Genomic DNA, 56510 nt, shown 5'->3' with positions numbered 1-56510 from the left:
CAAGCAGATCGCCGAGCGGCTGTTCCTGTCTCATCGGACCATCGGTACGCACCTGTACCAAATCTATCCGAAGCTGGGTATCACCTCGCGGGCCGCGCTGCGGGACGCGCTGTCGCAGCTCGACCCGCACGACGGCGGCCAGTGACACGGCCTTCGCGGTTCCCCCGAGGCCGTTCGACGGTTCCCCAAGTCATTTGACCTATGTCGGGTCCGGGGCAGGCGATCAGAGTGGTGCGGGAGGGCGTCCTTCCGGTCCGCCCTCGACCGGTGGCCGTTCCTGGGGCCGCCCGCACCACGAAAGGGGAGCCGGATGCCCGGCGCGTCGGAGAGCCATCCGGACATCCACTGGCCCTCGGGCTTCTCCCCCGATCAGGCACACGGTTTCTGCCAGGCGCAGGCCGTCGTGCACGCCCCGCCCGCCAAGGCCTTCGCGCTGCTCAGTGACGTGGCGCGGTGGCCGGAGTGGGTGCCGGGCATCGCCGAGGTGCGGGCCGGGCCGCTCGCCAGGAGCTTCGAGGTGCGCTTCCATGAGCACCGGTTCGAGATCTTCGTGGGCGAGCATGTGCCGCCGCACCGGCTCGGCTGGTCGGGCATCGGCGCCGGGGTGCAGCTGTACCAGGCGTGGCTGCTCATCGCGGTCGAGGGTGGCACCCGGGTGGTGACGGAGAACGTGGTCCGCGGCCCCGGCGCCAAGTCGCTCCAGGTGGCCTCCCCGGTGTGGGTGCAGCGGTTGAACTCCCTTTGGCTCGCCCAGCTCAAGAGGCTCTCGGAGAGTGCCCCTCAGCCGACGTCGCCTCCGGCAGCGGAGGCGTGAAAGGGCCCCGTCGCTCCCACCGGTGCCCGCGGGGAAGGCCCGGGTGGGGCCCGTTCTTCTCCCGGACGAGGGTGCCCGCGATGAGGGTGGTCAGCATCTCCTGCAGGGTCGTGGTGAAGTCCATGCGCAGGGCGGCGAGCGAGGGGTCGGCCGCGTAGGCGGTGAGCATGGCGGCGGACGGCCGGGCGTGCGTCCATACCGCGCCGCTCACCATGAAGGCCTGGGCGCAGAACTGGTCGGCTTGGCCGCCCAGTTCGGGCAGGTGGGCGCGGGCGAGTACGGCCAGAGCGGCGACGTTGTCGAGGGCCGCTCGCTTGTAGCGGGCGGCCACGTCCGCGGAGACGTTGTGCTCCAGGACGCCCGCTTGGGCGCTGAGCAGGTCGCACAGAACCCGGTGCTGGGCGAGGGAGCGGGCCAGGACGGCGGCGAACTCCTGACCGCGCTGCATCGGCGGGGCGTCAGGGGTGACGGAGGCGTCGAGTTCGTCGGGCAGGGTGGCGGTCCACTGCCGCCAGTCACGGTCCAGCAGTTCCAGGAGCACGGCCTCGCGTGACTCGAAATAGCGCAGCACGTTGGACTTCGCCAGGCCCACGCGCCGGCTCAGTTCGTTGAGGCTGAGGGCGCCGACGGACATCTCGTCGAGCATCGCGGCCGCGGTGTCGAGGATCGCCCGGCGCCGGATCTCACGCTGTTCCTCGCTGCGCGCTCGCTGGAAGGTCGTCATGCCCCCCATTTTACAGACTGCCGGTCTTTTGACATCAGACCGCCGGTCTCTTAATCTCGAACACAAGAGACCGGCGGTCTTTTAAAGCGGATCGCCGGCCATGCCCACCTGTCTGTGAAAGAGGTCCCCGTCATGAGCGTCTCCCGCATCGCCCTGGTCACCGGAGCCACCCAAGGCATCGGCAAGGAGACCAGCCTGCTTCTGGCCCGCACGGGCCACGCCGTCGTCGTCTCCGGCCGCCGCAAGGATGCGGGCGACGCCGTCGTCCGCGAGATCCGGGACAACGGCGGGGAAGCCGTCTTCGTCCCGGTCGACGTCGACTCCGAAGAGTCCGTCGCCGCCCTGGTCGCGGCCACCGTCGAGCGCTACGGGCGGCTCGACGTCGCGGTCAACAACGCCGGTATCTCCCTCGACGCCGGCCGCATGGCCGACGAGCCCACCAGCCGCTTCCAGCAGATGCTCACCACGAACGTGCTCGGCGTCTTCTGGAGCATGAAGTACCAGATCCAGCAGATGCTGGCCCAGGACACCCCCGGCGGCTCCATCGTCAACCTGGCCTCGATCGCCGGCCTCGGCGGCATCCGATACTCGGCCAACTACTCCGCCACCAAGCACGCCGTGGTCGGCCTGACCAAGTCCGCCGCGCTGGAGTACGCCACCGACGGCATACGTATCAACGCGGTCGCCCCCGCCGCGATCAAGACCGACATCCTCAACGCCGCCATCGAGGCCGGCACCTGGAGCGAGGCCGATATCGCCGCTCTCCAGCCGGTCGGCCGGATGGGCCGCCCCACCGAGGTCGCCGAAGCCATCACCTGGCTCTCCTCACCGGCCGCGTCCTTCGTCACCGGAACCGTCCTCAACGTCGACGGCGGCTACAAGGCCCAGTAAGGGATCCTGCGGCGAAGCAGCCCGAAAGCCGTCCTGCTGAGCGTCTGTGTCAGAACCTCCCACCTTGGAGGCGGAGGTTCTGACACAGGCGCTCAGCCTTGCCACTTCCGGCCGAAAACGCCGCCGGCCGGCACCCATGAGGGCGTCGGCCGGTCGAAGCGGGCGGGATGTGGTGGTCAGGCGGCAGGGACGGACTCCTCGACGACGGCGGCGGGAACCGGGGCGGCTTCGCCGGCCTTGCGGGACGGCTTGAGGAAGAGGGCGAGCAGGATGCCGACCGCGAGGGTGGGGGCGATCCAGAGGTAGCCGCCGGCGGTGGCGTGGGCGAAGGCGTCCAGGGCGGTGTCGCGCAGGGCTCCGGGCAGCTGCCCGATGGTGTCGGGGCGGGCGGCGTCGAAGCCGCCGGCGGTGGGCAGGGCGTGGGTGCGGTCGGCGAAGCCGGTGTTGAGGAGGGTGCCGAAGACGGCGACTCCGAAGGCCGCACCGATGGAGCGGGCGAAGGTGACCACGGCGCTCGCGGCGCCGAGATCGGCGGCGGGCACGCTGTTCTGGACGGTGGTCAGGACGACCATCGGGACCATGCCGATGCCGACGCCGGTGATCAGGAAGTAGACGCTCAGCACCAGGGTGTTGGTGGCGGCGCCGATGGTGCCGAGCAGGAGCAGTCCGGCGAGGTTGGCGGCCAGTCCGCCGAGCAGGATCCTGCGCAGCAGCTCGACGTGTGCGGCCCAGCGTCCGGCCAGGGACTGGCTGATGACCAGTCCAGCGACCAGCGGCAGCATGTAGACGCCGGACAGGGTGGCGGAGACGCCGTGGACGATCTGCAGGTAGGTCGGCAGGTAGACCAGTACGGCGAACATGGCGGCGTTGGCGAAGAAGCCGATCAGTGAGGAGAACACCACGGTCCGGGAGCCGAGCATGGCCGGCGGCAGGACGGGGGCGGCGGCACGGCGCTCGACGGGGACCAGGAGCGCGGCCAGCGCGACGGTGGCGACGATCAGGCCGACGATGGCCGGCGAGCCCCAGCCCCAGCGCTCACCGAACGAGGTGACCAGGACCAGACCGGTGGCGATGGCGGCCAGCAGGGTCGCGCCGAGGTAGTCGATGCGGGCCTTGCTGCCCCGGGTGGCGGCGGGCAGGGCGCGGGCGGCGATGGTCAGGGCGACGATGCCGACGGGCAGGTTGACCAGGAACGCCCACCGCCAGGAGAGCTGGTCGGTGAAGACACCGCCGAGCAGGGGGCCGACGATGCTGGCGACGCCGTAGACCGAGCCGAACATGCCCTGGTAGCGGCCGCGTTCGCTCGGGGCGACGATGTCGCCGACCAGGGCGAAGGTCAGCACGATCATGCCGCCGCCTCCGATGCCCTGGAGGACGCGGGCGCCGATCAGCTCGGGCAGGTTCTGGGCCAGGCCGCAGGCGACCGAGGCGATCAGGAAGATCGAGGTGGCGGTCAGATAGAGGGGCTTGCGGCCGAACATGTCGCCGAGCTTGCCCCACAGCGGGGTGACGGCGGTCGACGCGAGCAGGTATGCGGCGCTGACCCACGCGATGTCGTCGAACCCGTTGAGGTCCTGTGCGATCCGGGGCAGCGCGGTGGAGACGATCGTCTGGTCCAGGGAAGCGAGCAGCACGGCCAGGATCAGCGCGCTCATCGCGGCGGCGACCCCGCCGACCTTGGGTGATGAGGGCTCGGTTGCCTTCGACATGGAAGGTGACCTTTCTAGAAGTGGAACATAAGAATGACGAAACCTCTAAGATCTGTCACTTCAATGTAGCACTTAATGGCCAGGGTTCTACTCCCGAGGGGCGTTAGATGTCTCAGGCATCACATTCCGGCACTAGAATCGGGCCGGTGAGAGCCGACGCAGCACGCAATCTGGAAGCCGTCCTGACCACAGGGGCACGTATGCTCGCCGCCGACCCCGGCGCCAGCATCGCGAGCATCGCCGCCGAGGCAGGTGTCGACCGGCGCACCGTCTACCGGCGCTTCGCCAACCGCGACGACCTCCTCGCCGCCATCTACGAAGCCCGCCTCACGGCCATCGAGCACGCCATCGAGGACGCCCGCCTGCGTGAGGCCCCCGTCGCCGTCGCCCTGCACCGCTACGTCGAGAACATCATCGGCGTCAACCGGACCTGGCCCGTCGACCTCACCCGCATGCTCGCCGACGACAGCGTCCACGCACGCCGCGACGCCTCCATCCACGAGGTCGACGCCTTCCTCCAGCGCGCTACGGACGAGGGCCTGCTGCGCCCCGGCCTGCCCCAGGGCTGGGCGAGCGCGCTGCTGCCGCAGCTGATGCACCTGGTGGCCCGGCAACTGCCCGAGCTGAGCCCGGGCCAGGCCGCGGACGTGGTCGTCGACACCTTGCTGAACGGTCTGGGAACGCCCTGACACACCGAAGGCCCTCGGCGGACACCTTCCTTCAGGTGTCCGCCGAGGGCCTTCGGCGCGGACGGCGGCGCTGTCACCAGGACACCGCCGCCCACCTCATTCCACGACCTGCCGAGCCGTGTCCGTCTCGGAGGCATCCCGCTTCTCCTCCGCGTCACGTGGACGCGGAGCAGCCAGGGAGGGCGACGGGACGGTACCGGGCAGGTGGACGCGGCGGAGTCGGGGCTGTTCGTTCGCGGGGGCGGAGCGCTTCAAGGTTTCTCCCATCGAGGGGGCGACGAGATCGCGGGGGCGAAAAGATCGCGGGGCGAAGAGTGGGTGCCCCGAGAAACCAAAGAAACGTCCGACACATTCCGCACCGCCTCAGCCCTGCCGCACTCCTTCGAGGAAACGGCCCGCCAGGTCGACGCGTTCGGCGAGCGTCGCCGGTATCTGCCCGAAGTCCACGAAAAGTTCGTGCACGCCCGCCTCGGCGGCGGCCCGCGCATAGTCGACGTACTGGGCGAGAGTGCCCGCCTCCGGCATCCGGTCCGGATCGGTCTTCGTGTCGGTCAGCTGGGGGTTGACGCGCAGGGCCATGCGCAGCACCGCCGGGTCCCGGTCGGACTGCACCGCCTCCTTCTGAATGACGTCCCACATGCCCAGCAGGTGAGGCAGCGGCATCGCCACGGGCAGCCAGCCGTCGAGCCGCCGTCCGACCCGCCGCAGTCCGCCGGGGCTGAACGCCGCGAGCAGCACCGGCGGTCCGGGCCGCTGGCTCGGCTTGAGGCCCACCACGGTCTCCGGGACGGTGAACAGCGGTCCCTCGTGCGCGAAGACGTCGTTGGCCCAGTACTCCTCCAGGACGTCCAGGGTCTCCTCGAGCCGCGCTCCGCGCCCCTTCCAGGGCACCGAGACCGCGGCGTACTCGTCGGGCATCCAGCCCAGGCCGAGCCCGACGATGAGACGTCCTTGGCTGAGGACGTCGAGGGTGGTCAGGGAGCGGGCCAGCATGAGCGGCGGCTGCCACAGGCCGTTGAGCGTGCTCGTGCCCAGGCGGATCCGGGTGGTGTGGGCCGCGGCGAACGTCAGGGCGACCAGGGGGTCCATGTGGTTCTCGTAGGCGCGCGGCATCTCGCCGGAGGAACTCGGGTACGGGACGGTCGGCACCCGGGGTGCGAGGACGCGGTCGCCGGTCCACAGGGAGTCGTATCCCATCTCCTCGGCGGTGCGGCTGATGCGCTGGATTCCTTCCGGGTCGGCGTCGGGGCCGAAGGTCGGCAGGGCGAGGCCGAGTTTCACAGATGTCTCCTCAGAGGGTGACCCGGTCCGGGTCTTGGTGTTGGTCCTGGTCCTGGTCCGGGGGTTCGTCCGTCAGCGGGATGCCGAGCAGGGCTTCCAGAGCGGCCACCGTTCGGGCCGGGTCCACGGCGTGGACGGTGGCGAAGCCCAACTCCGCCGCGGGTGGCAGGTGCTGCTCGGTGTCGTCCACGAAGACGCACTCCTCGGCGGTCAGGCCGAGTTCGCGCAACACGATCCGGAAGATCTCCGGTTCCGGCTTGCGCGTGCCGTGCGCTTCGGACAGCACCAGGGCGTCGTACCGCGTCTCCAGGTCGTAGCCGTCGTACAGGTTCCAGGGTTCCAGGCCCACCGAGTTGGACAGGATGCCGACCTTGATGCCCGCGCGGCGGGCGGCGGCGGCCGCGGCGATCATCGTGGACTCGGGGCGCAGGTCGGCGAAGATACGGCCCATCAGGTTGTCCGGCGGGACGCCGAGACGGGTGGCCGCCGCCTCGTTCCACTGGGTCTGGGTGAGTCCGCCGCGTTCCAGTTCCTCGGTCAGCCGGATCGCTTCGGGGTCCAGGTAGAGGCCGGTGAGCAGGGTTCCCTCGGCGAGTCCCGCGCGTCGCTCGAAGGCGAACGCGGCGGGCACCAGAGGTGTCGTCAGCACACCACCGAAGTCAAGGACGAGGCCTTTGCGGTGCTGGGTCATACTCACACCCTAAAAGGTCGCCATGGGACGCCTTCCGCCAGGTCATGTTTCTCGTCGAGGGGTGTCGGCGACCAGGAACATGTGTGGGATGTGAACCTTCGGGGCCGGTGGCTACGTCGTCCCGGTGAGGGGTTCCCCGGCGCCACGGCGACGGCAGTGGGGAACCCGGCCCCTCGACGGACCGGTCACGACGGTCGCGGTCGACGGGCCAGCGGTGCCGAGAAGAGGCAAGGTGAGCTTCCCTCTTTCCGGACTGCTCCGATCCCCTCCCTGGTCTGGGGCCGGAGCGCAGACGGCCCCGCGCGACGTGCTGGAGGGTCGGCTGGTGCACGTCGGCGCAGGGCCGTTCGCCGTAGGAACAGGTGGGGTGAGGTCAGCTCTTCGCGCGGTGCGAGTGGGCCGGGTAGACGCCCAGGACGCGCACCTCGGAGGAGAAGAAGCGCAGTTCGTGCAGGGCGAGGGCGACGCGCTCGTCGTCGGGGTGGCCCTCGATCTCGACGTAGAAGCGGCTGGGGTTGAGGCCCGCGCCCATCTGGTAGCTCTCGATCTTGGTGAGGTTGACGCCGCTGCTCGCGAACCCGCCGAGTGCCTTGTAGAGCGCGCTGGGGATGTTGCGCACGCAGAAGAACAGGCTCGTCATCGTCGGCTCGCCGGTGTGCGGGGCGAAGGCCGCGTCCCGGGACAGGACGACGAAGCGGGTGGTGTTGTCCGGGTCGTCCTCGACCTCGGCGCGCAGCACGTCCAGGCCGTAGAGCTCAGCCGCGGCGGGCGGGGCGAGCGCGGCGTGCCGCGGGTCGCCGAGCTCGGCCACCTCGCGGGCGGCGCCGGCGGTGTCATCGCTGACGAGGGTGCGCCAGCCGCCCTCCCGCAGGATCTTGCGGCACTGCCCGAGGGCGTGCACATGGCTGCGTACGCACTCCACCTGGTCCACGGTCGCGCCGGGCACGCCCATCAGGTCGAACCGGATGGCCAGGAAGTACTCGGCGACGATGAACAGCCCCGACTCGGGCAGCAGATGGTGTACGTCGGCGACGCGGCCGGCCGCGGAGTTGTCGACCGGGATGACGGCGACGTCGGCGGCCCCGAGCGTCACGGCGTCCAGGGCCTGTTCGAAACTGGTGCAGGGCAGTTCGCGGCCGTCGGGAAACAGGGCGCGTGCGGCGGTCGCCGAGTTGGATGCGGGTTCACCCTGATATGCGGCGGTCGTCACCGTGTTCAGCCTTCCTCAGGGAGGTCCTGTCGCGGGGCGGCAGAAGCTCCGTCGTGTAGCGGGCCTGCTGAAGTATGGGTGAACCTGCTTCGATCAGGCTCACCAGGGGGTGCGGGCCGCCACCCCAGTCTGCCGTCAGCGCGTGCTCGTATGCCGCGGCGACCACATGTTGGACGGCCCGCCCGGCCCGTGGGACGTGCGCGGCGAGCCGCTGCTCGACGGCGGTCGGCAGACCTTGCCGGGCGGAGGGGGCGTCGTGCAGCATCGCGGCCAGACTCAGCCGCTCGTCGTGCAGTACGGCGGCGAGTTCCGCGGCAGTCGCGGCGGCTTGGCGGGTACTTGCCGCCCCGCCCGCATACGGAGCGGCCAGTACGTCGGTGATACGGCGGGCCGTGCCCAGGGCCAGAGCGGCCACCGCCGTCCAGAGGAACGCCGCGTCGCCGACGCGCAGCGGTGCGCCCGCCGAGTGCGTGGCGAAGCCGGCGGGAACGTACAGGTCGTCGACGCGGACCACGGCCCCGGCCCCGCCCGGCCCCGACAGCGCCTTCGAGGCGACGACGAACAGGTCGGGTTCGCCGGTCCCCGTCACGGGAAGCGGCAGGACCAGCCAGGGTCCGGTCTGCTCGGGCGCCGGAGGGCTCCACAGGCCGGACAGCGTGAAGCCGCCGGGAGTGGGCCGCGCGGTCGCGCCGGGGAAGTCCGCGTGGCACGCCGCGGCCGGCAGTGGGGTGGCCCAGTTCCAGGTGCCCGTCAGGGCCTGCCAGGCCTCGGCCGGGGCGGTGTGCCCCGCCGACTCGCAGGCCGCGAGCACCTGCGCGAGAGGGCTCTCCGGTCCGAGCAGTCGTGGCTGGTGGTCACCGTATGTGGGCGTCGTGGGCCTAGGCAGCCTGCTCGCCTCCTTCGACCGGGGCCGTCGTGACGACGACGTTGTGCAGTTCCTCGCCGCGTGCGTAACGGTGCAGCTGGCGTCGGATGAAATCCGTGGTCAGGGTGGGGAAGGCGTCGGTGAACGCCGCGACATGCGGGGTGATGAGCGCGCCGGACAGGCTCCACAGAGGGTGCCCGGCGGGCAGGGGTTCGGGGTCCGTGACGTCGAGCGCGACACGCAGCCGTCCGGCCCGTACCTCCCGGACCACCGCACGTGTGTCGATGAGTTCACCGCGGGCGACGTTGACGAGCAGGGTCCCGTCCTTCAGGAGGGCCAGCGCCTCCGTGCCGAACATCCCGCGCGTGCCCTCGGTCAGCGGCGCGCACAGCACCACGGCGTCCACTGTGGGCAGCAGTGCGGGCAGCTCCGCCGCGCCGTGCACCCGGCCTGCCGGTGTGGTGCGCGCGGTCCGGGCCACGAGGACGGCCTCGCACCGGAACGCGCCGAGCCGGGCGGCGACCGCGGCGCCGACCGCGCCGTAGCCGACGACGAGGACCCGCTTGCCGACCAAGGTGGAGCGGACTTCGGGCACCCACTCCCCCTGCGCCTGGTGGGCGGTGAACCGGTCGAGGCCCCGGCACAGGGACAACAGCAGGGTGACCGCCAGTTCGGCGGTGGTCTCGCGGTGCACTCCGCGGCCGGTGGCCAGCCGGGTGCCGGCGGGCAGCTCGTCGAGCAACGGCATCATGTGGTCGTAGCCGGAGCTGAGGAGCTGGAGCACCTCGAGGTTGCGCATGCGGGGCAGTACGGGGCGCAGGACGCGTTCGGCACCGGGTGCGGGGATGCCGACGAGGAAGCGGACGTCGGCGGGGTCGCCGGGCAGTGGGCCGGTGCCGTCCCAGTAGGCGTAGGAGAGCCAGTCAGGCAGGCCTGGAATCCGGGTTCGGTGGTAGGGGAGCCAGACGGTCGCGCCGTCCTTCATCGTGCATCAGCTTCTTCCGCGCTCTGGTGTCACACGTCTTTGGGACGTGTGTGACAAGGACCGTGGTTCACGTGAGCCCCGCCACCCGCATGTGTGAACCGGTTTTCAGGCGCTACGGCCCTCGGGCGGGCGGGGAAGACTGATCAGCGCGGTGTCCTCGCGGGTCGTCCGGAAGATCTCCGCCCACGACCTCACAGACGGACGCCGGCGCAGCAGAGCGCGACGCTCCCGCTCGGTCATCGCGCCCCAAACCCCGTACTCCTCACGGTGGTCGAGGGCATGGGCCAGGCAGTCGAGCCGCACGGGGCAGTCCAGGCACAGGACCTTGGCCTCGTTCTGGGCGGTTCCCTCGACGAACATCCGGTCCGGTTGCGCCCGGCACAACGCTCGGTCGACCCAGTCCATGTCATCTCGCTCCCCAGCGGACCTCTCGGGCCCGCCTTTGCGTCCGTACACACGCACAGGTAGATACGTGTGAGCCTAACTCACAGGTGTCCTGGCCGTCGCTGCGGGCGCGAGCCGGCCAGGAGCAGGGGAGCCGCTCATGGCCGGTGACAGAAGGTGCATGCTGCGTCACGGTGAACTGTCAGGTGCCCGCGGAAGCCGCCGGTCGTAGGGTCAGCCCTACAGACAGCACCTCCACACATGGGGCCAGCCGTACAACAAGAACTTTTTCGGCCATAGCGGCTGACGGATTCTGCCGTGCGTTCTAGTCTTCTGCGTGAGGTGTGAAGGGGTGGACGGTCAGACGTATCAGAGGCACGGCCGCTCGCCATCGGAGATCGTACCGAGGAGTGCAGGCCCGGCCACCAGCCACGCTGTCCCCTGCGCAACCGCCCGAGATCGGTCGCGGGCATGCACCACCCTCGAGTCCGGGCGGTGACCACGGGGACACCTGACACCACCACAGGGAGGGTCAGCAACGTACCCTCACAAATGCTTTGGCGTGATCCATGCGCCTGGACACGAGAGCGTCCGGGCCGGACTGGTTCATCGGGGAAGGAAGTGGGGGACGGTGGAGTCAGTGGTCGGGGCGATGATCGGACGCGGCACCGAGCAGGAGGTGCTGTCGGCGTTCGTGGCGGCGCCCGGAGGCAGGGCGCTCGTGCTGCGGGGTGATTCGGGTGTGGGCAAGAGCGCGCTGCTGGGACATGTGTCGCAGCTCGCGGCGGCCGAGCAGTACCGGGTGATCCGGGCGGCCGGAGTGGAGGCGGAGTCGGAGCTGCCGTTCGCCGGTCTGCACCAGTTCCTGTACCCCCTGCTGTCCCACATCGACCGGCTGGACGAGGTCCACCGCAAGGTCTTCGACGTCGTCTTCGGCAGGAGCGAAGGCACTCCTCCGTCGGTCATGACCCTCGGCATCGCCGTCCTCGACCTGCTCTCCCTGGCCGCCTCCCAGCATCCGCTGCTGCTGGTCCTGGACGACGGGCAGTGGCTGGACGAGTCCAGCACCGAGGTGATCGGTTTCGTGGGACGCCGGCTCACCGGCAGCTCGGTCAAGCTCATCGTCGTCCTGCGGGCCGGCGTGCCCTCGGGCTTCGACACCGCCGCACTGCCGGAACTGACGGTGACGACGCTGTCGGAGCAGGCCGCCGAGCAGATGCTGGACCTGCACCACCCCGGCCTGGCCCCCCGGGTGCGCCGCCTCGTCCTGGAGGAGGCTCAGGGCAATCCGCTGGCCCTGCTGGAACTGCCTCCCTACGTGCGCGGCGGCCGAGCTCAGCACACGCAGGAGGAACCCTTCGGCTACACCGGCATCCCCCTGCCGCAACGCCTGCAACAGGTCTACGGCGCCCGCATCAAGGCTCTGAGCGACGCCGTCCGCGCGGAGCTGCTGCGCGGTGCCCTGGACGGTGTCGGGGCCGGTACCGCGGCTGGTCAGGCGAGGAGTGGCCGGTACCGGATGGTCGATGCCGACGAGGCCACGGAGTACGGGCTGCTGGAGATCGACCCGCTGAGCGGTGACTTCGTCTTCCGGCACCCGCTGGTGCGCTCGTCGGTGGTCCAGACGGCGACTCCCAACGAGCGGCGCGCGGCACATGCCGTACTCGCGGACGTCCACCGCGACGACATCGAACGCCGGGCCACGCACCTGGCGGCCTCCAGCGTGGACCCGGACGAGGAGGTCGCCGCCGCCCTGGAGACGGCAGCCGAGTCGGCCACCCGGCGCGGCGGCGCGGTCGCCGCCGTGGCCTGGCTGACCCGCGCCGCCGAACTGAGCGAGACCCCCGAGGAGCGCTCCCGCAGACTGGGCAGCGCGGCATACATCGCCGGGCACTCGGGCCGGTTGGACCAGGCACGGCAGCTGGTCCGCGCAGGTGTGGGCGTGGATACCGGCGGTTCCCCGGACTCGGTGGTCACCTCGGGCTATGTCGCGTTCTTCGAGGACGGGGACATCCGCTCCTCGCAGCACCAGGTCTTCGCGGCGATCGAGAGCCTGCGCGACCGTGGGATCCGGGAGCCGGACGAGGTGCTCACGCGGCTGATCGATCTGCTGCTGGCCATCAGTCAGTACGGCAGTGACGAGGCGTGGTGGCTGCGGGTCCACGAGCTGCTGGACAGTCTGGGTGACCTGGTGCCCAAGCACTCGCGCATCTACCAGGACGCGTGGGGTGACGTGGTCCTGCGCGGGGCCGGCGTGGACGAACGGCTGGAGCGCGCCTTCGCCGACGTGCACTCGCTGGAGCCGTGGGATGTGACGCGGCTGGCTGTCGCCGCCTATCACGTGGACACGCTCAGCCGGTACCGGCCGTATCTGCAGCGCATGGTGGACCGCGAGATCGAGACGGGCGCCCTGGCGGACGCCATGACCATGCTGCATCTGATCATGCTGGATCAGATCGGGGTGGGTGAGTGGGACGAGGCTGAGCGGACCGGGCAGCGCTGCCTGGAGCTGACGACGACGCACAAGCACGCGTTGTTCGTCCACCACACGCGTGCCTACTTGGGGTTGTTGGCGGCGTTGCGGGGCCAGGTCGAACATGCCCGCGAGTTGCAGGCCACCGTCGACGCCTGGGCCCGACCCCGCGGCGTCGGCTTCCTCACCCAGATCACCGACACCATCGGCACCACCGCAGCCCTCGCCGAAGGCGACTACGAAGCCGCCTACCTCCACGCCATCGGCATCACACCCCCCGGCACCTTCCACCACTACGCCCACCAAGCCCCCCGCACCCTCCTCGACCTCGTCGAAGCAGCCCTCCACACCGGACGCACCCAACAAGCCCACCAACACGCCCAAGCCGCCCACCACGCAGGACTCCCCCACATCAGCCCCCGCCTCGCCCTCACCACCTACGGCGCCCTCGCCATGACCACCCCCGACCCCACCCAAGCCGACCACTACTACCACCAAGCCCAAACCCACCCCCACGCCCACCACTTCCCCTACGAACTCGCCCGCATCCACCTCGCCCACGGCATCCGCCAACGCCACACCCACGGCCCCAAAACCGCCCGGCATTCACTCACTCTCGCGGCCCAGACCTTCCAACGCCTCGGCGCGGCCACCTGGGCCGAACGCGCCCACGCCGAACTCCGCGTCTCCGGCCTCGTGACCCGCGCGACCACGCAACTGGCCGAGCTGACCTGGCAGGAGCGCCGGATCGCCGATCTCGCCGCGAGCGGCCTGACCAACAAGGAGATCGGCGAACGCATGCACCTCTCGCCACGCACGGTCAGCTCACACCTGTACCGGGTCTTCCCCAAGCTCGGCATCACCTCCCGCGCCGCCCTGCGCGACGCACTGGGCAGGATTCCCGACGACCAGAACGTGTGAGTGTGTCCTCCTGGCTTTCCTACTGGGGGTGGGATCGCAGGCCGTGTTCGTCGAGCCAGCCGAGCACGTAGTCAGCGACGAACCTCCATCCGTTGTCGATGGTCAGTGAGTGCGCACGGTCCGCGAACTGCTTGAGGTCGGTCACGGCCAGGGAGTCGCCGTACTGCTTGTACGCCGCGCGCGTGGCGGCGTCGGGCACCAGCAGATCCTCCTGTCCCGAGATCAGCAGGAGCGGGCCGCGGCGCGCGTTGCCGACGTCCGCCACCGCACGCGGGCTGCGCTCCGAGTCGGCGCAGCCGAGGTCGGCGAGCAGCCGGCGGGGCGTCGGCACGGCATAGCGTTCGAAGAGCCGGGCGGACTCCTCCGCGGTGACCGTGTTCGCGAAGAGACGGTGGAACTGGTCCGAGGACAGGGAGACCAAGGGATCAGTGCCGTCGGTCTGGCCGGGATGCCACAGCCCGGCCGGTGGGGCGGTCAGCGCGATGTCGTTGACCGGGGCGGGGGCGATGGCCACCGCGGCCTGGCCGATGTTGGCGCCGATGAGGTGCTGGGCGATCAGCCCGCCGACCGAGTGGCCGATGATCACCGGTGCGATATCGAACGAGTCTACGATTTTGGCGTAGTGGTCCGTCAGCAGGTCCAGGCCGACGTCGGTGAGCCGGTCGGCGGACTTCCGCATCTCCCCCACGGTGAACGGCTCTCCCGGCCAGCCCGGCGTGAAGGCGAGAAAGCCCCGACTGGCGAAGCGCTCCGCCCACGACTCCCATGACAGTGCGTGAAGCCACGCACCATGGATGAAGACGACGGGGGTACGGTTCACGGCTGCTTCCTCCGAGCACGTCGACCACCCGGCACCGGCACACGGGCGACCGTTTCAGCATCGTTCAGGGACAGGCCGAGGGCGACAGTCGAATGACTTAATGTTCATGGCCCGTGGTGTCCGACAAGGCCCGACAGCCCGTGTCGGGCGCCCCGGCCAGGCCGCCGAAAACGGACACGGGTCCGTCTGGAGCAGCGCCCGAGGGCTGCCCGGCAGAGTGCTCGGTCCCCAAGTCGGTGAAGTTGGCCGGTCAAGTTACTTATGTACGTCGCTCGCGCGGCGGCAACAGTGGATGAGGCCAGCTTCCGCCACAGAGAGGGACCAACTCGTCATGAGCGGCAACCAACCAGATGGACAGACCTTCCGAGCGGTTTCGCACGGTTGCTCCGAGCTGGTCCTGGACATCGAGCGCCTGCTGGACCTCACCACCCGGCAGACCGTACGCGCCGAATTCCGGTTCGACCCGGACGCGCCCTGGATCGTGTCCGTGGAGTTGACCATCGAGGGCGGCCCCCGCGTCCTGTGGCGGATCAGCCGCGACCTCCTCCACCAAGGGCTCTACTCGGTGAGCGGCCTCGGTGACGTCCAGCTCTGGCCGTCGTACCCCGCCGACCGCGCCACCGCACGGCTGCAACTGACGTCGCGGGACACCGCTGCCCTGTTCGAGCTGCCCGTACCGCCGCTGGCGGAGTGGCTGGCCGACACATACGAACTGGTGCCCGCCGAGGCCGAGCTCAACGAGATCGACTGGGACGCCGCGACCGCGGATCTGCTCCAGGAGCCGCAGGCCCACTGCGACTGACCGCGTCCGGCCCAGGGATCAGCGCCGGAAGCGGGCCGTGCTCTCCGGCTCGGGCCACGACATGGCGGTCAGGGCGGTGGCCGCGGTGACCGAGGTCAGACGGCCGTAGTCGAGGGTCCTCGGCACGTCCGTCGGCCGGTGGTAGTGCGGATTGCGGAAGTTCGCGGTGTCCGTGACCATCAGCGCGGGAACCCCACGGTTCCAGAAGGGGGCGTGGTCACTGCGCCCGAGGTGGTTGGCCGGGGGCACGGCCAACCCGATGAGCAGTCCGAGCGGGCCGTCGGGCCGTGGGTCCCGCAGCAGCAGGGCCGGGAGCGACGGGGAGGCCGCCGCGGCGGCCCGCTGCCACGTCCGGGCCGCCGCGGTCGAGGAACGGCGGTGGACTACGAGGGTGAAGTCACCTCGGTGGCCTCCCGCCCGCACCGCGGCGGACGCCTCGGGGAAGACGCGCTCGAAACCGAGGGGCAGTTTCTGTGTGCCGGGGGTGTCCGCGAAGTAGCCGACGGACTCCAGGCAGATCATCCCTCGCACCCCACCGCCCCGGCCCAGTTCGCGGGCCGCCTGCCGGGCCCCGATCAGCCCGAGCTCCTCCATGTCGAACACGGCCAGGACGACGCGCGGCGGCACAGGCGCCTCGGCCAACAGCCGGGCCGTCTCCAGAAGTACCGCCACGCCAGAGGCGTTGTCGTCGGCGCCCGGACTGCCGCTGACGCTGTCCAGATGAGCGCCCACCACCACAGCCGGTCCGGTGCCGGACCCGGGCAGCGAGGCGATGAGATTCGCTCCGCGCAGCCGCCGGTGGAGGCGTGGCTTCAGGGCGAGCGCACGGTGACCGTGCCGGTCGGTAGAGCCGATCTGCCAGCGCACGTCGAACGGCCGCCGCTCCACCAGCCAGCCCGCGGTGGCCAGTTGGTCATGGACATACGTCTCGGCGCGCTGCATACCCCGCGGCGCCCGCAGTCGGCTGCGGGGTTCGGCGGCGAGGAACTCCACGTGCCGGCGCAGACGGTCTTCCGTCGCGGTCATTGCTTCTCTTCCCTGTGAACCTGCCGTGCCCTCAACTCCGTTGCCCTAGCGAAGGACTCCTGCGGCCAGGGTTCATTGGCTGGCCTGGACGCAGGAACGGGGCGGTCGTCCTCGTGATCTTCCCCCGATGCGAGGACGACCGCCCCACCCCACAGCAGACGGTCAGGACCTTGAGGTGAGGTCCTGGCAGTCTGCGGCTCGCGCCCCTTCGAAGAGAGCCCGCAGTCCGGCCGGAGGCGCGGTGATCCTGCGGGTGCCGAGGTCGATCCAGGCCCCCAAGGTGCGCACCTCGGCGGCCTTTTCACCGCTGTCGCGCGTCAGAATGTGCTCGAACCGCCAGCGTGAACTGTCCTCGCTCAGCCCGATGACATGCGTGTCCACGGTGACCACTTCGGCAGGAAAGACCTCACGCCGATAGCTGACCTCGTCGCTGAGGGTCACGGGGGCGAGTCCTGCCTGGTGCAGCACTTGTGGGCTCCAGTGCGCTTCCATGAGAATGGCGAGCCTGGCCGAGGCGGCGTACTCCAGATATCTCGTGTTGCGCAGATGGCCGTTGGCGTCGACATCGTCCCAGCGGACCTCGAAGGACTTCGTGAATGCCTTGGACATGAGTGAGGACCAGCCTTTCCGCGTCGAGCCGCCTGTCGAGGTGGGGCGCCTCTTGGTACACGTGTCGAACCAGTCGGCGGGTTCAGTTCGGTCCTGCGGGCCGCGCGAGCAACAGCCATGTGTGAGTATGCACACCTGCTCCCCCATCTGCTCGCATCGGAAGGAAATCGCGTGAGCCTCAAGTCGGTTCGGGGATTCGCCGTAGTCTCTGCCACCGCGGTCACCGCTGTCGGAAGCGTCGTCGGCGTGGCCTCCGCCAGCAGCACCGCGCAGACCGGCGACGCCGAGGCGGCAGTTGCCGATTCGACGCTCCTCGCGGACATACCCGCGGGCCAGCAGGCCCAGGTGCAGACCGCATCCCTGACGCAGCAGGCCACCGTCCAGGCCATCCAGGCCGACGCGAGCGCCAAGAAGGACGCCGAGGAATCGGCCCGCAGGGCTGCCGCCAAGTCCGCGGTGGCGAAGAAGGAGGCCGCCGCGAAGGAGGCCAAGGAGCGCTTGGAGGCCAAGGCCGCCGCCTCCCGCAGCTCTTCCAGCTTCCCGGTGCAGAGCTCGTACACCACGGCGCAGATCCAGGCGATGGCCGCCCAGATGGTGCCCAGCGGCCAGTTCCAGTGCTTCAGCAGCATCGTGAACCACGAGTCCAGCTGGAACTACACCGCCGTCAACGCCTCCTCCGGCGCCTACGGCCTCTTCCAGGCGCTGCCCGGCTCGAAGATGTCCTCCGTGGGTGCCGACTGGCGGACCAACCCGGCCACCCAGATCAAGTGGGGCCTCAACTACATGGACAGTGTCTACGGCAGCCCGTGCGAGGCCTGGTCCTTCTGGCAGACCAACCACTGGTACTGAGCCTGTCCCCCACGGAGCGGGTTAGGGTCGAAGACACGTGTCGCGACCGGGGAGGACGAGGTATGAGCGGGACACCAGGAGACACCGGCCCTGCACAGGACGCGGCTCTGACCCTGGCGGCGCAGTCAGGTGACGTGTCGGCGCTGGGCCTGCTCCTGGAGCGGCACCGGCCCGGCATGCGTGCGGTGGCGCTCAGTCTGCTGGGGCCTGGACCGGACATCGACGACGTCCTGCAGGAGGCGGCGCTGGTGGCGCTGCGCCGGATCGTCGACGTCCGCGATCCGGAGGCCGTAGGGCCCTGGCTGCGCATGATCGTCCGCAACAGTTGTCGCACGCTGCTGCGCTCCGCCCGTCGGGTCGAGCCGATGGAGGCGGTTCCCCTGCCCGCTTCCGGTGCCACACCCGAACAGGTCCTGCACCACCATGCGTTGCGGGACTGGGTCTGGGAGGCCGTGGAGGCGCTGTCGCCAACGCTGCGGCTCCCACTCGTCCTGCGGTACTTCTCCACCGGGGTGACCTCGTACCAACAGATCGCCGAGGCCTGCGCCGTACCGGTAAGCACGGTACGCAGCCGGCTGAACCAGGCGCGCGGCGCCCTCGCCCAGGCCCTCACCGCCACCGCGGCCTCGGCCCACGACGACATGACCCGTCGTACCGAAGCCAGTTGGCATGAGGTGCGCGAGACGCTCGCGGCCGCGGAACGCGGCGGGTTCGGCGCCGTCGTCAAGGACCGCTACTCCCCCGAGGTCTCACTGCTGGCCGGAGGCCAACGGCTCGGCGGGGCCGGTCTGTTGCTGTCGGGCATGGAGGGCGACCTGTCGGCGGGGGTGCGTCAGCGCCCGCTGCATGTGGTGGCCGGACGGTCGCTCGTGGTCTGGGAGATGGAGCTGGTCAGCCCGCCGGACGACCCGGACCACTGTCCGCCCGGAGTTGCCTGGATCATGTCGTTGGAAGGCGGCCGCTTCGACCGGGTCTCCCTGTACCACGCGCCACGTCCCACACAAGCCCCCGCTCCCGCGGCAGCCTGAGCCAGGGACCGCGATTCTGCCGGAGTGATCCAGATCACCTGCCGAGGATAGAACTTCCCGGTACCCCGTGCGTCGTGTCGGTGTCACAGACACCTACGGATCCACGGAGATCTCGATGAACACACCCCTCGCACCCAACGACCCCCTGTCCCCCGGCACCCACTCCTACCAAACAGGTGGAATCGTCCAGCGCTACCACGTCCACGGCAGCGGCCCCGTGTGCGTGGCGCACTCCGGGGGCCCCGGCATCTTCTACGACTACCTGCGGATGCCCGCACTCGAAGCGCACCTGACGATGGTCTACGTCGAGCCCGTGGGCACCACCGAGGACAGCCGGCTGCCCTCCCATCCGCACGGATACACCCGCGAGCGCTACAGCCGCTTCCTTCAGGTGCTGATCAACCGGCTCGGGGTGCCCCGGGTGCATCTGCTGGGGCATTCGCACGGCGCGTTCGTGGCCGCCTATCACGCGCTGCACCGGCCTGAGCAGGTCGCGGGCGTCGTCCTGTACGAAGGCGCTCCCGTCACCGGGCCCGAACACGGGGCGGAGGCGGGCCGCATGGTGGAGGCGTTCGTCGCCAAGCACGCGGGCCACCCGGGGCTGCCGGATGTGCTGGCCGCGTTCGGGGCGATGGGCGACATCTCCAGCGACGAGCAGACCGTGGCGGTCGCGCGCGGTGTGCTGCCCTCCTACTTCGCCGACTACTGGGGCAACGAGGAGCAGCTGGCCCCCTTCCGGGACTCGGTCCGCGCCACGTACATCTCGGGCCTGGACGAGAACCTCGTACCGGAGGTCATCGACGACCGGGCCGCGCTGAAGGGACTGGAGCCGCCGGCTCTGGTCGTCGTCGGCCGACACGACGTGATCTGCGGGCCGCGCTGGGCGTACGAAATGGACGAGCTGATCCCCGACTCGCAGCTGCTCGTGCTGGAGAACAGTGGGCACATGGGGCACATCGAGGAGCCGGAGCTGTTCGCCGACGCGGTGCGTGACTTCGTGCTGCGGACCGGGCGGTAGCGCACAGCGAAGGTTCACGGGCGTCGGCCTGCTCGGTCAACGCCCGTGAACCCGGGACGGGAGACAGTCCGTCGTAGTAGTGGAGGACTGTCTGCCCGCTCCGGATGTCAAAGCCCGTGAAGTGCTCCGCGCCAGTGGGTGCGCCGAAAACCGATCAGGCCGTGAAAAGCCGTAAGGACTCAGGGCGCCGAAGCCACGGCCACCGAACCGGACTGGGAACGGGGCGTCTTCGCTCCCGGCTTCTTCGGTTCGATCGTGCGAGGGTCGACGGCCTCGCCCGGGGCGCCCTCACGGTAGAGGCCTTCGGGAAGGCTGTCGCGGTCATGGGGCAGCAGGAAGAACACCCGCCGCTTGTACAGTCCGCTGTCGGGGTCCGGCGAGGCGTCCTCGTCCAGCAGCGCGTAGCCCACCATGCGGCCGTCGCGCGCGTACGGCGGCTTGGTGTTGCGCCGCCTGGTCTTGTCCAGTGCCTGACGGACGTAGTCGAGCCGTTCGAGGTTCTCGAGCCACACCACCTCGGCCTCGTGGATGAGGTCGCTCTCGGTCAACAGCGAACTCATGGCTGCTGCCCCTCCTTCGTCGGCGTGCTCCCCGGCCATGGGGGCATGTCCGGGCATCGATCCGTCCCGCTCCGGCCCGCTCGCCGCCAGGTGACGGGCCGCTCTGTGGGGACCACCGCGTACGGGGCCGGGCCACCATCGTAGAGCGCACCGCGACACCGGTGTAGGGCACGTCGAGTGGACGAGTGCCCGACGCCAGCCCTCATACCTGCTCCAGCAGGCCGATTCCGGGGTAATACTTACGGCCGTTCGACTTGATCATGTCGGTCGGCGAGGCCACGCCCACCTCCTGGCGGACCCGGTTCGCGAAAGCACGCGGGGTCGCGGGCCGAATGCCCTCGCCCGCGTTGCACCACGAGCTGTACTCGGCGTAGAGCAGCCCCTGCTCCACCCGTAGATCCCGGCCCGGATCACAGTCCCGGGTGCAGCACTCGGCGAGGAAGCGGCCGATGTGGTCCTCGGTGGTGGCATACGCCGTGGTGGCCATACGGACCCGGTCAGGGCCCTCCAGAGGGTCCCTGGTGCGCAGATACCGCTGCGCCCCCTGGATCAGCCAGTGCAGGATTCCCGGCCCTTCGTCCCGTACGAGCTCGAAGGCGAGGTTGTCGATCCTGCGGTGCGCCGGGACCGTGCGGGTGAAGGGCAGCAGGCGGATACGGCGCCAGAAGGCGAAGCCACCGGTGGAGACCTCCGGGCGGTGGTTGCCGAGCAGCCACAGATGGTGGGTGGGGGTGAACGAGAAGTAGTCCTGCCGCATACGGCGGGCCTTGATCTTGTCGCCACCCGTCAGCAGCCGGACGCGGGCCTCGTCGAACTTGTCGTTCGGCTTCAGCTCGCTGCACACCACCAGGCGGCGCCCGTGCAGTTCGGTCAGCTCCGTGGAGTGTTCCGAGAAGGCGCCCCGGTCCATCAGGAAGCCAGGCGGGGCCGCGTCGGCGTAGTCACCGAGGATCTGGATCATGATGTCGAGCAGGACGGACTTTCCGTTCTTGCCCTCACCGTGCAGGAACGGCAGCACCTGGGCACCGACGTCACCCGTGATGGAGTAGCCGAGCAGCAGGTGCAGGAAGTCGATCATCTCCCTGCCCTCGTCGTCGTCCCCGAAGGTGTCGGCGAGGAAGCGGTGCCAGCGGGGCGTCTCCATGTCCTGGGGAGCGACGCTGGTGGCACGGGAGTGGAAGTCACGGGTCGGGTCGGGCTTGCGCAGATGCCCGTTGTTCAGATCGACCACGCCGACGGGAGTGCACAGGGCGTAAGGGTCTCCGTCGAGGCGGTCGGGATCGACGGAGATGTCCGGCGATGCCTTCGCCTGCGTCAGGAGGGCCTTGAGGCCCGTCGTCGACAGGGTGCGCCGCTTGTGGTGGGCGAGTTCGCGATCGCTGAAGACACCACGCGGGTCGCTGAGCGGCATGTCCTCGGCCATCTCCCCCGCGGCCCACAACGCGGCCTTCTCCCCTCCCCCACGCTTCCATCGGTAGCCGTCCCACGAGAACCAGCCCAAGCCCTCCACATGACGGAACTGGTCGCGATGCGTTTGTACGAAGAGTCGAGCGTTGCCTCGGTCGGAGAGCGAGGGAGGCAACGCGGCCGGGACACCGATGGCAGACCCCGCCGGAAAGCTCACCCCGACCTGGGACACCGGCGTGACAGAGGAGGCGACAGAACCCTGCGCGGGAAGCCTGGCGGCACTGGGCACCACTTCCGCCGACTCAAGGTCGAGCATCTGCTGAGCGGCAGCCTGCGGATCAAAACGCGGGGAGCCTTCGGCACTGCTGCTCATGGACGTCCTTTGAGGTGAAGAGGGCGGACGGACCCTACGGCAAGGGCGTCGTCAACGATCTTTTCATTCCTGGACTGCTGCCAAGGGCGGGCATAGTGAGCGACACGGACAAGTCGCTCGCGAATGGCGGCGTGCTCAAGATGGCCCGCACCGACCAGGCCACCGGCCGTGTAGGCAGCCCTGTTGAGCTTCTCCGAGAAGCCCGTCCCTTCCGAAGCAGAGGCACACTCCGCGACCTGGGCGATCAGGGGGTCGATGACCTGATCTGCGGCAGCGGCCCGCGGACGGGAGCTCCTGACGGGTTCAGCACCCGCACCGGACAGGGCAGTTGCCGAGGGCACGCCCACAGCGGCCTTCGGGGGCTGGGGTTCGATGACATGCCCGGTGCGTCGGAGTTCGGTCCGTAGCCACTCAGGTATTACGGCCGGATACCGCGTGGTCCCTTCGGCGCGGTAGACCCCCTTGGGCGTACGAGTGCCCGGGGCCACGATGTAGCCGCCGTCCGCCCGCACATCGACCTGCCAGGCGAGCGCCGTGTTTCGCCCGGAACCGGTCGAGCAGCGGTAGCGGACGCCGGCGTCGGGGTTCCGGTACCAGACATGCAGGCCGCCCGAAGGAGTACGCACCCTCAGTGTGTCTTCGTCGTGTGCCGGATCCTTCTCCCCTCGGTAGGCCGCGAGGAGCGCCAGCGTGTCGAAGCCTGAGGCCAGGCCCGCGAGTTCGACCTGGTCCGGGATGGAGATACCCGGCAGCAAGTGAGTCCGGTCGGCGACCGTCACCTGGTGGGCGTCGATGTCGATCACGAGCAGTCCCGCGGGGCCACAGGCGACACCCACACCGGCGGAAGGTGTCTCCGCCCACCACCGCTCGATGAGCGCCGGATCGGTCGTCGCCGAGTGGAAGCCATGACAGGGCCGGCCTGCCGGGAGGCAGGGGCAGGTCGCCGGCTCATGCCGGACCCCTGAACAGGAAGGACAGTTCCCGACAGGCGTCTTGCGGCCCGGGGAGAGAGGGTGCACCGGCCAGCCCTGCGCCGCACACCAGCGGGCGACAGCCTGCGGAGGAGCAGGGGACGCGGGTGCGACTCTGGCGGCACTCTCTCGGTCCTCTCCTTCGCGCGGCACGGGAATCGTCCTTGTCCGTTCTGTCTGCCCGATCACTTCACACACCTGACACGGCGCCAACCAGCCAGGGACCGAAGGGACTCTGATGCGAGAAGAGTGTACGGCCCACCTTGGCAAAAGGAAGGTTGTCCAATCGGCGTGCCGTTTCTATCAGGTTCCTCAGTCCCTTGGGTCCCTCCGGGGTCTGCGCCGGTGTTTCACCGGGCCTCGAGGGACCAAAGGGTCCAGGGACCAAACGGCAGGGTCCGTGCAGAACGAGGGTCCCTAGCCAGTCCCTGGGCATCTTTGCAGGTCAGAGACTTACACCCTACCCGAACAGGGACTGTAGGGACTGAACTTCGCCATTATGAGCTGTAGTTGATGTGTGTTTCGTATACGCCCGCGCGTACGAATACATGTCTTCTCTACGTCATAATGGCGGAGTTGAGTCCCTTCAGTCCCTATCCCAACCGGCGAAAGGTCTCTGACCTGCACAAACGCCAGGGACCCACCTCAGGGACCAAAGCCCACCCGGTCCCTCTCAGTCCCCACCTTCAGCCCCTGGTCCCTGAGGCCCTGTCTCTTCCCGTCCTTGAGACCCACAAGAGCGTGAACCTTTTCGGTCCCTGGGCTCGTTGCCGTGTTGTGGGGTGGAGGAGCAGGGACTGAAACGTTGGGAGGCCCCTCCCCCGATGCTGCTGCTCGGCCCCTGCCACCGACCCTGAAGACCTATTACGCCGTAATAGGTCGAGCAGGATCGCCTGCCCTACTGTGGCGGTGTTTCACAGAATGTGAAACGGGGGTCTGTGGGACAGGAAATTGGGATGAAGAAGCGCGCCCGGAGTTCGGCACGGCCTACGAATCCGCTGGTCAAGCCGCCTGTGAGGATTGGGTCCCTGGATGCTGCGGCGGTGGTCGCAGAGCTGCGGCAGCAGCATGAGAACGCAGAGGACCCGGCCGTGGAGCGGATGCCTGCTGATGACGAGCTGTTCGGTGCGCTGCTGTACGTGGAGAAGCATGCTCAGGCGCTGAGCAAGCAGCCCGCTGAGGTGCAGCGTGCCGCAGCACTGAAACGGGTCCAGCTCTGGGAGTACCTCCGTGAACAGACTGAGCTCCACCAGGCGCGCGCGGTCGAGGACGCACGAAGTGCGGGAGCTCAGTGGATCCAGTTGGCGCCCGCGTTGGCGGTGGGAGCACCGAGCGCCGCGTACAACAAGGCGAAGCGGCTGAAGGCTGTCGAGCTGGTTGATGAGACTCCCCTGGCAAAACAGGTGCGCCGGACTCCTGAGGCCGTACTCAAGGCGGAGCGCCGGCAGGCTCAGGAGCGGGCCGCTGAGCAAAGAGCTCAGGAAGAGGCGCAGCGGAAGCACGCGCTCATGGTCCCTGTTGCCAGCCGACTGTTGGAGCAGCGTGAGTTCTTGCTGCGCGATGACGACGTGGACTACTGGCTGGAGGAGATCGAGACGGTACTCCCCCACTGCCGAACCCCTCTGCAGATGGTGAGCCTCGACCGCTACCTCGGTGCTGCCCTGCGAGCTCTGAGCAAGTTGGAGCGGGAGAAAGCCTGTTCCGTCGCTCTCTCCGAGGACGCTCATCTGGCGCTGGCTGCGGCAGCCGAACTGCAGAACCCCCAAGGCCGGAAGGGTGACTTCCCTGCGCCAACGTCCTCCTCTTCCCTCAGACCTATTACGCCGTAATAGGTCTGAGGGCTCGACAGGTGCTTGAAGAGCCCTCGTGATGGGCGGTTCATGGCATGCAGTGGGCTTGTAGAGGGAGGCGGAGTCGGGGACTCTGGGGAGTCCTGCGTGTCTTGTGAACCCGGCTGAGCTATTACGCCGTAATAGGGGTACGGGACTCCCCCGTATCACCAACTCTCACTTACTAACGTGTCGGTGCAGCAGATGATCTCTGACGTTAGTAAGGTAGCGCCATGAGTATGCCAGCCACCTCAAGCGACCGAGCCAAGGTCGTCTCCAAGCTGCCGGGATGGCTCCGGCAGAACCTCAAAGTCAGAACCGCCCAGCTCGGCATCGAGATTCAGATCGCCGTCGAGCAGGGCATCGCCGCTTGGTGCGACCTCGCCTCCGCTACGGCAACGGTCGACACCGCCGGAGCTGAGTCGTTCTCCACCTTCCTACCGCCGGGCCAGTGGGAGGAGTTCCGGAGGATCGCGGAGGACCGTCGGGTCTCCCTGATTCAAGGACTTGCCCAGTCCGTTCAGCTCTGGCTCGACACGAACCCCGCCCCGGACGTCCAGCGCCCGGACGTCACCCGTCGCATCGTCGTCTGCAACCAGAAGGGCGGAGTCGGAAAGACGGCCATCACGGCCGGCGTGGGTGAGGCCCTGTCAGAGGACCCCAACCGACTCTTTCCCGTGCGCGTCGCCAAGGCCCTGGTCTCCGCGCTGCGAGCCGGTGACTCCGATGCCGCCACCGACGGCGCTGCTGTGGAGAACGACCCGCTCGACGTGGAGAACCTCCCTGGGCATGGGCTTCGCGTTCTGCTGGTCGACTTCGACCCGCAGTGCCATCTCACCAATCAGCTGGGTGCTGCCCCGCTGGCCATGAACGGTGACAGCCTCACCAACCACATGGCCGGCGATCCGAAGGGCGAGCTCAAGGACCTCATCGTCTCCGTCGACGAAGACCACTTCGGTGGACGGCTGCATCTCCTGCCCGCGTGCCATGACGCCTTCCTGCTCGATGTCCGTCTGTCCGCGGTCCGCGCTCGCGAGGCAGCTCTGGAGCGAGCCCTTCTGCCGCTCGAAGCCGATTACGACGTAGTCATCGTGGACTGCCCGCCCAGCCTCGGCCTCAGCATGGACGCCGCTGCCTACTACGGGCGTCGACGCGACAGTGAAGGCCCAGGCCAGTCCGGTGCCCTCATCGTCGTCCAGGCCGAGGACAGCTCCGCCGACGCCTACGACCTGCTGACGAACCAGATAGAGGATCTCCGTAACGACCTCGCCCTCGACATCGACTACTTGGGCATCGTCGTCAACCTCTACGACGGCCGACGTGGCTATATCGCCACCTCGTCCCTGCAGGGATGGGTCGACATAAAGGATCCGCGAGTCGTCGGCCTCATCAACGACCTCAAGGAACAGAAGGAGGCCGTCCGCATGAAGCAGCCGCTGCTGAGCTACGCGCCGACCTCGCAGCAGGCCATCGCCATGCGTGCACTGGCCCGGGAGATCTCATGAGCAAGGCCGACCAGCTGGGAGCCGGACGCTTCGGAGGAGGAACCCGGCCCGTCAGCGCCCGGCGGGCCGCCATCGGTGCGGCCACCGGTGTGCCGACCGACGGAGTTTCCCCGCCGAACCGACTCCCCGTGACCCGCATCAGCCCCAACCCCGAAAACCCTCGTACCTCGCTCGGTGACCTGACCGAACTCGCGGACAGCCTCAAGGAACACGGCCAGAAGCAGGCCATCACGGTCATGAACCGTGACGCCTACCTGAAGGCCAATCCCGCCCGGGCGAACGACCTCGAACCCGACACCACCCATGTCGTCGTGGACGGCAGCAGCCGGCTCGCGGCCGCGCGCGATGCGGGGCTGACCCACCTCAACGTCATGGTCGACGATGAGCAAGGCAGCGATGGCGACGCCATTCTTGAGTCCGCACTCGTCGCCAACATCCATCGCAACGACCTCGACCCCCTGGACGAGGCGAAGGCGCTACAGCGTCTGCTGGCTCTTCACGGGTCACAGGTCAAGTTGGCCAAGCGGCTCAGCAAATCGCAGGGGTGGGTGTCCCAGCGCCTGGCCCTGCTCAACCTGAACCCTGAACTTCAGGCAGCCGTGGGGGAGGAGCCCGTCGAGCTCCTGCGTTCCGTTGCCAAGGAGTCCCACGACCGGCAGGCGGCAGCGCTTGAGGAGCTGAAGGCCGAGCGTGCGCGCAAGGAAGCGGAGCGGCGGGTGCCTCCACCCGCACCCGTGCCTGCACCGGTACCCGTGCCTGCACCGGTACCCGCTCCCGCCCCTGCGCCGGCAGAGCCCGTGGCTGCTCCGGTAGTGAACGAGCGGGAAGTTGTCCCGAGCCCCGTCACTCCGGAACCTCTTCCGCAGACCGTCTCTGAGGAGAAGCCGCCGACCAAGAAGGAGGCCTCGGCAAAGCCGGGGGAGACCGTGCCTGACCCCCGGGCAGCCGACAGCGTGATCGGAGATGCGGATCAGACCCCGGCGGAGTCGGGTGCTGTTCGGCGACTCCCTTATGAAGACGGCGCGTTCATCGCGATGCACCTCATCCAGAAGATGAACAACACCGAGTTCGACAAGATGCTCGCCATCCTCAACGAGCATCAGAGCCAGCGCATCGGGCCCCGCGCCTGAGCCCTCTCTCCCTATTACGCCGTAATAGCTGCTGCGGCTGTGGCCGGTACGAGCAACCTCTCGTACCGGCCACAGCTGTCTCTCCCTATTACGCCGTAATAGGTCGGCCGGGTCGGCCGCACCGTGTTCGAATCTCGCGAAAGGTGTATAACGAGCGTAAGTGGTCGTGATTCGAACAGTTCGATTCTTCGCTCAGAACGATTCTCCCGTGAGTGGCCGCATGACGGCCGGAGTGGTGCTCGCTCTCAGCCGATTCCGATATGGGGCATTTGTCCGATTGAGGCTGGCGGTATTGGAGACGCCGGCGCAGTTCTCCACTCGATTGATCGAGCAGGGAGAGCAGCCCGTGCCGTAAGCAGCTTTGCCCGGGGGGAGTTGAGGGATCGTCAGAGCCAGTCGCGGCGGGCCGCCTGCCAGGCGAGCTGCATGCGTGTGCCGGCTCCGGCGCGTGTCATCAGACTCTGGATGCGGCGCTGTACGGTTCGCCGACTGAGGCCCAGTTGCGAGGCGATCGCCTTGTCGGCGATTCCTGCGACCAGCAGGGACAGCAGTTGGCCCTCGGCCGGTGACAGGGAAGGGTGGGATCGGGTGTCGGCTGTGGTCAACTCGTCGCCCTTTGCTGAGAGATGCAGCGGGACAGCGTTCTCCCAATAGCTCTCGAACAGGGCTACCAGGGCGTCGAGCAGGCTGCTGTCTCTGACGAGCGCGGTGGTTGGCTGGCCTGGGCTGCCGTGTGGGCCGCCGGGCACCAGCGGGAAGATGCCCACAGACCGGTCCGCTATCGCGAGGCGCAGGGGCAACCACGGGACGGAGCGGGCGACTTCACCAGCGCGTACGCCCGCAACAACGTTGTCAATGGCGCCCTCGTCGTCGAAGAACGCCTTCTCGTACAGCACGCGATAGCGGACGCCCCGGGCCAGGGCGTCGAACTCCTCCGTGTTGGTGCCGGAGGGCATGGCCACGTACTGGGCACGGCAGAACCAGAGCATCTCCTCACGGGCGTTGACCTGGATCTGCTTCAGCCGCTGGCGCAGGGCCTCCGCCCCGGTGACGACCTCCAGAAGCTGGCCGGCGTCCTGGCGGCGCGCGGTCTCGCGGTACGTCTCCAGGAGCCGGCCCGCCTCCGCTCGTGCGGTATCGAGTGCGTCGGCGGTGAGTTTGATGCGGGGGAGGAGCGCCACGTCCGGGGAAACCGCCTGGAAGGTGCGGGGCGTGGCATCGGTGTGGGTGGCCAGCCCGTGGCGTACCAGGGCTTCGAGTACATGCGCGCTGCTGTCTGTCTCCAAGTTCGTGCGGCGGGCGATGTCTTCGGCGGTTGCACCGCCCGCCGTCACGAGGAGCCGGTAGACGGCCTCCAGTTCTGGTGGGATTCCCGCAGCTTCCAGCATCCCGAAGGCCTTCTCCGCTCATATGGCGTGGACAGTTCGAGGACTGTACTCCACGCCGCGATCGTCAGCCGCGAACCGCCCAAGCCCGGTGGACCGTCTGCTGGATGCTGTTGCCCGCGGCGTCGTGGGCCGTGACTCGCACGGTCGCATACGCGGTGCCGCCGCTGTGGCTTGGTCGGTTGAGGGTGGCGCGGACGCAGTTCTGGCCGTGGGTACGGACGTTGGCCGTACGCCAGGTGCGACCGTCGTCGTACGAGATCTCCACGCGCATCTTCGGGTGGTGCGGGGCGGGAGCTCCGTCCTGGGCGCGGGCGCTGATTATTACGCCGTAATAGCCAGTCCCCTTAACCGTGTTGTGGGCATCGACCGGTGCGGCGTAGTCGAGTTGGAGGAGGGGGAGTGCGGTGGGCTTGTCGGTGGGGGAGGAGCGGAAGGACCAGGTCGTCGTGGTTTTGGTGGCGTAGTCCCAGTCGGGAGTGGTGCGGGAAGTGCGCAGTTCCAGGCGGTAGTTGGCGGGCTCGGTCGGTACCTCTACGTCGGTCCAGGCGGTGTTGAGGTCGGTGAGTGTGGTGCCGTTGCGGTAGAGGGTCGCGGTGACTCTGTCGCCGGGCTCTTCTGTACCGCTGGTGCCGATGCCGCCGCCGTCGGCGGGCAGGTAGCGGGACCAGTGGCCGGGCTGGGAGTCGGTGAACTCCGGTATGCGCAGGCGCATGACGTTGCCCTGGCGCACGGTCGGTTCGCTGGTGTGCGCGGGGATCGAGGGGCGGACGACCGATCCCTGCCAGGTCTCCTTGGCTGTGGTGCCTGCCCGGTAGGTGCGCGGAGTGTCGCGCATGCCGAGAGCGAGGGGGAGATCGAGGTCGTAGACGGTGGTGTGGTGCACGAGGTGCTGCCAGGTGGTGTCTCCGGCGCTGACGTACTCGGTGCGGGTGAAGCCGGTGGGGACGTAGCGGTTGTACTGGAGCCAGGCCGTCTGCTGGTAGGGGCGGCGAGCGAAGCGTTGTTCGGCGGCCCAGCCGTTGCCGCCGTTGTCCGCGTAGGTGGTGTGCACTACGGCGCTGTCGCGGGCGGTGACGGTGTGGACGACGTGCTGGGGGACCTGCTGTCGGGTCACCTGCATGACGTCATAGAGGTAGGGGCTGCGGGCCGTGCCGTGGAAGGTGAGCTCGGTGGCGCGGTGGCGGATGCGGGTCAGGATCTTGGCGCCGGTGGTGGCGCCGACGCGGATGACCGGTAGGGGAGAGCGGTCGCCGTCGGGCGTCCAGCGGGTCCAGGGGTTGTCGTCGAAGTGGACGAGAAGGACGCCCTTGGCGCCTGCGGCCGCTATCTGTCGCAGTGCCTGATCCGTGCCGGTGCCCTGCGCGTCGGTAAGGACAGCGAGTCGGCCGCGGAGGCCGCTGAGAGTCGGGGCGGCGGCGTCGCCCGCGTTCACGGCGCGCAGGGTGGTTCCGCGGTCGCCGAAGAGGGGTGAGCTGGGCATGTAGTAGGCGTTGAGGGGGTCGGGCAGGCCGGTGGCGCGTGCCTGGAGCAGCGGTGCGAAGAGCTGCCAGCGGGAGGCGAACTCGAACGTTCCGTTGTGCACTTGGGCGGTCGGACTGACGTAGAGACGCCTGGCGATGTCGAAGAACATGGTGCCCTGCACCAGGGAGTGGCCGTCGAGTTCGCGGTAGGTCTGGTAACTGAGCACTCCGCGCTGTTCGGCGGGGCGTGGGGTGCGGATCTCGACGGGGACGGTCTTGCGGGCGTCGACGGTGACCGTCGTGTCCTTGGTGACCTTGACCTCCGGGAGGACTACTTCACGCAGCTCCTGGCCGTCCTCGGCGGTGCTGAGGGAGGTGTGGCTGACCTGGTAGGTGCCCTCCTCGACTTCGGCGATGCCCTGCTCGGGGTCGGTGTAGGTGACGAAGCCTGCCGGGCCCCAGATGACGGGCTGTGCGGGGATGCGGGTGCCGTGTTCGTCGTACGTCCGTACCGTCAGCCGGTGGGCGGGGCCGTGCACGATCAGGCTGAGTGTGGTGTGCACGGGCGGGCCTGCGTCCGCGGACGGGGTGGCGGCTATAGAGCCGTAATAGGTGCCCTGCCCGGTCCTGGCCGGGTCCGTGGTGAGGGGGACGGTGGCGGTGTCGTGGGCGGGGACGGTCACGGACGCTGCGAGGCGCAGGGCGTCCTGCGGGGCCGGGCGACCCGCTGTGTCCGTGAGGCGGGGGGCCAGGTCGAGGGTGATCGCCCGGTCGGAGGTGTTGGTGTAGGTCAGGTCGAAGGTGCGGGCCGGGGCGCCGAGTTGGAAGGGGCCCGGAGTGAGGGTGCCGGTCGCCGTGATCGGGCCGAGGGCCGCCGCGGGGACGTCGACGCGGCCGCCGCCCTGCTCCGTGACCTGCTGGCCGGTGACCGTGTGGGCGGTGCTGACCAAGGCGTCCTTGAGCTGGCGGCCGGTCCAGTCGGGGTGGCGCTGAGCCACCAGGGCGGCGGCGCCGGCTACATGGGGTGTGGCCATCGAGGTACCGGAGTAGGCCACGTAGTACTGGTCGACGACGTCGCCCTCGGTGGTGCCTGCGGCGCGCGCGGCCACGATGCCTACGCCGGGAGCGGTGATGTCGGGCTTGACCGAGCCGTCGCCGACGAGGGGACCGCGGCTGGAGAAGTCCGCCAGGGAGTCATCGCGGTCGACCGCGCCCACGGTGAGCGCCGACTCGGCCGCGCCGGGGGAGCCGACGGTGGAGGCACCGTCCCGGCCGCTGTTGCCGGCGGCGATGACGAACAGGGTGGGGGTGGTCCGGGAGAGCTCGTCGACGGCTTGGCTCATGGCGTCGGAGCCGTCGCTGGGCTGGTTGGAGCTCAGGCTCATGCTGACGACCTTGGCGCCCTGGGAGGCCGCCCACTCCATGCCGTCGATGACCTGGGACTCGGAGCCGGAGCCGTTGTCGCCGAGCACCTTGCCGACGAGCAGGTCGGCCTTGGGTGCCACGCCCTTACGGGTGCCTGCGGAGGCGGCTCCGCTGCCGCCGACGATGGAGGCGACATGGGTGCCGTGGCCGTAGGGGTCGGCGGTGGTCGCGCTGTCCGAGAAGTTCGCGGTCGCCGCGACGCGTCCGGCCAGGTCGGGATGGGTCTGGTCGACGCCCGTGTCCAGGACCGCGACCTTGACGCCCTCTCCGTGTGCGCCCGTCTGCCAGACGGTCGGGGCGCCGATCTGGGCGGTACTGCGGTCCAGGACGGCGCGCACCCGGCCGTCCAGCCATACACGGGGGACGGATGATGCCTTCAACTGAGCGTCGTTCGAGGCCAGTTGGGACCAGAAGCGGCTGAGGGCGTCCTCGGCGACATACAGGGAACGTGCCTGGATGCTGGGCAGCTCGCGGCTGGGGGAGCCCTGTTCGGCGAACGCCCTGAGCTTGTCCGCCGTGCGCGCCGCCGTAGTGCCGGAGGTGCCGACGATGAGCGGCAGCGCGTCGGTGTGTGCGGTGTCGTACCCCTGGGCGAGGAGCGAGGTGACGTCGAACAGGGCCGGGTCCAGGCGGCCTCGGGAGACGAGGGAGGAGGCGTCGGAGGGGAGCACTGTCAGGTGCCCGTCCTGTTCGAAGGTGTGGAAGACGATGCCGTCGCGGCCTGGGCCGGGCCGTATCGAGGCCGTTTGGTGACCGTCCGGGCCCCTGGCCACGGTCACGCTGTCGCCGGTGATCAGGCGGACGATCGCCGGATCGGGGGTGGGTCGGGCTGCCGCCGTGGTGTGCTGCGGTTCTGTGGGGTCGGCGTACGACGGGATGGCCGCGGTGGCGGCCAGGGCGATGCCCGCTGTGAGCGTCGCCATCAGGCGTATGTGTCTCATCGGTTCCGTGCCTCTTCCGGCGCGCTGTGTGCTGTTCGTCTGCGCGACAGAATCCGACGGCCGTACGGCGGGTGTCACTCGAAGCCGGTGGCACACCTGGGACATGTCACAAGGGCGACAGACGACATGTGAGCCGACAAGGACAGCAGTCACCACCTTGACGGGTGACGCGCACGGCTGCCATGATTACGTCACCGCCTCAACCGGTGACAGAGTGAAGGTCCTGGTCGGCGGGTATGCACAGACCTTTCGACCCAGATGGGGAGCACAGTCATGGCAGTCAGCTACACCGCCGTCGTCAACGTCGACGGAGAGGGCCGCAACGGCGGCCACGTCCGCTCCTCCGACGGCCTGCTGGAGACCAGCCTCGCCCTCCCCAAGGAGCTCGGCGGCGCCGGCACCGCGACCAACCCCGAGCAACTGCTGGCCGCAGGCTGGGCCGCCTGCTTCCTGGGTGCCCTGCGTCGCGCCGCCACCAGCCGCAAGATCCGGCTGACGAGCACCAGCATCACCGCCGACATCACCCTCACGCACGGCGACGACGGCGAGTTCTCCCTCTCCGCGGTTCTCAACCCGGTGCTCGGCGGCGTCGATGACGCCACCGCCCAGGAGCTCGCCAACGCCGCCCACCAGATCTGCCCGTACTCCAAGGCCCTGCGCGGCAACATCCCGGTCACCATCAACGCCAGCGCCGCCGCCTGAGAGCCCGCCATGGCCTCCCTGACACACATACGTGTGAACATCGCCGAGAAACGTCGCGCACATGCCCGACCTGCCTCCGCTGAACATGTTTCCGACGAGCAGGTGTTTCCAGGTGGCCCGGCCGGGGCCGAGGATGGCCATGACTGGCCCTCGGACATGCAGGTGTGGGCCTGGGCGCAGAGCGCAGTGCTGTCGGGGTACGGCCCCGGGCCCGCCGGCCTCCTCTGACCGCGGACCCGGGTGACGTCAGTGACGTCGGCTGTGACCTGCGAGAACACCCTCGACCGCGGTGGCCATCGCAGCCTCACCCGTGGCGTTGGGGTGCACCGGCGCCGCCGGGGTCTCGGGGGCGAAGGTCTCGATCCACCGCTCACCGGTGGGCTTGCAGAGGTCGTGTCCGACGGTCGGCGTGTACGTGTTCACGTACTCCGCCCCGCCGCGGCGGGCCTGGCGGGCCAGCATCGCGTTGAGCTCCTTCTCCTTGTCGCGGAGCCAGGCGAAGTCACCCGCGGCCAGCGGCACCTTGCTGCTGGTGCACCCGACACCGTCCTCGGGGAACAGGTCGGGGTAACCGACCACCACGACACGGGCGTGCGGCGCCCGCCGGTGGATGCCCCGCAGGACCTGGGCGACCTTCGGCCCCGTGGTGGCTATCGCATCCGTGATCCGGTCCGCGCCGGAACCTGCGAAGTAGGTGGCGCACGGGGCGCCCGCCGGGTTGCCCGCCGTGAGGTGGGCGCAGGTGCCCAGCACCGTCGAGAAACCGATGTCGTTGCCGCCGATGGTGACCGTGACGAGGTCGGTGCCCCGGTTCAGGGCGTCGAACTGTGCCGGTACGCCGTCGGACTGCGGAGCCGCCATGTCCTTCGTGGTGGCGCCCGCGCAGCTGACGTCCGTCAGCCTCGCCGACCGCGAACGGGACACCAGCGAAGGGTAGTTCTGGTCGGAACGCTGACAGGCCGCGTCGACCTGGGTCGGCACGAGCGGCGCGGAGGCGTACGAGTCGCCGAGGGCGACGTAGTCCACCCGGTGCCGGCTCTCGGAGCCGGGGGCCGCAGCGGCCGCTCCGGCCGGGGCGAGGGCGGCCGCGGCGGCGAGCAGGGTGGCGCTCGCCGTCAGTGCGCGGCCGGCGCGGGAGGTGGGCAGGAGTCTTCTCAAGATCCGTCCTTCCATGGATCGGTCCACGGGCCCCTACAGGGCCCAACAGACACACGTAGCAGGCAGCCGCCCGGTGCGGTGGCTTCGGTAACGAATTGGCCAACGCACCTGCGATCCACCGTCAGTTGACTGAGGCGGCACCTGCCGGCCGCCGCCGACACTGAGCGCACGGCGCCCGCCTGCGCAGGCACCACACCACCGAAAGCGAGAACACAGCCATGGACATGAAGCTCGAAGTCGTCATCCTGCCCGTCTCCGACGCCGACCGGGCCAAGGACTTCTACGTCGAGCGGCTCGGCTGGCGCCTCGACGCCGACTTCCCGATCAACGACGGCTACCGGATCGTGCAGGTGACCCCGCCCGGCTCCGAATGCTCGATCATCTTCGGGGAGGGCCTCACCCAGCAGGAGCCGGGCACGCTCCACGGCCTTCAGCTGACCGTCACCGACATCCTCAAGGCCCAGGAAGAGCTCACCGCGTACGGCGTCGAGGTCTCCGGCCCGTTCCGCGACGAGACGGGCGCCTTCCACCACGCCGGCGACACGCACCGGGTGCCGGGCCCGCATCCCGAGCGAGCCAGCTACGGCACCTTCGCCGCCTTCAAGGACCCGGACGGCAACGAGTGGTTCCTCCAGGAGGTCACCGAGCGCGCCCCCGGCCGCTGAGAACCGCCTGACTCCGCCCGCCCGCCTACCCACTCACCCATCCGCCCGGCTCACAGCCAACGGAGGACACATGACGACCGAGAACAACCACACATACGACGTCATAGTGATCGGCGCCGGCCCGGTCGGGGAGAACGTCGCGGACCGGACCACCGCCGCCGGTCTGCGCACCGTCATCGTCGAGAGCGAACTGGCCGGCGGCGAGTGCTCGTACTGGGCCTGCGAACCCAGCAAGGCCCTGTTGCGTCCGGCCCTGTTCCGGGCCGACGCCGCGCACATCCCGGGGCTCGACCCGTCCGTCAAGGGACCGCTGGACGTTGACGCCGTCCTCGCCCACCGCGATCGCATGTCCGCCCACTGGAAGGACGACGGCCAGGCCGACTGGATCAAGTCGGCCGGCATCGATCTGCTGCGCGGGCACGGCCGGTTGGCGGGCGAACGCGAGGTGACCGTGGAGACGCCGGACGGCGCCATCGTCCGGCTGCGCGCCCGGCACGCCGTCGCCGTCTGCACCGGCAGCGGCGCGGCCCTGCCCCCGCTGCCCGGCATCGAGGAACTGCGCCCCTGGACGAGCCGGGAGGCCACCAGCGCCCGCCAGGTGCCACAGCGCCTCGTCATCGTCGGCGCCGGTGTGGTGGGCGTCGAGATGGCCACCGCCTGGCAGGCCCTGGGCAGCAGCGTGACCCTGCTGGCCCGCGAGGACGGACTGCTGCCCCGGATGGAGCCCTTCGCCGGCGAGCTGGTCACCGAGCGGCTGCGGGAGGCCGGTGCGGACGTACGGTTCGGTGTCTCCGTCACGGACGCGAAGCGAGCGGACGGCGCGGGTGAGGTCAGGGTCTGGCTGTCGGACGGTTCCGAACTCACCGCGGACGAGATCCTGTTCGCCACCGGCCGTGCCCCGCGTTCACAGGACATCGGGCTCGACAGCGTGGGACTGGCGCCGGGGGACTGGCTCACCGTCGACGACACTCTGACCGTCACCGCCGTCCCGGGGGAGTGGCTGTACGCCGTCGGCGACGTCAACCGGCGGGCCCTGTTCACGCACCAGGGCAAGTACCAGGCCCGCGTCGCCGGTGCGGTCATCGCCGCCCGGGCACGAGGCGAGCGGCTGGACACGGGCCGCTGGGCGCCGCACAGCAGCACGGCCGACCTCGAGGCCGTCCCCGGAGTCGTCTTCACCGACCCCACGGTCGCGAGCGTCGGCCTGACCGTCCGGGACGCCGAGCGCATCGGCCGGGCCGTCGAGGTCGTCGACTACGAGATCGGGCACCTCGCGGGCGCCGTCCAGTACCGCCCCGACTACCGGGGCAGGGCCCGCATCCTCGTCGACCGGGACCGGCAGGTCGTCGTCGGCGCCACCTTCGTCGGGCCGGGCGTGGAGGAGCTGTTGTACTCGGCCACCGTCGCCATCACCGGGGAGGTGCCGGTAGAACGCCTCTGGCACGCCGTACCGGCCTTCCCCACCATCAGCGAGGTGTGGCTGCGCCTGCTGGAGACCAGGAGGGACTCATGACCACCGCACGCGACCTCGTGCTCATCGCGCTGACCATGCCGCCCGGCGAACTCACGGGCCAGGGCGACCTGTCGCTCGCACTCGCCGGTGCCGAAGCGATCGACCTGCTGCGGAACGGGTCGCTGCGCCTGGAGCGCGACCGTATGGTGCCCGGCCCGCAGACGGCGTCCGGGGACCCGCTGCTGGACCAGGCGAGCGCCTCACTCGTCCGGCAGGAGCCGTACGAGACCGTCGACGACTGGCTGTGGCGCCGTGCCGAGGGCCTTGTGTCGGCCTACGCCGACGCCCTGGAGCGCGCCGGGCTGGTCGTCCGTTCGCATGGCCACGGGCTCCGGCTGCTGTCCGGGAAGGCGGTCCTGACCGATTCGCAGGAGCGCCGCGAGGCGGAGGAGCGCAGAGCTTCCGGCGAGCCCGTCCTCGCCGGCCTGCTGGTGGCCTTGGGCCAGCCGTCCGATGCCGACGACGGTCTCCTGGACGACGCTGCCACGACCGTACTGGCCGCTGTGGGTGACGCGGTGGTGCAGCTGGAGGCCGTACGACTGCAGCGGGATGTCGAGAATGCCGCGTTCGACAATGTGTGGCGTGGTTGGTAGGCGCCGCTGTGCCTGGGCAGCGGCCGTTGGCCGTCCGTCAACGCGTCACGTCGTAAACCCTGTTGGTGAAGGTCTCGACGGCGAGCCGCCAGTTGCCGAGGCCCACCTCGGTGCCGATCTCCTTGAGGGCGTCAGGGCCGGGGTGGTTGCCGAGCGCGTGCGGGCCGTTCTGCGCCAGGGCCACCGGCAGACACAGGACGGGTGAGGTGGAGGCGAAGGAGCGGCCGATCGGGTTGATGTTCTCGCCGGGTTCGGCCGAGACGTTCGGCTCGACGACCAGGCAGCTTCCGCCCTCCGCCAGGCTCTCCTCGGTACGCCGGAGCGCCGCACCGGGGTCACCGAGGTCGTGGAGGCAGTCGAAGAACGTGACGAGGTCGTAGTCGCCGCCGGGGAAGTCGTGAGCGGCGGCGACCTCGAACGTGACGCGGTCGTCGACGCCGGACTCCTTGGCCAGCTTGCGGGCCGCTTCGACGGAGGGCTCGTGGAAGTCGAAGCCGTGGAACCGGGACTGCGGGAACGCCTTGGCCATGAGCACGGTCGAGTAGCCGTGGCCGCACCCGACGTCGGCGACGGAGGCTCCGCGCCGCAGCTTGGTCTCGACGCCCTCCAGGGCGGGCAGCCACTCCTGGACGAGGACCGCGTCGTAGCCGGGCTTGAAGAAGGCGGCCACGCCCTCGGCCAGATCGGGCCCGAAGTCCTGCCAGCTCACGCCGCCACCGTTGCGGTAGGCGTTCACCAGTGCCTCTTCGGCGCCGTACAGGGCCTTCAGCATGGTGAAGCCGCCGCCGACGTACGTGGGCAGGGCTGAGTCGGCGAGTACGGCCGCGTGCTCGTCCGGGAAGAGATATGTGTGTGTTTCGGGGGAGTGGATCACATAGGATCCGGCCACCTGCCCGTCCAGCCACTCGCGGACATAGCGTTCGACGAGCCCGGTCTTCGCGGCCAGCTCGGTCGAAGTGAGCGGTCCAGCCCCTGCCATGGCCCGGTACAGCCCGAGGCGCACACCCAGAGACGTCGACAGCCCGGCGAAGGCGGCGGCGTTGTCCGCTGCCACCCGCTCAAGGAATTCCATGACGCGATGATCGTCCGACATGTGATGAACCGCTCCTGTAGAGGTTGACGCCACTGGGGGACGAGGTTTCTGGGAGCAGAACCTCTCATTTCCCCAACGGGGTCCGGACCTCTCCTGGTTCACCTGGTCGGTTGAGACGTCTCGCCCGTCCCGCGAGGCGGGATGTGTCGCGCACGCTGTGCACTGCCGTCCGGCCGTGGATCACCGCTCGCGGGACAAGCAGACGAGTCAGTCGGAGCTGCCGCTGTCTGCCGTACCCTTTTCGACCAGGGTGTACATGACGGAACGCTGCTGCTTGTGGCGCCGGATACGGCCCTTGGCGACCAGGGATTCAAGGGTGTTCCGCACCACCTGAGGTGTGGGGTTGCGGTCCGGGTGCTTCTCGAGCAGCTCGTCGCGCAGTTCCTTCGCCAGACGCGGCTCCTCGTACCGGCCGAGCAGATCCGCGAGCAGGTCTCCGAGCAGAGGCTGACGCGACTTCCCCTTCGCGCCGGCCTTCGCCGTCTTGGCGGTCGGAGCGCTCTTGGCCGACGGCGAGCGTCGGGCGGCGGCCCCGGTGGACGTCTTCTTCGCCTTCGCGACGACGGGCTCGTCCTGCAACTGCTCAGGCAGGCGCGACGCGTCGGCGAAACCCTCGTACCGCTCGGCGAGGTTGAGGATGTCCGTGAGGAGGGCTTCCTCCTGCTTCAACGCGGTGATCCTCTCCGTCAGCTCCTGCTGTCGCCGACGGTTCTCCTCCAAGTCCGACGCGGCTTGTGCTACGTACCGCGACCGGAGCGTGGCGGCTGATTGGCTGGTCACAACCGTTCACTCCCTCGATATGGATGACGTTGCGCATGGTACCCACGCCATTGGGGTCCGTGTGGATAAGTGTCAACGCCAGATGGTTCCTCCGACATGCTCACTCTTCACGATAAGCGCTGATGTGCCCGTGCATAGACGAAGTGTGGCTGTTCTTCGGTTTCCTCAAGCGTCGACGATGTCACTCGCACGAGGTCGTCCTCGACTGTACTGCCCGGTAAGTATGTGGTTGAACCTCTGGCTATCGGGTTGCGCCGAGTGAGGGAGGCGGCTCAGCGGGGCGGCCGATCACCGAGCCGCGTGGGCGCGGGCCGTCGCGGCGGCCTCCTTGGCCGAGCCCTGGAACACCGGCCCATGGCCGGGCAGAAGAAGACCTGCGTCCACGTTCTCCAGCGCGCCGAGGGAGTCGATGGCCCGCGTTCGGTCGGTGTGGAACATGTCGGGCAGCAGCTGCGGACCGCTGACCCTTGACGTGGGGTGCGCGGTGACCAGGGCGTCGCCGGTGATCAGGATGCCGCTCTCGGGCAGGTGGTAGGCGCAGTGCCCCCTTGTGTGCCCGGGGGTGTGCACGGGCACCGGCGCTCCAGGCAGGTCGAGGGCTCCCGGCACCGGGAAAGCCTGTGGCTCGCAGACCGGCACATACGTGGTGCCGCCGGCGCGCAGGGCGTGCACGGCCCACGGCAGTACTCCGGGCCGCCAGGCCTGCGCGAGCACCTGTCCCACGGACACCTGGTCGAGGAAGTCACGACGGGCGTGCGGCACCTCCTCGGGGTGCATGAGGACCGGCACGTCGTAATGGGCGCGCAGGTGCTCGGCCGCGCCGATGTGGTCGTTGTGCGCGTGCGTGACCAGTACGGCGGCCACGTCGCGCGGCCCCAGCCCGAGGGCCGAGAGGGAGCCCAGTACGGCCTCACGGTCGCCGGGGTAGCCGGAGTCGACGAGGGTGCAGCTGTCCCCGTCCTTGATGATCACCCAGTTCGTGTTGCTGCCGGTCACGGAGTACACGTTGCTGTCGACACGGACGATGTCGTCCGGGCGGGGGGATTTCGGCATGGCTCTTCCGATCCTCGTCCTCGTGCGCGGTGTTTCACGACAGGACAATGATGTGTGTACAGTGAAGCTAGTGCGTGTCGGCTCGGCCGTCCGTCTCAGACACACCTGATGGCGTCGCACACGGAGTCCGTCAAAGCCACCACCGCCGCGCGCAGGTCCGGCGGCACCGGCGCGTGGGACGAAGCCGGCCTACGGCCCCACAACGGCCCCTGCGGTCGGGGACCAGCCGTCTCCCGAGTCGCCTGCACCGGCAGCCCCGCACCGCTCATCGCGGCATTGAACCGGGCCGCGACCTCGGCTCGCGCCGTGCTCAGGGCCTCCAGGACACTCTCGGCGAGCTGGGCGGCGGGCATCTCCCTGAACCGCTCGTCGACGAACCGGATACTCGCCGGCCGCTCATCAGCGCCCACGGTGACCTCTACGACGTCGTCCCTGGAGCAGGCCGTCACCGACAGCGCCCGCAGCTGTTCCCGCGCCCTGGTCAGAGCTCCGTACCGCTCGGCGAAGTCGGTAAGGGCATGCTCCAGGCGTCCAACCGGTGGTGTTTCCATTGTCCTCCTCTGCCGGAGCGGCCAACCGACACACCAAGGACACGAGAGGATCTCACATTTGGTTCACACCTGAACCCACATGTACGCCAGCTATATGCTCGCCACCGGCGCACACCTCACCTGGAGGACCCTTGTTCAGCATCACCGTACGTGACCACATGATGATCGCCCACAGTTTCCGTGGCGAGGTCTTCGGCCCCGCGCAGCGGCTGCACGGGGCGACCTTCGTCGTGGACGCCACGTTCCGGCGGCCGGAGCTGGACGAGGACAACATCGTCGTGGACATCGGTCTCGCCACCGCTGAACTCGGCAAGGTGATCGGTGAGTTCAACTACCGCAACCTCGACGACGAGGAGCGGTTCCAGCAGATCAACACCTCGACCGAGTACCTGGCCAAGGTGATCGCCGACCGTCTGGTCGAGGCGATCCACGCGGGGACGCTGGGGGAGGGGGCCCGGGGCATCCGCGAGGTGGCCGTGACCCTGCACGAGTCGCACATCGCGTGGGCCGCCTACGAACGCAGCGTGTGACGCCCGCCCCGGGCCCCCTCCGTACGGCTCAGCCGCGCACCGTGACCGGCTGCGTGTTGTAGCCCTCCACCCGTAGCCTCGGCCGGCCCGACGACAGCGCGGACGCGGGCCACGACATGGTCACCGTGCGCGTCTCACCGGGCAGCAGCCACAGGTAGTTGTCGTCGTAGAGGGTCGGCAGGACGCGGGTGCCGTCCTCGTCCAGCAGGGAGAGCCGGACCATGGCGGCGACCATGGACCCACGGTTGCGAACGGTCGCGGTGGCCGTACGGCGATCCCCGTCCCGGGACACCCGGGTGAGGGAGGCCGACAACCTGGCCTGCCGGACCTGGTCGAGGGCGCGCAGCGCCTCGGGGGTGCGGCAGCGCCAGTAGGTGTTGCGGGACAGGAGCCGCCCGTCGGAGTCCTCCAGGGTCAGGCGGAGGAGGTGCAGGTCCGGCAGGTCGGCTGTGGGGGCCGTGGTGAACGCCGGCGCCGTGGCGGCCGGGTCCACGTCCACGTGGGCCTGCCGGGTGTCGGCGATACGGCGGCCCGACAGGTCGTACGTCTCCGCCGTCACCGTTGCCCGCTTCAGCGCCGCGCGGGTGTGGTTGACGGCGATGACCTGCCACTTCACCGGGTCGGCCTGGACGTGCAGGGGCTCGCAGGCGGTCCGGCAGCCGAAGTAGGCGCCGTTGACGTCGAAGTCGTAGTCGTAGGTCTGCCAGACGGTGCTGTGCCAGGCGGGGTGGGACATCCACAGCATCAACCCGCTGGCGTTGTCCCAGAGATGGGCGTTCCAGGCCTCGAACATGGCGCGGAAGTTCTCGTAGTTGACGAACTGCGCCTTGCGCGTGAAGTCGTCCAGGTCGCGGGCCTCACCGAGGCGGGTCTCGATGGCGGCCTTGTAGTTCTGCGGCGCTTGGTTGCCGCGTTCGCTCCAGTCGTGGTGGTACCAGGCGCCGCCGATCGGCCACTCGGGTCCGTCGTCGCCGAGCATGGCGCGAGTGCTGGCCGCGGTGGAGACGACGGGCATACCGATCTCGGTGTGGAAGCCGAAGTCCTTGCTGCCGTAGGTGGCGGGGTCGAAGTACTTCTCCGGCTCGACCCAGCCGTACGGGCCGCCGCCGGTGACGACGCCTCCGGCGGAGTTGCTCTGGTACAGCAGCCCCGGTGCCTGGCTCTCGACGGCCTTGCGCATGCCCTCGTCGATTGCGGCGGGCGGGTTGCCCTCGTTGGCGCCGCACCACACCGCGATGCTCGGATGACTGCGGTAGCGCAGGACGGTGTCGCGGGCCGCCGAGAGGAACGCCTCGTGGTCCGGCGGGTCCATGGCCCAGGCGTTGGGGAAGTCGTTCCAGACGAGGATGCCGTGCGCGTCGCAGGCGGCGTAGAACTCCTCACGGTTGCTGCTGCCGACCCAGTTGCGGATCATCGTGAAGTTCATGGCTCGGTGCATGCGCACCGCCGCGTCCATGCGCTCGGCGGGCATCCGGCGCAGCAGCTCGTCCCAGCCCCAGTTGCCACCGCGCACCAGCACCCGCACCCCGTTGACGCTGATCTTCAGCGGGTCGGGGGTGTTGGAGACGGTGGTGACATCGGTCCAGGTGTCGCCGTCGTCGGAGACGTGGAGCGTGTACGTCTTCGGGTACGCCTGCTCCCAGACGACCGCGATCCGGTCGAAGCGCCGGGCGCTGCCGAGGTCGACCTGGAGCCACTGCTGGTCCTCGTAGGCGGAGGACCAGCGGGTGCCGGGGTCGCCGTCGGTCGCGTGGGCGGCCGGGTGACCGTCCTCCTCGGTGGAGGCGGTGGCCCGGCGGCGCAGGGCGAGGTCGGTACCGGGTTCGGCGCTGTCGATGACGGCGAGGGACCAGAGCGAGTTGCCCCAGCTGGTGTTGCGGATACCGCAGGACAGGCGGACGTAACGGGCCGTACGGGCCTCGAAGTCGGTGATCCGCAGGCTCGCGTCACCGCTGTTGAAGGGGAGGGGGACGGCGGTGTTGTCGACGGACGCGGCGTCCGTCCACTGCTCGCCGTCCGCCGAGACCTGGACGACGAAGGTGCGTGCGTAGGCCCGCTCCCACACCAGGTCGACCCGGTCGAGGGTCTGTGTCGCCCCGAGGTCGACACGTATCCACTGGTCGTCCGCGAAGGCGGAGGACCAGCGGGTGGTCGGGTCGCCGTCGGTGACGTGGGCCGCGGCGTGCCCGTCCTCGTCGGTGGTCGAGGCCTCGGCGGGGGCGTGCAGGGCGAGGTCGACGCCGGGGCGGGCGCTGTCGTACGCCGACAGGGCCCACAGGGAGCTGCCCCAGTCGGTGGCCCGGGTGAGGCAGCGGACGCGGAGGTGGCGGGCGCGCTGGGCACCGAGCTGGACGGTCTGCGTGTAGGCGTCGGAGGACGGGGTGAACTTCAGCGGGGTGTCGTACGCGTAGCCGAACTGCCGTATGCCGAAGCGGGTGATGCGCCGGTCGCTCTCGGTGCCGCCGGCGCGGGCGGTGAGAGTGAGGTCGTGGAGGGTGGGCTCGCCCAGGCCGTTGGGCCACCACAGCTCGGGGTCGCGTACGCGCAGGGCCGCGTACGCGTCCGGAGTGAAGATGACATCGATGTCCTCGCCCGCCGGGACGGTGACCGTGCGCGAGACGCGGACGTCGCCGAACTCGGCGGTGACGGTGGTCTCGTGGGCGGCGGAGTCGGCGTTGCGGACCGGGACGGTCAGGGTGAGCTCGGCGACCGACAGGTCCGGCAGCGCGGGCAGCGCGGTGTCGATGCGCGGGTCGCCGAGGACGATGTGGCCGGTCGATCTCAGGCGTACGTGGTTCCAGATCCCGGCCGCGCGGTCACGGACGGCGGGCATCCAGTCCCAGCCCGAAGAGGCCAGGTACGTCGGTGAGTTGAGGTTCATCGTGTTGGCTCCGGCGTCCACCCAGGCCTCGCCCGCCGGACCCTTGTCGCCAGGGCTTCCAGGCACCGGCATGGGAGAGATGCGTACGGCGAGCGCGTTGCCGTCCTTCTTGAGCAGCTCGGTGACGTCGTGGGCGGAGCGGGCGAAGGGTGAGGTCACCTCGCCCGCTCCGTGTCCGTTGAGCCAGATCTCGGCCTTGTGGTTGACGCCGTCGAACTCCAGCCAGGTGTGCCGCCCTTGGCCGGTGCGCAGGCCGCGAGGCAGGTCGAAGGCGCGCCGGTACCACCAGGAGTGGCGGGAGAGGGCCTCGGGGATGCGCAGGTTGTTCAGGCCGGCCACCGGGTCGGGCAGTTTGCCCTGGTCGACCAGCGAGGTGAGGACGGTGCCGGGGACGGTCGCGGGGAGCCAGTGGGAGGTGTCGACGCCGGTGCTCGACAGGGTCGTACCGTCGCCGTCCGTCCAGTCGTCCAGGGTGAGTGTCCAGCCCGACTCCAGCGGGACCGTGCCGTCGGCGGCCACCTCAAGGCGCGGCGCGTCGGTGTGGTGGGTGCCCCAGTCCGTCCAGCCGGTGGCCTTCGGGCGGTGGGCGGGGGCCGTGCCGTAGACCTCGAAGCCGTTCAGGCCAAGGGGGTTGGGGCTGGAGCGACGGCGGGCTGTCAGCCGTACCCAGCGGGCCGTGACGGGGATCGGCAGCGGGATGTCCACCACGCCGCCGGTTCCGGCGGTGGTGCGGTAGACGCTGGTCCAGGTGGTGTGGTCGCGGGAGGTCTCCACGACGAACTCGCGGGCGTAGCTGGAGAGGATCTCCTTGCCAGTGGTGCCCTGGCGCGGGTTGCCGCTGGTGGGAGGGGTGAAGACAGGGTCGCTCGCGTCGGCTTCGAAGGTCAGCCGGACGCGGTCGACGTGGCAGTCCACCTGGAGGTCGACCTCGATCCACTGCGGGTCGCCCGCCTCGGCACGCCATCCTGTGCCGCGTACGCCCTGGGTGGGAAGCGCGTCCACCACGAAGCCGGCGGGGGTGGGCGCGTACGCCTGGGAGGAGGCCCGCACCGGGCGGTAGGCGGCGATCTCACCCGGTGCGGAAGGGGAGCCGGTGCCCGTGCTGGTCGCTTCCGTGGCCGCGGTGGAGGCCCCGGCTTCGGCTGTCGGCGCGAACACCGTGCCGAGGCCGAACCCGGCCAGCAGGGTCGAGCCGGTCGCGACGAGGGTGCGTCGGGAGGTGGGCCGCGAGAAGCACGACTGTTCGGCCATATGTGATCGTCCCATCACAGGGTGCGAGTGAGTGGAGGTGTGTGGGTTGCCGGGCGTACGGAGGCGGCCCGCGAAGCCTGACAACGTTGCCATAGGCTGTTGGTAAGGACACTTTCCTGTCAAGCCCCTTGACGAAGAAGAAACCCGCCAACCGACCACAGCTGTCCCGGAAAAAGAAACATGTGAACGGTTATGACACCGCTTGATGAGGACTTCACCGATCTGCTGCTCTCCAGCTATCTGCGCCTGGTGGGCGCACCACTGGGCCCGACCCGGAGTTCGTCGGCCTGCCGTCGCGGCTGTCGGCGCGACCGGACGGCCAGGAGGACCGGGACGCCTTCGTGCGCGGGGACGCCGGTGGACGGCTGAGGCGCGGTCGCGGGACCGTCGTACGGCGATGGGCCCGCCACGGTGGATGCCGTGACGGGCCCATCGTGTATGAGCGCGGGCTACTGGAAGTCGCAGCCCGGGTTGGGGGCGTCTTCGGAGAGCGGGGCGCCGTGCGGCAGGACGTACAGGACGTCGAGGACGACGTCGGTCCTGCCGAGGTTGCGGCCGATGTGCACGTGGTCCGCGCCGGACGGCTCGGTCAGGGGCTGGCCGGCCTTGTAGACACCGTCGGCCTGGCAGTCGGAGTCGAAGTGGCTGAGCGTGCCGTGCTGGACGAAGCCGTACAGGGTTCCGTCGTGGTAGTGCCAGCCTGTGCTCTGGCCTGCGGGGATGGTGATCTGACGGAGGATGTAGTCCGTGCCGCCGATGGTGGTCTGGGAGATGATCTTGCCGGTCACGCCCGGGCCGGCCGGGGTGGCGAACGCGGTGTTCGCACCGAGGGACAGACCGACGACGGCAGCCATGGTCACGCCCAGCCGCAGCAGGTTCTTACGCAATGTGGTCATACCTTTCAGATGGTTCCTCGGTGCGGCAGTCTCACATACATATCTCCCGGCGGTCAGGCGCACACATTGCATTTGGGTCAAGGCGGCACGACGGCGCGTGACATAGAACTCATGTGTGGCATTTGTTTGGAACCCGTAAGGGCGGGGAATCAGTCAAAGGCGCGGTAAAAGCGCTGCTGAGAAGGCATGCGCGCATCTCCGTTCGGGCATATGTGTTAACGGGTCACAGGTGCGGCAGCGGGACGACACAAACACAGCACTTTTCTGGCACCTACCGCTGCCTACAGTGCGATTGCGGGGGTTACATCCGGCCCCCGGTCGCCGCACCAAAGAGAACCAGGATGGTTCAGAACACTATGGCTACGCCCCTCACGGGTATGTCCCGGTCCGACCTGCTCGGCAGCATCATGAGGGAACACCGGGAAAGCCTTGTCTCGTACGCCGAGAAGATGCTCGGTGACCATGGACTCGCCGAGGACATCGTCCAGGAGACCATCATCCGGGCCTGGCGCAACATCGACCGTCTGCTCGGCATGGACGGGTCGGTCCGTGGCTGGCTCTTCACCGTGACCCGGCATCTGGTCATCGACTGGGTCCGCAAGCCTCATGCGCGCCGGGAGATCGCCGGAGTCACGTACAACGACCCCGTGGCGCGGACCGACGGCATCGAGGCGGTGCACGACACCTTGGTGGCAAGGCCCTTGCTGCAGCGGCTGTCCGCCGAGCACCGCGCGGTGCTGGTGCACATCTACCTGTGCGACCGCAGCATCCAGGAGACGGCCGGCATCCTCGGGGTCCCGGCCGGCACGGTCAAGAGCCGTCACCACAACGCCCTGCGCAAGCTGCGGGGGGTGGCGCGGCCGGAGGCCGCCTAGCCTTCCCGAACACGTCCTGGCCGAAGGCTAGGAGTTGTCGGGCTGGAAGCACATCTCCACGGCCGAGGTCAGGCGGCGGTGGAGGGTCTCGTCCCGGGGGTGGTTCTCGATGGAGCGGACGAGTTCCGGCAGCAGGTACTGCTCGGCGACGATCCACTCGGCCGCGTCCGCGCGTCCGTTGAACCGCTGAGGGCGGACGCCGGGACGCGGGGGCGGCAGGAGCACAGTGCCGCGATGGGGCGCGAGGTGTGCCGTGGCGGCGTCGGCGCTGTAGAGGTAGTGCTCGAACATCCTGGCCAGGGCCTCGGAGCGTGCGGTGGGGGAGTCGAGGACCGCACTGAGTTCTCTGGCGTAGGTACGGAGCAGTTCGTGGCAGGTGTAGCGGCCGGCGGTCAGTTCGACCAGCAGGTGATGGTCCATCAGCTCTGCCACGTCCTGCCGGGTCCTGCGCGGATCGGTGCCGGCCGTGCTGGCGGCGGCCGGCAGGGCGATGTCGCGCGAGGGATGCAGGCTCAGCAGCCGGAACAGCCGCGCGGCGCTGCTGCTCAGTGCCTCGTAGGAGCGGTGGAACGAGGCGCGGATGTCGGTGCGCTCGTCGTGGCAGGACAGGGCGTCGAGGCAGTCGTCGGCGTCCTGGAGCCTGGCCGCGAGCGACACCAGCGGAAACCTCGACTGCGCCAGGGTCCGGGCGCCGGTGACGGCCAGGGCCAGCGGCAGCCCGCCGCACAGTTCCACGATCTCCTCTGCTGTGGTGTGCTCGGCCCGGATCCGGTCGGTGCCCAGGCGCCGGTCGAGCAGTTCCAGGCCCTCCGCGCGCGTCATGGGCTGCAGCGTGATGATGCGGGCGTTGTCCGTCACCGCCAGACCCTCCAGCCGCCGTCGGCTCGTGACGACGGCGACACATCCGGGCGTGGCGGGGAGCAGGGGCCTCACCTGTTCGCAGTTCTCCGCGTCGTCCAGGACGAGGAGCAGTCGGCGTCCGCTGATGGCGCTTCGGTAGAGGGCGGCCAGTGCGGCGACGCCGGCGTGGGCACGGTCGTGCTCCACGCCCAGCGCGCCGAGGATCTCGCTGATGGCCTCGGCCGGGTCGAGCGGGGGCCGGGAGGGGTGGTGGCCCTGGAGGTCGATGTGGAGCTGCCCGTCGGGGAAGTGGTCGGCGACCAGGTGGGCCCAGTGCACGGCCAGCGTCGTCTTGCCGACTCCCGCCATGCCGCAGATGGCCGCGGTCATCTGCGGCGGGCGGCTTTCGCCCTCGATCGGCAGGAGCTCCAGGCACTGGCTCAGGGGCTCGCGGCGACCGGCGAAGGAGGTGCAGTCCGCGGGGAGTTGGGATGGACGGCCGGCCTGGGCGGGCGGGGGCGTGGGGGCGTCCGGGGTCCGGGAGGCTCGGCGCTGGAGCAGGTGCTGTTGGGCGGCGCGCAGTTCGGAGCCGGGTTCGACGCCCAGTTCCTCGGCGAGTGCGGTGCGGATGGTCTCGAACTGCCGTAGGGCCTCGGCCTGTCGGCCGGTGGCGGCCAGGGCCGCTATCACCCGGGCGTGGAGGGCCTCGTCGAAGGGGTGGCTGTCCAGAGCGTTGCGCAGCACGGTGAGGACCTCTTCGGTCAGCGCGGGCGCCGCGGTCAGGACGGTGTCGGCGGCTTCCTTCACCGTGGCGACGAACTCGTGTCCGACCGAGGTGAAGACCGGGTGCCGGGCCACCGAGGTGCCCGCCGCGACGACGGGGCCGCGCCACAGCCGCAGGGCTTCGACGAAGTCCTGCGCGGCTTCGGCGGGAGTGCCGCCGCGGAGTGCGAGCTGGGCCTTGGCGCGCAGGTCGCGGAAGCGCAGCAGATCCGAGCTCGAGGTGCCGACCAGGAGCCGGTACCCGTCGGCGGCGCGGATGAGGTGTTCGGCGTTGCTGCGGCTGCGCAGTTCGGGTTCGAGTGTTCTGCGCAGGGCGCCGATGTGTCGGTGCACCACGTTGACGGCGCTGGGGGGTGGTTCGTCGTCCCACAGGAGGTCGACCGCCTCGCTCAGTGTGAGCGGCCCGGGGGCGCGGAGCAGCAGCAGGGCGAGCAGGGCCAGGCGTTTCGGGGGGCCCACGTCGATCTCGGTGTCCCCGCGTACCGCCCGTACGGTGCCGAGGAGTGAGTAGCGCACTGTCGCGTCCATCTCGCGGCTGGCCTCGCTGTTTCTCCAGTGGTCTGCTGGTCGCCCATCCGGTCCGTCTTCACCGTGTCGGTGGGGGACTCACGCCCTCTCCGCGTGCGGGGCGTGTGGCCAAGACCGCGAAGTGTAGCCACGTTCCGTGACATGTGTGTGCGGCTGGAGGTGTCCCGGTGGGGTGACGTGTCGAGTCTGGCAGGGAGTGACAGTCGGCGGATCGGTCACGTGACTTGGCACCCTTCGAGGAAGTAACCGATTTAACTGGTGACGATGGTCTCGCAGGAGTGCGTCACCTGTCAAGGCGGTGACTCGGGTGAGGGTGGTCGAGGCCCGTGAACCTCGGGGTGGCTCACTCCGTTCCCTTCAGAGGAGGTGCCCTTGTACGTGCTGGTCCCCGACGACCCCGTGTTCTACGCGAAGTTCCAGAGCCTGGAGGAGCCGCTGCTGCGGCACCTCTACCGCCTGCACCATGCGGGCGCGGACTCGGACGACGAGCGGGTCATTGCGGACGCCTACGACAGCTGGGTGCAGGTCCTGCTCAAACTGCCGCTGTGGGCGCGCTGGCACACCGAGGACGCGCCCGCGGTCCCCGCTGCGGAAGAGCCGCCACCCCGCTACACCTTGTACAGCGTGTGCGGCGACGAGTTGACGAGCGTCTACCCGATCGAGGTGAGCGCGGCCGACCTCGGGCATCTGACAGCCTGTCTCGACCTGTTCGCCGGCGCCGGTACCGAGCCGCCCGACGGTGAGGAGCGCCTTGCCGATGTCTTTCGGCGTGTCATGGAGGTGCTGCTGTTGCCGCCCCCGTCGGGTCTGCTGAACATCCTGCGGTTCGTCGGGGAGCAGGGGAGCGCCGTGTCCGTGACCCTGCCGGCCGAGCACGAGCAGGAGTATCAGCGCTTCTGCGAGAAGGTCGTGACCATTCTCAGTTCGGGTGACACCTTCGCCTATCGCAGCCACCGAGCCATGTATCTCTGAGTGTCTCCTGGGTGTGTCACCGGAACAGTCGCTCTGCATGTCGGGGTGAACCTTTCCGATCCGCCGTCACGTTCTCCCCTTGGAAGGCTCCGCCGTCGAACACGCGGACGGGGGAGCCAGGACGTGACGCCCCTCGGGCCACCGGTGCGCTCACTCATGTGCAGAAGGGTTCACGGATGTCCGCCACGCAGGCGCCGGTCACGGACGGCGCCCGTCTCTTCGAGGAACTCCTCGTCCCTCTCACGGTCATGACCCGGGGCGCGGAGCTGGTCACGGCATCGTTCACCCGGCTGGCAGATGGTGCGGCCGTCGAAACGAGCACCCTGGTGACGACCGTGCGGTGGTTCGTCGACTTCGTGCGCCGGCACCGGCGCATCGAGGACGAGCTGCTGTGGCCGGTGCTGCGAACCCGGTGCCCCGAAGCGGCGCGCAGTCTCGATCTGTTGGACGAGGACGACGATGCGATGGCCGAGGGGCTCGACGCGCTGGAGAGCGTCATCGAACGGATCGCGGAGGAGCGCCGGGTCGGCGGATCGGTGAGCTGGGGCCACGCGATGAAGGAGGGGACGTTCGCGTCCCATCGGGTGAGGCACGCGTTGGCCGGGCACTCCGCCGTCGTACGGCCCCTGTTCACAGGGCTGCTCGCCAAACCCGGGGAAGAGGATCTCCAGGTGCTCCGCAAGGCGGCGGCCGAAGGTGTCTCGCGCAGTGAGCCGCACCTGACCTTCGGATTCCTGGAACACCCCGAGCCCGTTCCCGGCCGGGAACGGGTCTACGCGGGTTTTCCGCCGCCGGTGCGCTGGGCCAGGCCGGTGCTGATGAACCGGTTCCGCAGGACCCTCAAGGACCTTGCGGCCGACTGACTCCGGCGACCGGGCGAGAGGTCAGTGCGCGGCCGTGGCGGGCGCCGACTTCTTGCGGGCCCGGTACGCGGCGGCCTTGATCTTGTTGCCGCAGGACTCCATGCCGCACCACTGGCGCCGCATGCCCCGGGAGCGGTCGATGTAGACACGGGTGCACTCGGGGTTGCCGCACTCCTTCATCAGCGGCACGTCCGGGCCGCTGAGCAGCTCCACCGCCTGCCGGGCGACCGTCGCCAGCGCCTGCTCGGGCGTGGCCTCGGTGAGCCGCCCGGTCGCGGTCAGCTGGGGCGTGACCGGGGTCTTGCGCGCGGCGGCGTTGACCGCCGCGAGCGCCTCCTGGTCGAACTCCTCGCCGAGACGGCGATCGGTGACGAGCCGGTAGATGGCCTCGCGTACGGCCGTCGCCTCCCGTACGTCGTCGTCCTTGCCGTCGGTGATCGTGTCCACCAGGCCGGACTCCAGGTACCAGGCGTTCAGCCGGTCCGGCGTCACGAACATCTCGAACCGGGTCGAGCGCCGGGCCCGGAGGGTGGCCGCGAAGTCGAGGGCCGGGTGCCCGCATACGAAGACATGGTCAAGGTTCACATCACCATCTTGACAGGTGACTCCGCATGGAGGCAAGAAGCGTCACCGTTCCAAACGGTGCTCCCGTCCCTGCCAGCGTCGACGCAGCCAGCGGTCGTGGCTGGCCACGACGATCGCGCCGGGACCCGGGCCCAGCGCCGCCTCCAGTTCGTCGCACAGGGCGGGGGAGAGGTGGTTGGTGGGCTCGTCGAGCAGGAGCAGCTGGGGTGGGCGGGCCACCAGGAGGGCCAGGGCCAGCCTGCGGCGCTGGCCCACGGACAGCTGCCCGACCGGCTTGTCCAGGTCCGCCTCGTGCATCAGGCCGAGCGAGCCCAGAGGTACCTTCTCCGCCCGCCGCACGCCCAGCGTCTGCTCGTAGGTGTCGCGGACCGTGCGGTCGTACCGCTCGAAGGCCGTGTCCTGGGTGAGCATCCCCACCGTGAGCCTGCGTTGCCGGATCACCTCGCCCTCGGCCGGCAGGTGCCCGGCGAGTACGGCGAGCAGCGTCGACTTGCCCGTCCCGTTGCCGCCCGTGACCAGCAGCCGGTCGCTCGGCGCCACCTCCAGATCGGCCGGCGCGAGCCGCCCCGGCACCCGCACCTCGCTCAGCGACACCAGAGGCTGCGAGCCCTCCTCGCTGTGCGCCGCAAGCTCCCCGGCCGCGAACCGCAGCGGGCGGGGCGGCTCGGCGACCCGGGTGCGCTCCAGCTCCTCCAGGCGCCGGGTGGCGTTGCGGACCCGGCGGGAGATCTGGCTCTGCACCCGGCCCGCCCGGTGGCCGTACCCCATCTTCTCGTTGTCCGTGGGCCCCCGGTCCGGCGCCACCCGGTGCGCGGTCACCCCCGCGGACTCCCGCAGCGCCGCCAACTCCTCCTGCTCCTCGGCGAACCGCCGCTCCCAGCGCTCACGCTCGGCCCGCTTCTCCGCCAGATAGGCGGAGTAGTTGCCGCCGTAGCGGACCGGGCCGTCCACCGCCGGGTCGAGGTCGATCAGATCGGTGCAGACGGCGTCGAGGAACGCACGGTCGTGGCTGGCGACGACGACCGTGCCGGGCAGGGCGCGGAGCTGTTCCTCCAGGAAGGCGGCGGCGCTGTCGTCGAGGTGGTTGGTCGGCTCGTCGAGGAGCAGGGCGGAAGGGCGGCGTACGAGGAGGGCGGCCAGGGCGAGCCGGCCGCGCTGGCCGCCGGAGAGCGAGCCGAGGGTGCGGGTGTGGGCGAACGTGCCGAGGCCCAGGCCGGCCAGGACCAGGGCGGCTCGGCGGTCGGCGTCCCAGGACTCCCGGTGCTGGGCCTGCTCCAGGCGCCTGCCGTAGGCGTCGAGGAGCTCCTGGTCCTCCGGGGTCCGGGCCAGCTCTTCGCCGAGGCGGTCCAGTTCGGCGAGGTCCTCGCGGGCCTCGCGCAGCGCCTCGTCCAGGACCGTCGCGATCGTCGAGTAGGCGTCGTACGGCATCTCCTGGTGGAGGAAGCCCAGGTCGGCGGGGCGGGTGACGCTGCCCGCGTCGGGGGCGTCCAGGCCCGCGAGGAGGCGCAGGAGGGTGGACTTGCCGACACCGTTCTCGCCGATGAGGCCGATGCGGTGGCCGGGGGAGGCGGTCAGCGAGATGCCGTCGAGAACGCGGCGGTCGCCGAGGGTGCGGACGAGGTCGTAAGCGATCAGTGCGGACACAGGTGTTCCCAGGGGTGGGCGGTGGTCGGCCCGCCGGGCGCGGGGCGCCTCGGACGCGGGCCAGGGCACACGTCACCGGCTCACACCTCGGGCGCCCCCGTCTCCTTGAGCGTGCCGTCGGCCAGGCGCAGCCAGCGGTTCACACCGATCTCGGCGAGGAACCGTTCGTCGTGGCTGACCACCATGAAGGCGCCCTCATAGGAGTTGAGCGCGCTTTCCAGCTGGCCCGCGCTGACCAGGTCGAGGTTGTTGGTCGGTTCGTCGAGCAGGAGAAGGTGCGGGGCGGGTTCGGCGCACAGCACGCAGGCCAGGGTGGCGCGCAGGCGTTCGCCGCCGGACAGGACGCCGACCGGCAGGTGGGCGCGGGCGCCGCGGAAGAGGAAGCGGGCGAGGAGGTTCATGCGCTCCGCCTCGGGCCGTTCGGGGGCGAAGGCGGCGAAGTTCTCGGCGACCGTGCGGTCCAGGTCGAGCAGGTCCAGGCGCTGGGAGAGGTAGGCGATGCGGCCGTCGTTGCGCTTGATCTCGCCGCTGGCCGGGGTGAGTTCGCCGGTGATCAGGCGCATGAGGGTGGTCTTTCCGGCGCCGTTGGGGCCGGTGAGCGCGATGCGCTCGGGGCCGCGCACGGTCAGGTCGACGCCGCCGTCCGCGAACACCGGGCTGTCCCCGAGGCTGACCTGCATGCCCTCGCCGAGGAAGAGGTTGCGGCCCGCGGGGACCTGGGTGTCGGGCAGTTCCAGGGTGAGGCGCTGTTCGTCGCGCAGGGCGCGGCCGGCCTCGTCGAGACGGGACTTGGCCTCGCTGACCCGGGAGGCGTGCATCGTGCCGGACTTGCCCGCCGCCTCCTGGGCGCCGCGCTTCATGTTGCCCGCGAAGATCTTGGGCAGCCCGGCGTTCTTCAGGTTCTTGGAGGCGTTGCTCATGCGGCGCTCGGCGCGCTCGCGGGCCTGCTGCATCTCCCGCTTCTCGCGCTTGAGCTCCTGCTCGGCGTTGCGGACGTTCTTCTCGGCGACCTCCTGTTCGGCGCGCACAGCCTCTTCGTACTCGGTGAAGGTGCCGCCGTACAGGCGCAGTTCGTCGCTGCCGAGTTCGGCGATGCGGTCCATGCGGTCGAGCAGGGCGCGGTCGTGGCTGACCAGGAGGAGGGTGCCGGAGAAGTCCGACAGCACGTCGTAGAGCTTGTGGCGGGCCTGGAGGTCGAGGTTGTTGGTGGGTTCGTCGAGGAGCAGGACGTCGGGGCGCTTGAGCAGCTGCGCGGCGAGGCCGAGGGAGATGACCTGGCCGCCGCTGAGCGTGCTGAGGCTGCGGTCCAGGGTGAGGTCGGCCAGGCCCAGGCGGTCGAGCTGGGCGCGGGTGCGCTCCTCGATGTCCCAGTCGTCGCCGATGGTGGTGAAGTGCTCCTCGGCGACATCGCCGGACTCCACGGCGTCCAGGGCGCGGATGACCGCGGCGACGCCGAGGACCTCGGCGACCGTGAGATCGCCGGTCAGGGGGAGGCTCTGCGGGAGGTAGCCCAGGGTGCCGCCGACGGAGATCGAGCCGGTGGCGGGCTTGAGCTCACCGGCGATCAGCTTGAGCAGGGTGGACTTGCCGGAGCCGTTGGGGGCGACCAGGCCGGTGCGGCCGGGGGTCATGGAGAAGGACAGGTCCTGGAAGACGGGGGTGTCGTCGGGCCAGGCGAAGGAGAGGTTCGAGCAGACGATGGACGCGTCGGACATGGAATGACCTCGAGCGGCTTTGAGGGCGGAGAAGAGAGCTCTGCCCTGGGCAGACGTGGGAAAAGGGGTACGACGAGACGGACCACCTCGGCAGCGCTCCTGAGCGCCGGCCGGTGGCCGTCAGTACCGGGTCTCACCCGGAGATGTCGTCTTCACCCACCACGTCTGTGACTCCTCGATACACGGTCTACGTCGCTTCCAGCGTAGCAGCCGTCGATTCAAACGTTTGCGGTTGACAGCCCCGACACCCCCATGCCAGCATCGTCACCAGTTAAACCGGTGACGATGACTTACGAGACGTCGCCCGAGCTCACACGTGTCCGAAGGAGCGCACACCATGGCAGAAAAGCCGAAGCCGAGGACCGGCGGCGCACCCGTCGGCCGGCGGGCGATGCTGGGCATGCTCGGCGCGGGTGCGGCCGGGCTCGCCGCCGCGCCGTACCTCCAGCGGGGCTGGGAGGGGTTCCTCGCCAAGGCCTCCGAGGTCGACGCCACCGGCCTGACCGGGCTGCTGCCCAACCCGGGCGGCTTCCGGTACTACAGCGTCGTCGGCTCGGTGCCGCACAAGGACGCGACGAACTACGAGCTCACGGTCGGCGGACTCGTGGACCGGCCCAAGACCTACACGCTCGACGACCTGCGTGCGATGCCGCAGACCCGGGTCGTCCACGACGTGCTCTGCACCGATGGCTGGCGCGTGGACGACACCCCCTTCGAGGGCGTGAGGCTCGCGGACATCCTCGATGCCGCGGGCGTGCGCTCCCCGAGCGCGGCGGTCCGGTTCACCTGCTTCGACGGCGCGTACACCGAGAGCCTCACCCTCGAACAGGCCCGCCGCTCCGACGTGTTGGTGGCGCTGAACATGCAGGACAAGCCCATCACCCACGCGCACGGCGGCCCGGTCCGCCTCTATGTGGCGCCCATGTACTTCTACAAGTCGGCCAAGTGGCTGTCCGGTATCTCGGTCACCGACAAGGTCGTCCCCGGCTACTGGGAGGAGCGCGGATATGTGGTCGACGGCTGGCTCGACGGCGCCGACCGGGACGCGGCCTGAACCCGGCCGGGTCCGCCGCTTCACCACCGCCGAGCGCCTGGTCCACCGGGCCACCGGCTATCTGATGCTGCTGTGCCTGGTCACCGCCGCCTGTCTCTACATCGGGCCGCTGGCCCTGCTCGTCGGCCGACGGCACCTGATGGTCACCGTCCACGAGTGGTCCGGCATCTCCCTGCCCCTGCCCTTCCTTCTGGGGCTCCTCTCCCC

Annotated in this window: 49 protein-coding genes and 1 pseudogene (2 of these 50 running past the window's edge); 23 read left to right on the top strand and 27 right to left on the bottom strand. The window is 69.6% G+C overall.

What is annotated here, in order from left to right; genetic code table 11:
• Both OG885_RS45105 and OG885_RS45100 read left to right on the top strand, forming a co-directional pair.
• Positions 1–145: the 3' portion of an AAA family ATPase gene (locus tag OG885_RS45105; protein ID WP_331729255.1), read on the top strand. The gene continues 2654 nt to the left of window position 1, outside the view; the window shows 145 of its 2799 coding nt (coding positions 2655–2799); its start codon lies beyond the left edge, outside the window; the stop codon is at positions 143–145.
• A 165-nt stretch (positions 146–310) separates the two neighbouring features.
• Positions 311–814, top strand: a complete 504-nt coding sequence (locus OG885_RS45100) for an SRPBCC family protein (RefSeq protein ID WP_331729253.1) — start codon at positions 311–313, stop codon at positions 812–814.
• A gap of 61 nt (positions 815–875) precedes the next feature.
• On the opposite strand, the pseudogene OG885_RS45095 reads toward OG885_RS45100, so the two are convergent.
• A pseudogene (locus OG885_RS45095) lies at positions 876–1538 on the bottom strand (TetR/AcrR family transcriptional regulator); the annotation flags it as partial.
• A gap of 132 nt (positions 1539–1670) precedes the next feature.
• Here OG885_RS45095 and OG885_RS45090 point away from each other — a divergent pair.
• Positions 1671–2429, top strand: a complete 759-nt coding sequence (locus tag OG885_RS45090; RefSeq protein WP_331729250.1) for a glucose 1-dehydrogenase — start codon at positions 1671–1673, stop codon at positions 2427–2429.
• Positions 2430–2605: 176 nt separating this feature from the next.
• On the opposite strand, the gene OG885_RS45085 is transcribed toward OG885_RS45090, so the two are convergent.
• The gene (locus tag OG885_RS45085; protein ID WP_331729246.1) at positions 2606–4138 is read right to left on the bottom strand and encodes an MDR family MFS transporter; all 1533 of its coding nucleotides are present in this window, start codon (positions 4136–4138) and stop codon (positions 2606–2608) included.
• Positions 4139–4338: 200 nt separating this feature from the next.
• Between OG885_RS45085 and OG885_RS45080 the strand changes: the two genes are divergently transcribed.
• On the top strand, positions 4339–4827 hold the full coding sequence (locus OG885_RS45080; RefSeq protein ID WP_331729527.1) for a TetR/AcrR family transcriptional regulator: 489 nt from the start codon (positions 4339–4341) through the stop codon (positions 4825–4827).
• Positions 4828–5190: 363 nt separating this feature from the next.
• Here OG885_RS45080 and OG885_RS45075 read toward each other — a convergent pair whose 3' ends face one another.
• From OG885_RS45075 to OG885_RS45050, 6 genes are all read right to left on the bottom strand, one after another.
• Positions 5191–6108, bottom strand: coding sequence for a TIGR03619 family F420-dependent LLM class oxidoreductase (locus OG885_RS45075; RefSeq protein WP_331729244.1), 918 nt, complete (start codon positions 6106–6108; stop codon positions 5191–5193).
• A gap of 10 nt (positions 6109–6118) precedes the next feature.
• Positions 6119–6799: an HAD-IA family hydrolase gene (locus tag OG885_RS45070; RefSeq protein ID WP_331729241.1), complete on the bottom strand. Its 681-nt coding sequence runs from the start codon at positions 6797–6799 to the stop codon at positions 6119–6121.
• Between the two features lie 373 nt (positions 6800–7172).
• On the bottom strand, positions 7173–8009 hold the full coding sequence (locus OG885_RS45065) for a prephenate dehydratase (protein ID WP_331729238.1): 837 nt from the start codon (positions 8007–8009) through the stop codon (positions 7173–7175).
• A complete protein-coding gene (locus tag OG885_RS45060) occupies positions 7984–8820 on the bottom strand; it encodes a hypothetical protein (RefSeq protein WP_331729235.1) in 837 nt (278 codons plus the stop codon). The genes OG885_RS45065 and OG885_RS45060 overlap by 26 nt, the downstream gene beginning before the upstream one ends.
• A 67-nt stretch (positions 8821–8887) precedes the next feature.
• Positions 8888–9859 carry an NAD(P)-dependent oxidoreductase gene (locus OG885_RS45055; protein WP_331729232.1) on the bottom strand — a complete coding sequence of 324 codons (972 nt, stop codon included), beginning with the start codon at positions 9857–9859 and terminating at the stop codon, positions 8888–8890.
• A 105-nt stretch (positions 9860–9964) separates the two neighbouring features.
• Entirely contained in the window at positions 9965–10264 is a 300-nt protein-coding gene (locus OG885_RS45050) for a WhiB family transcriptional regulator (protein WP_331729229.1), read from the bottom strand.
• 631 nt (positions 10265–10895) lie between these two features.
• Between OG885_RS45050 and OG885_RS45045 the strand changes: the two genes are divergently transcribed.
• Positions 10896–13637: an AAA family ATPase gene (locus tag OG885_RS45045; protein WP_405743365.1), complete on the top strand. Its 2742-nt coding sequence runs from the start codon at positions 10896–10898 to the stop codon at positions 13635–13637.
• Between the two features lie 19 nt (positions 13638–13656).
• Here the strand turns inward: OG885_RS45045 and OG885_RS45040 are convergent, their stop codons facing one another.
• The gene (locus tag OG885_RS45040) at positions 13657–14457 is read right to left on the bottom strand and encodes an alpha/beta fold hydrolase (protein ID WP_331729223.1); all 801 of its coding nucleotides are present in this window, start codon (positions 14455–14457) and stop codon (positions 13657–13659) included.
• A gap of 331 nt (positions 14458–14788) precedes the next feature.
• On the opposite strand from OG885_RS45040, the gene OG885_RS45035 reads away from it, so the two are divergent.
• The gene (locus OG885_RS45035; RefSeq protein WP_331729220.1) at positions 14789–15259 is read left to right on the top strand and encodes an SsgA family sporulation/cell division regulator; all 471 of its coding nucleotides are present in this window, start codon (positions 14789–14791) and stop codon (positions 15257–15259) included.
• Between the two features lie 18 nt (positions 15260–15277).
• Here the strand turns inward: OG885_RS45035 and OG885_RS45030 are convergent, their stop codons facing one another.
• The gene (locus OG885_RS45030) at positions 15278–16285 is read right to left on the bottom strand and encodes a M28 family peptidase (protein ID WP_331729217.1); all 1008 of its coding nucleotides are present in this window, start codon (positions 16283–16285) and stop codon (positions 15278–15280) included.
• A gap of 162 nt (positions 16286–16447) precedes the next feature.
• Complete coding sequence (locus tag OG885_RS45025; RefSeq protein ID WP_331729214.1) at positions 16448–16894, bottom strand: thioesterase family protein; 447 nt, start codon at positions 16892–16894, stop codon at positions 16448–16450.
• A 171-nt stretch (positions 16895–17065) separates the two neighbouring features.
• Between OG885_RS45025 and OG885_RS45020 the strand changes: the two genes are divergently transcribed.
• The 3 genes from OG885_RS45020 to OG885_RS45010 all read left to right on the top strand — a co-directional run bounded on the left by OG885_RS45020 (position 17066) and on the right by OG885_RS45010 (position 19789).
• The gene (locus tag OG885_RS45020; protein WP_331729211.1) at positions 17066–17743 is read left to right on the top strand and encodes a transglycosylase SLT domain-containing protein; all 678 of its coding nucleotides are present in this window, start codon (positions 17066–17068) and stop codon (positions 17741–17743) included.
• A gap of 62 nt (positions 17744–17805) precedes the next feature.
• On the top strand, positions 17806–18771 hold the full coding sequence (locus OG885_RS45015; protein ID WP_331729208.1) for a sigma-70 family RNA polymerase sigma factor: 966 nt from the start codon (positions 17806–17808) through the stop codon (positions 18769–18771).
• A 115-nt stretch (positions 18772–18886) separates the two neighbouring features.
• The gene (locus OG885_RS45010) at positions 18887–19789 is read left to right on the top strand and encodes an alpha/beta hydrolase (protein WP_331729205.1); all 903 of its coding nucleotides are present in this window, start codon (positions 18887–18889) and stop codon (positions 19787–19789) included.
• A 179-nt stretch (positions 19790–19968) separates the two neighbouring features.
• Here OG885_RS45010 and OG885_RS45005 read toward each other — a convergent pair whose 3' ends face one another.
• From OG885_RS45005 to OG885_RS44995, 3 genes are all read right to left on the bottom strand, one after another.
• Positions 19969–20349, bottom strand: a complete 381-nt coding sequence (locus OG885_RS45005; protein ID WP_331729202.1) for a DUF6009 family protein — start codon at positions 20347–20349, stop codon at positions 19969–19971.
• Positions 20350–20551: 202 nt separating this feature from the next.
• Positions 20552–22129 carry a phage/plasmid primase, P4 family gene (locus tag OG885_RS45000; protein ID WP_331729199.1) on the bottom strand — a complete coding sequence of 526 codons (1578 nt, stop codon included), beginning with the start codon at positions 22127–22129 and terminating at the stop codon, positions 20552–20554.
• A complete protein-coding gene (locus tag OG885_RS44995; RefSeq protein WP_331729196.1) occupies positions 22126–23148 on the bottom strand; it encodes a bifunctional DNA primase/polymerase in 1023 nt (340 codons plus the stop codon). Before OG885_RS44995 ends, OG885_RS45000 begins: the two co-directional genes overlap by 4 nt.
• A 908-nt stretch (positions 23149–24056) precedes the next feature.
• Here OG885_RS44995 and OG885_RS44990 point away from each other — a divergent pair.
• The 3 genes from OG885_RS44990 (at position 24057) to OG885_RS44980 (ending at position 27564) form a co-directional block, all read left to right on the top strand.
• Positions 24057–24929 (top strand): hypothetical protein, encoded by an 873-nt coding sequence (locus tag OG885_RS44990; protein ID WP_331729194.1) that lies wholly within the window; start codon positions 24057–24059, stop codon positions 24927–24929.
• Positions 24930–25162: 233 nt separating this feature from the next.
• Positions 25163–26434, top strand: a complete 1272-nt coding sequence (locus tag OG885_RS44985) for a ParA family protein (RefSeq protein WP_331729191.1) — start codon at positions 25163–25165, stop codon at positions 26432–26434.
• On the top strand, positions 26431–27564 hold the full coding sequence (locus OG885_RS44980) for a ParB/RepB/Spo0J family partition protein (RefSeq protein WP_331729188.1): 1134 nt from the start codon (positions 26431–26433) through the stop codon (positions 27562–27564). The genes OG885_RS44985 and OG885_RS44980 overlap by 4 nt, the downstream gene beginning before the upstream one ends.
• 386 nt (positions 27565–27950) lie before the next feature.
• Here OG885_RS44980 and OG885_RS44975 read toward each other — a convergent pair whose 3' ends face one another.
• A complete protein-coding gene (locus tag OG885_RS44975; protein ID WP_331729184.1) occupies positions 27951–28952 on the bottom strand; it encodes a helix-turn-helix domain-containing protein in 1002 nt (333 codons plus the stop codon).
• A gap of 64 nt (positions 28953–29016) precedes the next feature.
• Positions 29017–32760 carry a S8 family serine peptidase gene (locus OG885_RS44970; protein WP_405743310.1) on the bottom strand — a complete coding sequence of 1248 codons (3744 nt, stop codon included), beginning with the start codon at positions 32758–32760 and terminating at the stop codon, positions 29017–29019.
• 291 nt (positions 32761–33051) lie between these two features.
• Between OG885_RS44970 and OG885_RS44965 the strand changes: the two genes are divergently transcribed.
• Positions 33052–33480, top strand: coding sequence for an organic hydroperoxide resistance protein (locus tag OG885_RS44965; protein ID WP_331729179.1), 429 nt, complete (start codon positions 33052–33054; stop codon positions 33478–33480).
• A 246-nt stretch (positions 33481–33726) separates the two neighbouring features.
• On the opposite strand, the gene OG885_RS44960 is transcribed toward OG885_RS44965, so the two are convergent.
• Positions 33727–34638, bottom strand: a complete 912-nt coding sequence (locus tag OG885_RS44960; protein WP_405743308.1) for an SGNH/GDSL hydrolase family protein — start codon at positions 34636–34638, stop codon at positions 33727–33729.
• A gap of 218 nt (positions 34639–34856) precedes the next feature.
• On the opposite strand from OG885_RS44960, the gene OG885_RS44955 reads away from it, so the two are divergent.
• From OG885_RS44955 to OG885_RS44945, 3 genes are all read left to right on the top strand, one after another.
• A complete protein-coding gene (locus OG885_RS44955; protein ID WP_331729172.1) occupies positions 34857–35303 on the top strand; it encodes a VOC family protein in 447 nt (148 codons plus the stop codon).
• 70 nt (positions 35304–35373) lie between these two features.
• On the top strand, positions 35374–36816 hold the full coding sequence (locus OG885_RS44950) for an NAD(P)/FAD-dependent oxidoreductase (protein WP_331729169.1): 1443 nt from the start codon (positions 35374–35376) through the stop codon (positions 36814–36816).
• Positions 36813–37409, top strand: a complete 597-nt coding sequence (locus tag OG885_RS44945) for a GPP34 family phosphoprotein (RefSeq protein WP_331729166.1) — start codon at positions 36813–36815, stop codon at positions 37407–37409. Before OG885_RS44950 ends, OG885_RS44945 begins: the two co-directional genes overlap by 4 nt.
• 37 nt (positions 37410–37446) lie before the next feature.
• On the opposite strand, the gene OG885_RS44940 is transcribed toward OG885_RS44945, so the two are convergent.
• The 4 genes from OG885_RS44940 to OG885_RS44925 form a co-directional block, all read right to left on the bottom strand.
• On the bottom strand, positions 37447–38502 hold the full coding sequence (locus OG885_RS44940; RefSeq protein WP_331729163.1) for a class I SAM-dependent methyltransferase: 1056 nt from the start codon (positions 38500–38502) through the stop codon (positions 37447–37449).
• 207 nt (positions 38503–38709) lie between these two features.
• A complete protein-coding gene (locus tag OG885_RS44935; RefSeq protein WP_331729160.1) occupies positions 38710–39282 on the bottom strand; it encodes a hypothetical protein in 573 nt (190 codons plus the stop codon).
• A gap of 288 nt (positions 39283–39570) precedes the next feature.
• Positions 39571–40335, bottom strand: a complete 765-nt coding sequence (locus tag OG885_RS44930) for an MBL fold metallo-hydrolase (protein WP_331729157.1) — start codon at positions 40333–40335, stop codon at positions 39571–39573.
• 95 nt (positions 40336–40430) lie between these two features.
• Positions 40431–40886, bottom strand: a complete 456-nt coding sequence (locus tag OG885_RS44925; protein WP_331729154.1) for a YbaB/EbfC family nucleoid-associated protein — start codon at positions 40884–40886, stop codon at positions 40431–40433.
• A gap of 131 nt (positions 40887–41017) precedes the next feature.
• Here OG885_RS44925 and OG885_RS44920 point away from each other — a divergent pair, with 131 nt between their 5' ends.
• Complete coding sequence (locus OG885_RS44920) at positions 41018–41416, top strand: 6-carboxytetrahydropterin synthase (RefSeq protein WP_331729151.1); 399 nt, start codon at positions 41018–41020, stop codon at positions 41414–41416.
• 28 nt (positions 41417–41444) lie between these two features.
• On the opposite strand, the gene OG885_RS44915 is transcribed toward OG885_RS44920, so the two are convergent.
• Positions 41445–45548 (bottom strand): discoidin domain-containing protein, encoded by a 4104-nt coding sequence (locus OG885_RS44915; protein WP_331729148.1) that lies wholly within the window; start codon positions 45546–45548, stop codon positions 41445–41447.
• Between the two features lie 192 nt (positions 45549–45740).
• Here OG885_RS44915 and OG885_RS44910 point away from each other — a divergent pair, with 192 nt between their 5' ends.
• A complete protein-coding gene (locus OG885_RS44910) occupies positions 45741–45917 on the top strand; it encodes a hypothetical protein (protein ID WP_331729145.1) in 177 nt (58 codons plus the stop codon).
• Positions 45918–45997: 80 nt separating this feature from the next.
• Here the strand turns inward: OG885_RS44910 and OG885_RS44905 are convergent, their stop codons facing one another.
• On the bottom strand, positions 45998–46402 hold the full coding sequence (locus tag OG885_RS44905; RefSeq protein ID WP_331729526.1) for a cupin domain-containing protein: 405 nt from the start codon (positions 46400–46402) through the stop codon (positions 45998–46000).
• 383 nt (positions 46403–46785) lie between these two features.
• Here OG885_RS44905 and OG885_RS44900 point away from each other — a divergent pair, with 383 nt between their 5' ends.
• Complete coding sequence (locus OG885_RS44900) at positions 46786–47319, top strand: sigma-70 family RNA polymerase sigma factor (protein WP_405743304.1); 534 nt, start codon at positions 46786–46788, stop codon at positions 47317–47319.
• 27 nt (positions 47320–47346) lie between these two features.
• Here the strand turns inward: OG885_RS44900 and OG885_RS44895 are convergent, their stop codons facing one another.
• The gene (locus OG885_RS44895; RefSeq protein ID WP_331729139.1) at positions 47347–49470 is read right to left on the bottom strand and encodes a BTAD domain-containing putative transcriptional regulator; all 2124 of its coding nucleotides are present in this window, start codon (positions 49468–49470) and stop codon (positions 47347–47349) included.
• 378 nt (positions 49471–49848) lie between these two features.
• Between OG885_RS44895 and OG885_RS44890 the strand changes: the two genes are divergently transcribed.
• Together OG885_RS44890 and OG885_RS44885 are read left to right on the top strand one after the other, a co-directional pair.
• Positions 49849–50442: a hypothetical protein gene (locus OG885_RS44890; protein ID WP_405743363.1), complete on the top strand. Its 594-nt coding sequence runs from the start codon at positions 49849–49851 to the stop codon at positions 50440–50442.
• Positions 50443–50618: 176 nt separating this feature from the next.
• A complete protein-coding gene (locus OG885_RS44885; protein WP_331729133.1) occupies positions 50619–51305 on the top strand; it encodes a hemerythrin domain-containing protein in 687 nt (228 codons plus the stop codon).
• 21 nt (positions 51306–51326) lie between these two features.
• Here the strand turns inward: OG885_RS44885 and OG885_RS44880 are convergent, their stop codons facing one another.
• From OG885_RS44880 to abc-f, 3 genes are all read right to left on the bottom strand, one after another.
• Entirely contained in the window at positions 51327–51890 is a 564-nt protein-coding gene (locus OG885_RS44880) for a CGNR zinc finger domain-containing protein (RefSeq protein WP_331729130.1), read from the bottom strand.
• Positions 51891–51932: 42 nt separating this feature from the next.
• A complete protein-coding gene (locus OG885_RS44875) occupies positions 51933–53534 on the bottom strand; it encodes an ABC-F family ATP-binding cassette domain-containing protein (RefSeq protein ID WP_331729127.1) in 1602 nt (533 codons plus the stop codon).
• An 80-nt stretch (positions 53535–53614) separates the two neighbouring features.
• Positions 53615–55249 carry a ribosomal protection-like ABC-F family protein gene (gene abc-f / locus OG885_RS44870; RefSeq protein WP_331729124.1) on the bottom strand — a complete coding sequence of 545 codons (1635 nt, stop codon included), beginning with the start codon at positions 55247–55249 and terminating at the stop codon, positions 53615–53617.
• A gap of 337 nt (positions 55250–55586) precedes the next feature.
• On the opposite strand from abc-f, the gene OG885_RS44865 reads away from it, so the two are divergent.
• Positions 55587–56303, top strand: a complete 717-nt coding sequence (locus OG885_RS44865; protein WP_331729121.1) for a molybdopterin-dependent oxidoreductase — start codon at positions 55587–55589, stop codon at positions 56301–56303.
• Positions 56257–56510 carry the 5' end (the start) of a cytochrome b/b6 domain-containing protein gene (locus OG885_RS44860; RefSeq protein ID WP_331729118.1) on the top strand. It continues 409 nt past the right edge of the window, so only the first 254 of its 663 coding nucleotides appear in the window; the start codon lies at positions 56257–56259; the stop codon falls past the right edge of the window. The genes OG885_RS44865 and OG885_RS44860 overlap by 47 nt, the downstream gene beginning before the upstream one ends.

Origin of the sequence: Streptomyces sp. NBC_00028, from assembly GCF_045041065.1 — a bacterium.
In the GTDB taxonomy this organism is placed as follows: Bacteria; Actinomycetota; Actinomycetes; order Streptomycetales; family Streptomycetaceae; genus Streptomyces.
The sequence above is the reverse complement of the archived record's forward strand: the minus strand, read 5'-3'. Positions and strand labels throughout refer to the sequence as shown.

What these genes read in the sequence shown, in the direction of transcription:
- OG885_RS45100 (WP_331729253.1), top strand. Translation starts at nt 311, where the DNA reads ATGCCCGGCGCGTCGGAGAGCCATCCGGACATCCACTGGCCCTCGGGC.
- OG885_RS45090 (WP_331729250.1), top strand. Translation starts at nt 1,671, where the DNA reads ATGAGCGTCTCCCGCATCGCCCTGGTCACCGGAGCCACCCAAGGCATC.
- OG885_RS45085 (WP_331729246.1), bottom strand. Translation starts at nt 4,138, where the DNA reads ATGTCGAAGGCAACCGAGCCCTCATCACCCAAGGTCGGCGGGGTCGCC.
- OG885_RS45080 (WP_331729527.1), top strand. Translation starts at nt 4,339, where the DNA reads ATGCTCGCCGCCGACCCCGGCGCCAGCATCGCGAGCATCGCCGCCGAG.
- OG885_RS45070 (WP_331729241.1), bottom strand. Translation starts at nt 6,799, where the DNA reads ATGACCCAGCACCGCAAAGGCCTCGTCCTTGACTTCGGTGGTGTGCTG.
- OG885_RS45055 (WP_331729232.1), bottom strand. Translation starts at nt 9,859, where the DNA reads ATGAAGGACGGCGCGACCGTCTGGCTCCCCTACCACCGAACCCGGATT.
- OG885_RS45050 (WP_331729229.1), bottom strand. Translation starts at nt 10,264, where the DNA reads ATGGACTGGGTCGACCGAGCGTTGTGCCGGGCGCAACCGGACCGGATG.
- OG885_RS45045 (WP_405743365.1), top strand. Translation starts at nt 10,896, where the DNA reads ATGATCGGACGCGGCACCGAGCAGGAGGTGCTGTCGGCGTTCGTGGCG.
- OG885_RS45035 (WP_331729220.1), top strand. Translation starts at nt 14,789, where the DNA reads ATGAGCGGCAACCAACCAGATGGACAGACCTTCCGAGCGGTTTCGCAC.
- OG885_RS45030 (WP_331729217.1), bottom strand. Translation starts at nt 16,285, where the DNA reads ATGACCGCGACGGAAGACCGTCTGCGCCGGCACGTGGAGTTCCTCGCC.
- OG885_RS45025 (WP_331729214.1), bottom strand. Translation starts at nt 16,894, where the DNA reads ATGTCCAAGGCATTCACGAAGTCCTTCGAGGTCCGCTGGGACGATGTC.
- OG885_RS45015 (WP_331729208.1), top strand. Translation starts at nt 17,806, where the DNA reads ATGAGCGGGACACCAGGAGACACCGGCCCTGCACAGGACGCGGCTCTG.
- OG885_RS45010 (WP_331729205.1), top strand. Translation starts at nt 18,887, where the DNA reads ATGAACACACCCCTCGCACCCAACGACCCCCTGTCCCCCGGCACCCAC.
- OG885_RS45005 (WP_331729202.1), bottom strand. Translation starts at nt 20,349, where the DNA reads ATGAGTTCGCTGTTGACCGAGAGCGACCTCATCCACGAGGCCGAGGTG.
- OG885_RS45000 (WP_331729199.1), bottom strand. Translation starts at nt 22,129, where the DNA reads ATGAGCAGCAGTGCCGAAGGCTCCCCGCGTTTTGATCCGCAGGCTGCC.
- OG885_RS44990 (WP_331729194.1), top strand. Translation starts at nt 24,057, where the DNA reads ATGAAGAAGCGCGCCCGGAGTTCGGCACGGCCTACGAATCCGCTGGTC.
- OG885_RS44985 (WP_331729191.1), top strand. Translation starts at nt 25,163, where the DNA reads ATGAGTATGCCAGCCACCTCAAGCGACCGAGCCAAGGTCGTCTCCAAG.
- OG885_RS44980 (WP_331729188.1), top strand. Translation starts at nt 26,431, where the DNA reads ATGAGCAAGGCCGACCAGCTGGGAGCCGGACGCTTCGGAGGAGGAACC.
- OG885_RS44975 (WP_331729184.1), bottom strand. Translation starts at nt 28,952, where the DNA reads ATGCTGGAAGCTGCGGGAATCCCACCAGAACTGGAGGCCGTCTACCGG.
- OG885_RS44970 (WP_405743310.1), bottom strand. Translation starts at nt 32,760, where the DNA reads ATGGCGACGCTCACAGCGGGCATCGCCCTGGCCGCCACCGCGGCCATC.
- OG885_RS44965 (WP_331729179.1), top strand. Translation starts at nt 33,052, where the DNA reads ATGGCAGTCAGCTACACCGCCGTCGTCAACGTCGACGGAGAGGGCCGC.
- OG885_RS44955 (WP_331729172.1), top strand. Translation starts at nt 34,857, where the DNA reads ATGGACATGAAGCTCGAAGTCGTCATCCTGCCCGTCTCCGACGCCGAC.
- OG885_RS44950 (WP_331729169.1), top strand. Translation starts at nt 35,374, where the DNA reads ATGACGACCGAGAACAACCACACATACGACGTCATAGTGATCGGCGCC.
- OG885_RS44945 (WP_331729166.1), top strand. Translation starts at nt 36,813, where the DNA reads ATGACCACCGCACGCGACCTCGTGCTCATCGCGCTGACCATGCCGCCC.
- OG885_RS44940 (WP_331729163.1), bottom strand. Translation starts at nt 38,502, where the DNA reads ATGTCGGACGATCATCGCGTCATGGAATTCCTTGAGCGGGTGGCAGCG.
- OG885_RS44930 (WP_331729157.1), bottom strand. Translation starts at nt 40,335, where the DNA reads ATGCCGAAATCCCCCCGCCCGGACGACATCGTCCGTGTCGACAGCAAC.
- OG885_RS44925 (WP_331729154.1), bottom strand. Translation starts at nt 40,886, where the DNA reads ATGGAAACACCACCGGTTGGACGCCTGGAGCATGCCCTTACCGACTTC.
- OG885_RS44915 (WP_331729148.1), bottom strand. Translation starts at nt 45,548, where the DNA reads ATGGCCGAACAGTCGTGCTTCTCGCGGCCCACCTCCCGACGCACCCTC.
- OG885_RS44910 (WP_331729145.1), top strand. Translation starts at nt 45,741, where the DNA reads ATGACACCGCTTGATGAGGACTTCACCGATCTGCTGCTCTCCAGCTAT.
- OG885_RS44905 (WP_331729526.1), bottom strand. Translation starts at nt 46,402, where the DNA reads ATGGCTGCCGTCGTCGGTCTGTCCCTCGGTGCGAACACCGCGTTCGCC.
- OG885_RS44900 (WP_405743304.1), top strand. Translation starts at nt 46,786, where the DNA reads ATGGTTCAGAACACTATGGCTACGCCCCTCACGGGTATGTCCCGGTCC.
- OG885_RS44895 (WP_331729139.1), bottom strand. Translation starts at nt 49,470, where the DNA reads ATGGACGCGACAGTGCGCTACTCACTCCTCGGCACCGTACGGGCGGTA.
- OG885_RS44885 (WP_331729133.1), top strand. Translation starts at nt 50,619, where the DNA reads ATGTCCGCCACGCAGGCGCCGGTCACGGACGGCGCCCGTCTCTTCGAG.
- abc-f (WP_331729124.1), bottom strand. Translation starts at nt 55,249, where the DNA reads ATGTCCGACGCGTCCATCGTCTGCTCGAACCTCTCCTTCGCCTGGCCC.
- OG885_RS44865 (WP_331729121.1), top strand. Translation starts at nt 55,587, where the DNA reads ATGGCAGAAAAGCCGAAGCCGAGGACCGGCGGCGCACCCGTCGGCCGG.